The sequence below is a fragment of the Streptomyces sp. NPDC046215 genome (assembly GCF_040646215.1).
Classification (GTDB): Bacteria; Actinomycetota; Actinomycetes; order Streptomycetales; family Streptomycetaceae; genus Streptomyces; species Streptomyces stramineus.
Genome location: NZ_JBEYZW010000067.1, coordinates 1 through 40,724 on the forward strand (window position 1 = coordinate 1; position 40,724 = coordinate 40,724).

Below are 40,724 nucleotides of genomic sequence, written 5' to 3' on the forward strand. Positions count from 1 at the left end.
CGGCGGCCGCCCCCACCCCACCACACCTCCCAGCTCCCGCCGGCGGGCGCCCCGCGCGGCGTTGTTCCTCTGCCCCCCCCACACCCACCCCCCCCCCCGTCCGGGGGCTCTGTGTCTCTAGAAGGGGTACCACCGCACCGCGGTGTCGCCTTCCCGCAGGGATGCGACCCGGCGGCCGAATTCCGTCAGTGCCGCCGGGTTGCCCGGCGCGTGCTGGGCCACCCAGGCGCAGCTCGCGGTCTCCCGCGCCCCGCGCAGTACTTCACATCCCGCCCATTCCCGTACATCCCACCCGTAGACCCGCACGAAGTCGTCATAGGCGCGGGGGTCCAGCCCGTACCGGTCCCGGCTGAGCGCGAGCACCACGAGGTCGTGCTCGCGCAGGTCTCCGGAGAAGGTCTCCAGGTCGACCACGGTCGGCCCGTCCGGGCCGACGAGGACGTTGCGCGGCAGGGCGTCGCCGTGGATCGGCCCCGGCGGCAGGTGCGGGGACAGCGCGGCGGCCGCCGCCACGAAGCCGTCCCGGCGCTCCCGGAGGAAGGCGGCGTCGGCCGGGTCGACGGCGTCCCCCGCCAGCCGCAGCCAGCGCTCCACCCCGCCGAGCAGTTCGCGCCGCGGCAGGGCGAAGCCCGGCTCCGGCAGGGCGTGCACCAGGCGCAGCACCTCGGCGAGGTCGGCCGGGCCGGCCGGGCGCACGGCCTCCGGCAGCCGGTGCCAGAGCGTCACCGGGTGGCCCTCGGCCGCCCGGGCCGTGGGCTCCGCCGCCCGCACGGCGGGGACGCCGGCCTCCGCGAGCCAGGAGGCGACGCGCAGCTCATGGGCGGCCCGGGCCAGCAGGGAGGCGTCCCGGCCGACCTTGACGACCAGCCCGCCGATGCCGAAGACGGCGTTCTCGCCCAGCGTGAGCAGGGTCGCGTCCGCCGCGGACACCTCCGGCACCGCTGCCGCGAGGAGCCCGCGCGCCCGCCCCTCCGTGAAGGCCGCGCCCACTCCGTCCACCGTGCTCATCGCTGTGCTTCCCCGCCTGCCGTCGGACCTGATGCCCTCAGTGTCCCAGGTGGGGGGCGGAGAGCGGCCCCCGGAGCGGAAGTCTTCGAGACGAAGCGTCTCGTCATGCTTCTCGTCACCGGCATCCCGCCCCGGTGTCCGCGCCGCGCCGGGCCGGAGTGGGCCGGGCCGGGGTGGAATGCCGTCGCCCGCTGTCGCCGCGCCCCAAAGGGCCTGGGAGTCCGGCGAGTTGAGAACCGACTTCTGTACCGGCCCCGGCTCATGTGTGAAACCGCGTGCGAGGGCCGGAAGTTGGCGGCCGCCTTGCGTGTGTCCTTCAAGTAAAACCTGGCAGTCATTGTCAGGAGGCTGTCCAATTTGCCGTCGTTCAGCGGGATTTGAATTTACGTAACGACGTTGCGTATGTCACACCTGGCCGCGGATCTTGAATTGAGCGCGTCAATCCTGACAGGGTTTCGCCCACCCGGAGCGAGCACTTCCGTCGCCCCGGGTGCGTTGGCGACAACGCGCATTTCCCCCCCACATTCCGCACGAGGAGGAAACCTCGTCATGGCAAGTCACAAGCGTTCCGGCAAGGGGCGGCTGGCACTGGCGATAACCGCCGCCACCGCCGTCACCGCCGGAGTCACGGTGCTGGCCCTGCCCGCCGGCGCCGCGCCCGCTCCCGCCGAAGGGACCGTCCACGGCACCCAGGCCAAGGACGCGATCGACGGCAGCTACATCGTCCTGCTGAAGGACGGTGCGAGCGGCAAGGGCGCCGTCGGCGCCAAGTCCGTCAAGGCGAAGGGCGAGAACCTGGCCGAGCAGTACGGCGGCAAGCTCAACCGCACGTACGACTCGGCCGTCAACGGCTTCTCCGCCAGCGGTCTGGACCGGACCGAGGCCAAGCGCCTCGCCGCCGACCCGTCCGTCGACAAGGTGGTCCAGAACCACCGCTTCAGCATCAACGCCACCCAGGAGGCCCCACCCTCCTGGGGGCTGGACCGCATCGACCAGGCCGAGACCAAGGGCGACGGCAAGTACACCTACCCGGACGCCGCTGGTGACGGCGTGACCGCGTACGTGATCGACACGGGTGTGCGCATCAGCCACAAGGACTTCGGCGGGCGGGCCGCCTACGGCTTCAACGCCGTCGACAACAACGACAAGGCCGAGGACGGCAACGGCCACGGCACCCACGTCGCGGGCACCATCGCGGGCAGCGCCCACGGCGTCGCCAAGAAGGCGAAGATCGTGGCCGTCCGGGTGCTCAACGCGGAGGGCTCCGGCACCACCGAACAGGTCGTCGCGGGCATCGACTGGGTCACCAAGAACCACAAGGGCCCCTCCGTCGCCAACCTGAGCCTGGGCGGGGGCGTGGATGAAGCTCTCGACGCCGCCGTGCGGAAGGCCATCGCCTCCGGCGTGACCTTCGCCGTCGCGGCGGGCAACGAGTCCACCGACGCCGGCCAGAGCTCCCCGGCCCGGGTCAAGGAGGCGATCACCGTCGCCTCCACCACCAAGGACGACCAGCAGTCCGACTTCTCCAACTTCGGAGCGACGGTCGACCTCTACGCCCCCGGCTCGGACATCACGTCCGCCTGGAACGACGACGACTCCGGCACCAAGACCATCTCCGGTACGTCCATGGCCACCCCGCACGTCGCGGGCGCCGCGGCCGCCTACCTGAGCGGTCACCAGGACGCCACCCCCGACCAGGTCGCGGCCGCGCTCGTCCAGGGCGCCACGCCGGACAAGGTCTCCAACCCCTCCGCGGGCACGCCCAACAAGCTGCTGAAGGTCGTTCAGTAGCACCTCCCGCACGCAGTCACCGGCCGGCCGTCGTTCCCCACCCCCACGGGGTGCGACGGCCGGTCCTGCCGTTCCCGTCCCCGTTAAGCTCACGGTCAGCGCCTTCGTACGGACAAGGAGTTCACCGTGACCGCCGCGATACTCGCCTTCGCCCTCTTCTCCCTCCTGGTGGCCATGGCGCCGGGCCCGGACACCCTCCTCGTCCTGCGCAACTGTCTGCGCGGCGGGCGGCGCACCGGCAGCGCCACGGCCCTCGGGGCGGCCTTCGGCTCCCTCGCGTGGGGGGTGGCCGCGGCGTTCGGGCTGGCGGCGGCGCTCCAGCGGTGGGACGCCGCGTTCACCGTGGTCCGGCTGGCCGGCGCGGCCTATCTCGTCTTCCTGGGCGGCCAGGCGCTCTGGGCACAGCGCCCGCGGCGCGGCGCCGCCGGCGCGCCCGCGCGCGAGGACCGGGCGCAGGAGCCGCTGCCCGGCGGCGGGCTGCGCACGGGAGAGGCGTTCCGCCAGGGGCTGTTGAGCTGTCTGCTCAACCCCAAGGTCGGCGTCTTCTTCGTCGCCGTCGTCCCGCAGTTCCTCCCCGAGGGCAGCTCGCCCTTCGGGACGACCCTGCTCTTCGGTGTCGTCGACGCGGTCGTCGCCGCCCTGTGGATGCTGCTGGTCGCGGTGTGCGCCGCGCGCATGACGACGTGGCTGCGCCGCCCGCGCGTCCACCGCAACCTGGAGCGCGCCACGGGCGGTGTCCTGCTCGCCCTGGGCGTCGGCACCGCCGTCGAGTCCTGACGGCGGAACCGGTCAGCGGCCGGCCGCGGCGGCCGCGAGGCGCCCCGCCGACACCGCCTCCTTGTAGCGGCGCACCAGGAGCGACATCAGCTCCGGCGCGGGCCCCAGGACGTCCGCCAGGACATCCGCGCCCGCCTCCCGCGCGCCGAGCGCGATCCGGTCCGGGAGGCGGCCGGGGGCGATGACGTACGGGGCGACCGCGACCCGGCGGACGCCCTCGGCCCGCAGGGCCCGCACGGCGTCGCCGGTGCCCGGCAGGGAAGCGGAGGCGAACGCGGGCCGCACGGCGCACCAGCCGGTGCGCCGCCACTCCCGCGCGATGTCAGCGATCACCGCGCCCGCCTCCGGGTCGGTGGAGCCCGCCGCGGCCAGGACGACCCCGGTCGAGCGCCGGTCGCCGGGGCGCACTCCGGCCTCGAACAGCCGCCGTTCCAGGGCGGCGGTCAGCAGCGGCGACGGCCCCAGCACCGGCGCCTGGCGCACCGTCAGCCGCGGTAGGGCGGCCGCCGCCTCGCGCAGGACGGACGGGATGTCGGACTTGGCGTGGAAGGCCCGGGTGAGCAGCAGCGGCAGGGCCACCACCTCCCGGGCCCCCGCCCCCGCCAGCCGCTCCAGGGCCCGCTCCACGCCCGGCTCGCAGAAGTCCAGGTAGCCGGCTTCCACCGGTGCCGCGGGCAGCAGTTCCGCCGCCCGGGCGCGCAGCGCGGAGACCGTGGCCGCGTGCCGGGGGTCGCGGCTGCCGTGGGCGACGATCAGGAGGGCGGGGACGCGCGTCGTGGTTCGCACCAGGTGTTCCTTCTACCGGCCGGCCGTCGCCAGCCCGCGGCCGCGCAGCACACGGCGTTCCAGCGGGCTGAAGACGATCAGGTCGATGGCGATGCCGACGAAGAGGATCAGGAGGATGCCGAGCAGCACCCCCGGCATGTCCGAGTCGGTGCGGGCGTTCTCCAGGTACTGGCCCAGGCCCAGGCCCAGTTCGGGGGAGGAGGCGATGAGCTCGGCGGCCATCAGGGAGCGCCAGGAGAACGCCCAGCCCTGCTTGAGGCCCGCGATGTACCCGGGCAGGGCGGCGGGCAGCAGCACGTAGCGGGCGCCGCGCCACCCGGTGGCGCCCATGGTCCGCCCGGCGCGCAGGTGCAGCGGGGGCACCTGGTCGATGCCGGAGACCAGCCCGTTGGCGATGGAGGGCACGGCGCCCAGCAGGATCACCGCGTACATCGCCGCGTCCGTGATGCCCAGCCAGATCACCGCGGCCGGTACCCAGGCGACGGACGGCAGCGACTGCAGCCCGGACAGGATCGGCCCGATGGCGGCCCGGACGAAGGGCACCCGGGCGACGAGCAGCCCGAGCGGGGTGCCCAGGGCGAGTGCGGCCAGGAACCCCAGCAGGCCGCGGGAGACGCTCGTCCAGACGATGTCGAAGAGGGTGCCGCGCCGCCACAGCTCGCCGAGGCTGTCCGCGACGGCCGACGGGTCGGGCAGCTTGTAGTCGTCGGTGACCTGGGCCAGGACCAGCAGCTTCCAGACGAGCAGCACCAGGAGGACCGCGAGCACCGGCGGCAGGACCTTGTGCACCAGGAGCTGGGCGAGCGGCTGCCGCCTGACCTGCACGGTGTCCAGGGCGTCGAGCCCGGCCTCCAGCCCCGCCAGGTCGCCCGAGTCCGCCGCCGGGCGGGACGGGGGAGTCTCAGTGCTGGCCATGGCGGCGGATCTCCTTGCGCAGTTCCTCGGTGATCTCCACGGAGAGGTCCGCGACCGCCGCGTCCTCGATCCGGCGCGGCTGCGGTATGTCCACCGTCCACTGGCGGGCCACCCGCCCGGGCCGGGAGGACAGCAGCACCACGCGTTCGGCGAGCCGCACGGCCTCGCGGACGTTGTGGGTGACGAACAGCACTGACAGCCCCGTCCCGGACCAGATGCGCGTCAGCTCGTGGTGCAGCACGTCCCGGGTGATCGCGTCGAGCGCGGCGAACGGCTCGTCCATCAGGAGCAGCCGGCTGTCCTGCGCGAGGGCGCGGGCCAGCGCGACCCGCTGCCGCATGCCGCCCGACAGCTCGTGGACCCGCTTGCCGTGCGCGCCGCCGAGCCGGACGAGCTCCAGCAGCCGCTCCGCCTCCGGGCGCCGGTCCGCCCGCGGCACCCCGCGCAGCCGCAGCGCCAGTTCGATGTTGCGGCCCGCGGTCAGCCAGGGGAAGAGGGCGTGCTCCTGGAACATCAGCGCCGGGCGCCCGCCCGGCACCTCGATGCTGCCGGCGGTCGGCCGGTCCAGTCCGGCCACCAGGTTCAGGAGGGTCGACTTGCCGCACCCCGAGGCCCCCAGCAGGCAGACGAACTCCCCGGGCCGCACGTCGAGGGTGATGTCGTCCAGGACGGGCTGGGCCGCCCCGGGGCGGCCGAAGCTCTTGTGGACGTGGTCGATCCGGACGGCCACGGACGCGTCGTCCGCGACGGGGGCCGGTCCGGCCTTGTCGGTGATCAGTGCCGGGGCCATCCGGTCACCTCCTGGTGTCTGAGCGCCTGTGGGTCGCTGGTCACTGCTTGCCGAGCCGGGCCGCGTCCACCGGGGGCCGGCCTTCGGCCCGGAGGACCTTGTTGAGCGGGGTCAGGTCGTAGATGCCGGACAGGTCGGGCTTCTCCAGCAGGCCCGCCCGGACCGCGTGGTCCGCCCCGGTCCGCAGCGTGGCGGCCAGCGGGTCGTCGGTGACCTCGATGCTCTGCCACGCCGGGTCGAGCACCGCGGCGGGCAGCGCCCGGCCGGAGAGCTTCTTCAGCGCCGCGTTCGCGGACGCCTTGGCCCGCGCCGGGTCGGCCTTGATCCAGGCGTTGGCGCGCACCGAGCCGCGCAGCACGGCCTCGACCACGTCGGGGTGTTCGTCGAGGAACTTCTGCGACACGATCACATTGGTGATCACGAACTTCCCGCCGGGCCACAGCGCGGCCTCGTCCAGCAGGACCTTGCCGCCCTCGGAGACCAGCTTGGAGGCCGTCGGCTCCGGCACCCAGGCGCCGTCGACGGAACCGGACTTGAACGCGTCGGGGATCACCTTGTTGTCGGTGCGGACGACGGAGACGTCGCCCTTTCCGCTCTGCGGGTCGACCTTCCAGCCCTTGCCCGCCGCCCAGTCGAGGAAGGCCACGTCCTGGGTGTTGCCCTTCTGCGGGGTGGCGATCCGCTTGCCCTCGACGTCGTCGAGCGAGGAGATCTTCTTCGGGTCGACGACCAGCTTCACCCCGCCGGAGGCCGATCCGGAGATGATCCGCAGGCTCTTGCCCTTGGACTTCACATAGCCGTTGATGGCGGGCGACGGGCCGATCCAGCCGATGTCGACGGAGCCGGCGTTGAGGGCCTCGATCTCGGACGGGCCCGCGTTGAAGGTCGTGGACCGCAGCTTCGTGCCCCCCAGCTCCTTCTGGAGCAGTCCCTCGTGGTCGCCGACCAGCGGCGTCGCGTGGGTGATGTTGGGGAAGTAGCCGATCCGCACGGTGTCCACCGAGAGCTTGCCGCCGGTGGTGGCCTTCGACCGGCCGGCCGGGTCCTCGTCCCGCTCCGAACCGTAACCACAGGCGCCGAGGGCGCCGATCAGCAGCGGGAGAGCGGCCAGGGCCGGCAGGGCGCGGCGGGCGGCGCGGCGGACGGCGGCGGGCACGAGGTCGGGCACGAGGAGGTCCTCTCGGCGGTCCGGGCGTACGGCGCAGGAGCGCCCGGCGGTGGAACGGGGCGGAGGGGGCGGGGAAGCGGCGGGGCGGGAGCATCAACACGTCATGGTCAGAAGTCCCAGCCCTCGTCGGCGGCCTGCGGGGTCTTTGCCGCCCCGGCTCCGGCGAAGGCCGCACCGGCCATGCCCGCCGTGAGCGTCGTCCCGTCGGCGGGGTCGACGAGCAGGAAGGAGCCGGTGCTCCGGGAGGCGGCGTACGCGTCGAGCGCGAGGGGCTCGGCGGTGCGCACGACGATGCGCCCGATGTCGTTGGCAGCGAGCTCGCCGGGGGAGGCGTGCTGGGAGAGGTCGTCCAGGGTCAGCCGGGTCGGGATGTCCTTGACGATGGCCTTCACCGTGCGGGTGGTGTGCTTGAGCAGCACCCGGTCGCCGGTCCGCAGCGGCCGGTCCGCCACGTGGCAGACGGTCGCCTCCACGTCCCGGGTGGTGGCCGGCGCACCGGCCGTCGGGGCGATGAGGTCGCCGCGCGAGACGTCCAGGTCGTCGGCCAGGCGCAGGGTCACCGACTGCGGGGCCCAGGCCGCTTCCACCGGCTCGCCGAGCGCGTCGATGGCGGCGATCGTGCTCGTCCGGCCCGAGGGCAGCACGGTGACCGGCTCGCCGACCCGCAGCACCCCGGAGGCGACCCGGCCCGCGTAGCCGCGGTAGTCCGGGTGGGCCGCGGTCTGCGGGCGGATGACGTACTGGACGGGGAAGCGCGCCGGGTCGGCCGTGGGGTCGGCCACGACCGGGACCGTCTCCAGGTGCTCCAGGACGGTCGGGCCGCCGTACCAGTCCATGTGCGCGGACGGCGTCACCACGTTGTCCCCGGCCAGCGCCGAGATCGGGATCGCGGTGACGTCCGGGACGCCGAGGGAGGCCGCGTAGGCGGTGAACTCCCCGGCGATGGCCGCGAAGACCGGCTCCGCGTACCCGGCCAGGTCCATCTTGTTGACGGCCAGGACCACGTGCGGGACCCGCAGCAGGGCGGCGACGGCCGCGTGGCGGCGCGTCTGCTCCACCACGCCGTTGCGGGCGTCGACCAGCACCACGGCCAGTTCGGCGGTGGACGCGCCGGTGACCATGTTGCGGGTGTACTGCACGTGCCCGGGGGTGTCGGCCAGGATGAACCGGCGCCGGGCGGTGGCGAAGTAGCGGTACGCGACATCGATGGTGATGCCCTGCTCGCGCTCCGCGCGCAGCCCGTCCGTCAGCAGCGCCAGGTCCGGCGCGCCCGTCCCGCGGTTGCGGGAGGCGTGCTCGACGGCCTCCAGCTGGTCGGCCAGTATCGACTTGGAGTCGTGCAGCAGCCGCCCCACCAGGGTGGACTTGCCGTCGTCGACCGAACCGGCCGTGGCGAACCGCAGCAGCGAGGTGGTGCTCGCCTCAAAGGTGCTGGTCATGGCTAGAAGTACCCCTCGCGCTTGCGGTCTTCCATCGCGGCCTCCGACAGCTTGTCGTCGGCCCGGGTGGCGCCCCGCTCGGTGAGCCGGGACGCGGCGATCTCCGCGATGACGGCCTCGACGGTCAGCGCGTCGGAATCGACCGCGCCCGTGCAGGACATGTCTCCGACCGTGCGGTACCGCACCAGCCGTCTGACCACCCGCTCGCCCTCCCGCGGCCCGCCCCACTCGCCGGGCGCCAGCCACATCCCGTCGCGGGCGAAGACCTCGCGCTCGTGGGCGTAGTAGATGCCGGGGAGTTCGATCTTCTCGCGGGCGATGTACTGCCACACGTCCAGCTCGGTCCAGTTCGACAGCGGGAAGACCCGCACGTGCTCGCCGGGGGAGTGCCGGCCGTTGTACAGCTGCCACAGCTCCGGGCGCTGGCGGCGCGGGTCCCAGCCGCCGAACTCGTCCCGCAGCGAGAACACCCGCTCCTTCGCGCGGGCCTTCTCCTCGTCGCGGCGGCCGCCGCCGAACACCGCGTCGAAGCGGTGCGCCGCGATGGCGTCCAGCAGCGGCACGGTCTGCAGCGGATTGCGGGTCCCGTCGGGCCGCTCGCGCAGCCGCCCGTCGTCGATGAAGTCCTGCACCGACGCCACGTGCAGCCGCAGACCGTGCTCGGCGGCCGTGCGGTCGCGGTAGGCGAGGACCTCGGGGAAGTTGTGCCCGGTGTCGACGTGCAGCAGCGAGAACGGCACCGGCGCGGGGGCGAACGCCTTCAGCGCGAGGTGCAGCATCACGATGGAGTCCTTGCCGCCGGAGAAGAGGATCACCGGCCGTTCGAACTCCCCCGCCACCTCACGGAAGATGTGCACCGCCTCCGACTCCAGGGCGTCGAGGTGGGACAGGGCGTAAGGATCGCGCGCGCCGCTCACGGACGTCACAGCAGCCCCCTGCCCGTCAGCAGGGCGTGCAGCGCCCCGGCCGACTCCTCGACGCTCTGCCGGTGCGCCTCGATCCGCAGGTCCGGCTCGGCCGGCGCCTCGTACGGATCGTCCACACCCGTCAGACCGGACAGCTGCCCGGCGGCCTGCCGCGCGTACAGGCCCTTCACGTCCCGCACCGAGCAGACCTCCACGGGCGTCGCCACATGCACCTCCACATAGCCGGTGCCGTGTTCCTGATGGTGCTTGCGCACCTCTTCCCGGGTGTCCGCGTAAGGGGCGATGACCGGCACCAGGACCGTCACCCCGTGGGAGGCCAGCAGCCGGGCGACGAACCCGATCCGCCGCACGTTGGTGTCGCGGTCCGCGCGGGAGAACCCCAGGCCCGCGGAGAGGAACTCCCGGATCTCGTCCCCGTCCAGCACCTCCACCCGGTGGCCCTCGCCGCGCAGCCGCCCGGCCAGCGCGCGGGCGATCGTCGTCTTGCCCGCGCTCGGCAGGCCGGTGAGCCAGATGGTGGCCCCGCTCATCCCTCGCACCCCGTCTCGTGTCATCAGTGCAGCCCGCACTCGGTCTTGGCGCTGCCCGCCCAGCGGCCGGCGCGCGCGTCCTGTCCCGCTTCGACCCTGCGGGTGCACGGCGCGCACCCGATGGAGGCATACCCGTCCATCAGCAGCGGATTGGTGAGCACGCCGTGTTCGGCCACGTACGCCTCCACGTCGTCCTGCGTCCAGCGGGCGATCGGCGCGATCTTCACCTTGCGCCGCCGCTCGTCCCAGCCGACGACGGGAGTGTGCGCGCGGCTGGGCGACTCGTCCCGGCGCAGGCCGGTCGCCCAGGCGTCGTAGGCGTCCAGGCCCCGGCTGAGCGGTTCGACCTTCCGCAGCGCGCAGCACAGGTCGGGGTCGCGGTCGTGGAGCCGCGGCCCGTGCTCGGCGTCCTGCTCGGCCACGGTGCGCCGGGGGGTGAGGGTGCGGACGCGGACGTCCAGCACGGCCTCGACCGCGTCCCGGGTGCCGATGGTCTCGGGGAAGTGGTAGCCGGTGTCGAGGAAGAGGACGTCCACCCCGGGCAGCGCGCGGGAGGCGAGGTGGGCGACCACCGCGTCCTCCATCGAGGAGGTGACGCAGAGCCGTGCGCCGAACGTCTCGGCCGCCCAGCGCAGGATGTCGAGCGCGGAGGACTGCTCCAGCTCGCGGCCCGCCCGGGCGGCGAGTATCTCAAGGTCGTTCATCGCGGGTCCCTTTCGGCCGGCGGGGTCAGCCCGCGGGACAGCAGTCCGAGGAAGGAGAGCCGGAACGCGCGGCTGCACGCCCCGCACTCCCAGGCGCCGTGGCCCTCCTCGGAGGGGCGCAGGTCCTCGTCGCCGCAGTAGGGGCAGTAGAACGGCGCGGCCCGCCCGCTCATGAGAGATCACCTTCCGGGGCCCGGGCCGCCCAGGTCGCGAAGCGCTCGCCGCTCTCGCGCTGCTCCTCGAAGCGGGTCAGGACGCGCTCGACGTAGTCGGGGAGTTCGGCGGCGGTCACCTTCAGGCCGCGGACCTTGCGGCCGAAGCCGGCCTCCAGACCCAGCGCGCCGCCCAGGTGGACCTGGAACCCCTCGACCTGACGGCCGTCGGCGTCCAGGACCAGCTGGCCCTTGAGCCCGATGTCGGCGGTCTGGATGCGGGCGCAGGCGTTCGGGCAGCCGTTGATGTTGATGGTGACCGGCTCTTCGAACGCCGGCATCCGGCGCTCCAGTTCGTCGATCAGCGAGGCGCCGCGTGCCTTGGTCTCCACGATGGCGAGCTTGCAGAACTCGATGCCGGTGCAGGCCATGGTGCCGCGCCGGAACGGGGAGGGGCGCACCTGGAAGTCCAGCGCCTCCAGCCCTGCCACCAGGGAGTCGACCTGGTCGGCCGCCACGTCCAGAATGATCATTTTCTGTTCGACGGTGGTCCGCAGCCGGTCGCTGCCGTGCGCGGCCGCCAGCTCCGCGATCTTGGTGAGGGTGGTGCCGTCCACCCGGCCGACCCGGGGGGCGAAGCCGACGTAGAAGCGGCCGTCGCGCTGCTGGTGCACCCCGACGTGGTCGCGCCAGCGCGAGGAGGGCTCCGGGGGCGGCGGCCCGTCGAGGAGCCGGCGCCCCAGGTACTCCTCCTCCAGCACCCGGCGGAACTCCTGCGGGCCCCAGTCGGCCATCAGGAACTTCAGCCGGGCCCGGGTGCGCAGCCGCCGGTAGCCGTAGTCGCGGAAGATGCCGACGACGCCGGCCCAGACGTCCGCCACCTCGTCCAGCGGCACCCAGGCGCCCAGCCGTTCGGCCAGGCGCGGATTGGTGGACAGCCCGCCGCCCACCCAGACGTCGAAGCCGGGCCCGTGCTCGGGGTGCTCCACGCCCACGAACGCGATGTCGTTGATCTCGTGGACGACGTCCTGGACGGGCGAGCCGGAGATCGCCGTCTTGAACTTCCGCGGCAGGTTGGAGAATTCCTTGCTGCCGATGTAGCGGTCGTGGATCTCGTCCACGGCCGGCGTGCCGTCGATGATCTCGTCGGCGGCTATCCCGGCGACCGGCGAACCGATGATCACGCGCGGGCAGTCGCCGCACGCCTCGGTGGTGGACAGCCCGACGGCCTCCAGCTTCTCCCAGATGGCGGGCACGTCTTCGATGCGGACCCAGTGCAGCTGGATGTTCTGCCGGTCGGTGATGTCGGCCGTGCCGCGCGCGTAGGTCTCGGAGACCTCGCCGACGGCGCGCAACTGGGCGACGGTCAGCCGGCCGCCGTCGATGCGCACCCGCAGCATGAAGTGCTTGTCGTCCAGTTCCTCCGGCGCCAGGATCGCGGTCTTGCCGCCGTCGATCCCGGGCTTGCGCTGGGTGTACAGGCCCCACCAGCGCATCCGGCCGCGCAGGTCGTTGGGGTCGATCGAGTCGAAGCCCGCCTTGGAGTAGATCGTCTCAATGCGTGTCCGCACATTGAGACCGTCGTCGTCCTTCTTGAACTGTTCGTTCCCGTTGAGCGGGGTGAAGTGGCCCGCGGCCCACTGGCCCTCGCCGCGGTGGCGGCCGGCCTTGCGGCGGGACGTGGCGGTGGCGGCGCCCCCGGCCGTGGGCCGGGAGGGGTCCGAAGTGGCAGCCATGGCGGTGTGTCCTTCTGAGCTGGCTCTGCACGGCGCGGAACATGACGGAGGAGGGCGGGGCGCCCGGACGTCCCGCGTCGGACGCGGGTACGCCGGAGGGGCCCGCCGCGGCGACGGTGCGATGCGGCGCGGTGGTGACGGGGCGGTGACGGTGCTGTGGCGGGGTCGGCCGTCCTGCGGCAGGGCCGGCGGGCGGCTGCCGTCGGTCCGCGGCGCTGGGGACCGGAGGGAACAGGAACGGCCGGGGAACGGCGGGAGCGGTGGTGCTGAGGCCGTCAGCGCGCCGGACAGATGGCGCTGGACATGCGGCCGAGGTCGACGTGAAGTCGACTCACCAAGGCAACTCCGGCGCGGGACATGACGGAAGCGTGGCACGGCGGTCTCCGGCCAGTCCACCATTGACCGAATACTGGACTACGCCGTCCCGCAATGTGGGACGGCGTACGGTGGGGAAGCAGGTGCGGGGAAGCGGCGCCGGGCCCGAACGGCGCCCGGGTCAGGCGTTTTCGGCGGTGTCGAACGCCCCGGGCCACGGGCCGGGCGGGGCCGTCGCCGGCTCCTCCTCCGTCGTCGTGTCGAAGATCCGGAAGCCGCGCCGCTCGTAGTTGGCGACCGCGTGCGGCCCGTCCTTGCTGCAGGTGTGCACCCACACCCGCTTCGTCGGCACGAGCCCCGGCCACCGCTCGGCCAGGTCCCAGGCCCGCGCCGTCCCGAACGACAGCAGGTGCCCGCCGGTGCGGCGCCCCCGGAAGGCCGGAATCAGGCCGAAGTAGCTGATCTCCACGGTGCCTTCGCCCCGGGTGTCCAGCTCGATGTACCCGGCCGGCGTCCCCCGCTCGTACGCCACCCACGTCTCCACGCCCGGCCGCTCCAGGAACTCCCGCCACCGCTCGTACGGCCAGCCCAGCCGGTCGGTCCACGTCACGTCCCCGCCGACGGCCGTGTAGAGGAAGCGGCTGAACTCCGGCGAGGGCACCTCCGCCCGCACGATCCGGACCCCGGAGGCCGGGCCGGGCTCCGGGGCGGGGGCGAGGTCGCCCGGCGCGGTCTGCTCCATGGACCAGGTGGTCACGGTGGTCGTAGCGTCTCGATCAGTGGCTGCCATGCCCGCCACCCAACCACGCGCCCGCGCCGGCCCCGCCCCCGGCCTCACCGCGGCGGCGCCACTCCGTGCGCGGCCTTACCGTGGCGGTGCCACCCCGCCCCCGGCCTCACCGCGGCGGCGCCGCCCCGCGCGCGGCCAGGACCACGGGCGCCGTCGACGCGGGCAGCAGCTCCGCCGGGTCGGAAGGCACGAGCAGCCGCACCTCCAGACCGTCCGCGAACCGGTACGGGCGGTGATCCAGCACCCCCGCCAGGGTGCGCCGCATCCGCGACAGCTCCGCCCGCACCGTCACCGTGCGCGAGGCGTCACCGAAGAGGTCCGCCGCCAGCTCCGCCGCCGTGCGCCCCGCCGGATGCCGGGCCAGCACGTACAGCAGTTCGGCATGGCGCGGGCTCAGCTCCTGCGACCACTCGCCCGCCGCGCCGCGGACCGTCACTGACCAGTCGCGGGGGCGCCGCAGGTCCAGCACCACGCGGTTGACCGCCAGCTCCGGGCGGGCCGTCTCCTCCACCCGCACCAGCCAGCCGTCCGGCAGCGGTTCCAGCACGCACAGCCCGAGCGAGGGCAGCCACACCGGACCCGCCTGCGCCGGCTTCGGCAGGGCCACCCGGCCCACCGGCACCGTCCCCGTCACCGCGGCGGTCCAGCCGTCGCGGTCGACCGCCAGGGCACGGCCGCCCAGCCGGGACAGCATCGGCGCGGCGACCGTCCGCAGCCGCTCCACCGACGCCCAGTGCCGCGCCCGCAGCTCCGCCTCCGCGACCTTGGCGACCGCCGTCACCAGCGGCAGCGTCGCCGGGTTGAACGCCGCCGCCGCACCGCTGACGTTCACCACGCCCAGCAGCCGGCCGTCGCGCGGGTCGTGCAGCGGAGCCGCCGCGCACGTCCAGGGGTGGTGCGTCCGCACGAAGTGCTCGGCGGAGTGCACCTGGACGGGCCGGCGCTCCACGAGCGCCGTCCCGATCCCGTTGGTCCCCACGGCCTCCTCCGTCCAGGACGCGCCCAGCGCGAACCCCATCCGGTCGGCTCTGCGCAGCACTTCCGCTCCGCCCTCCCGCCACAGCAGCCGGCCCTCGCCGTCGGTGACGGCCATCAGGTGCCGCTGGACGTCCACGATGGCGGCCAGGCCCTCGCGGAGCTCCGGCAGCAGCCCGCCCAGCGGCGACACGTGCCGCCGGTGCTCGATCTCCTCGGCAGGCAGCGGCGGCGGGTGCGGGCGCCCGGTGTCCGGGTCGAGGCCGTGCAGCCGCGCCCGGTGCCACGACTGTCCGATCAGCGGGCGCGGCGGCACGGGCGGCGCGCCGCCCCCGAGGCTCGCCTCCCGGACGGCCGGCAGCCGGCTCTCGTCGGTGATTGCGCGGTTCACGCTGCCATGGTGCCGCCGCCCGGCCCCCCGTGTCGGGGCATCCACCGGATTGCAACCGGATGCAACCGTTGCGGGCGGGTCCGCCGGGGGCGGAAGCTGGAGCGGAGCGGCCGGGGGTGGTGCCGAGTCGGCGCAGCATCACCCCCCGCCGGGCTTCCCCCGCCACCTCACCGGCCCCGCCCCACCGGCACCGCCCGCAGGGCCGGCCACCGTGGGCCCGTCCCTTCCGGCCACCGTGCGAACCAACCTGGCCAGGGCCTATACGGTTAGAGGGTGCAGGCAGCAAATGAACCATCGGGGCGGCGGATAGGCCGACTCCACAGGGCACGAGTCCTGTATCGAAATGTCTCGAAGCGCCGGATGACGTGGCTGCTCCTGAAGGACACCGTCAACTCCTGCATCGAGTACCGCGTCACCGGACTCGCCGCCGAGGCCGCGTTCTTCACCCTGCTGTCCCTGCCGCCACTGCTCCTCGGCCTGCTCGGACTGCTCGGCTACCTGGACGACTGGACCGGCACCAACACCATCGGCTCCATCCAGGAGAACCTCCTCAAGGCGTCCGCGACCGTCCTCAGCGACAAGGGCGTCAACGAGATCGCCAAGCCCCTCCTGCGCGACGTGACCAAGGGCCGCCCCGACGTCATCTCCGTCGGCTTCGCCATCGCCCTGTGGTCCGGCTCGCGCGCGGTGAACGTCTTCGTCGACACCATCACGATCATGTACGGCCTGGAGGGCAAGCGCGGCATCGTCCGGACCCGCCTGCTCGCCTTCCTCCTCTACATCGTCGCCCTCCTCATCGGGGCGGTGGCACTGCCGCTGATGGTCGCCGGCCCGGAGGCCGTGGTGAACGTCGTGCCGTGGAGCGCGGACGTCGTCCGCTTCCTGTACTGGCCCGTGGTCATCCTGCTGTCCGTCGTCTTCCTCACCACGCTCTACCACGTGTCCGTGCCGGTCCGCTCGCCCTGGCAGGAGGACATCCCCGGCGCGCTCGTCGCCCTGATGATGTGGCTGCTCGGCAGCTTCCTGCTGCGGATCTACCTCACCCACACCGTCGAGGGCCTCACCATCTACGGGTCGCTCGCCGCGCCCGTCGCCGTGCTGCTGTGGATCGGCGTCTCGGCCTTCGCCGTCCTCGTGGGCGCCGCCGTCAACGCGGCCCTCGACCGGGTGTGGCCGTCCGTCGCCACCGCCGCCGCCCGCGCCGAGGTCGACCGGCTGCGGGTGGCCGCGGCGGCCCAGGAGGCGGCCGAACGGGCGGCCCGCGCGCTGGAGGCGGGCCTGGACGACGACTTCGACGGCGAACCGTTCGAGGACGGCGTGATGGGCCAGGACCGCGAACCACCCTCGGAGTTCCCCGAGCGCTGGGCCCAGTTCCTGCCCCCCGAGGACGTCCGCTCCCGGCTCCAGAAGCCCGAACACCACGGCCCCAAGCACGCCAAACGGCGCGACTGACCCCGCGCCCGGACGGGAGGGACCGGCGGGCGGAAAACCGCTCGCCCCCGGGCACCGCCGGTGCCTACGATGACTGCGCGCGAGAGCCGCGCCGGAAAAAGGAAGGGAGGCACGGACCGATGGCTGTCATGGCGACGGGCGTTGCCCGCACACGGAAGTCCGCTCACTCCACCTCCCTCCTTAAGGACCCCAGTGTTCTCCGAGCAGGCACACCCGCTCTCCCGCTACGGCTGGGACGAAGGGTTCGCTGAAAGCTTCTCCGCCTACGCAGCCCAGGGCCTGGCGCCCGGGCGGATCGTCCGGGTCGACCGCGGCCGCTGCGACCTCGTCGTCCCCGACGGCGACGGCGTCCGGACCGTCCACGCCGACACCGCGCTCGTCACCACCGGCGACCCGATGCGCATCATGTGCACCGGTGACTGGGCCGCCGTCGACCTCACCCAGGGGTTCGTCCGCGCCCTGCTGCCGCGGCGCACCGCGTTCGTGCGCTCCACCTCCTCCCAGCGGTCGGAGGGCCAGATCCTGGCCGCCAACGCCGACCTGGCCGTGATCGCGGTCTCGCTCGCCGTCGAGCTCGACCTCGGCCGCATCGAGCGGTTCCTCGCCCTGGCCTGGGAGAGCGGTGCCGAGCCGCTCGTCGTCCTCACCAAGGCCGACCTGATCACCGATCCGGTGGTCCTCGGCCACCTCGTGGACGACGCCGCCTCGGTGGCGCCGGGCGTGACGGTCCTGGCCGTCAGCGCCGAGACGGGCGAGGGCACCGACGTCCTCGCGGCCGTCCTCGCCGACCGGACGTCCGTGCTCCTCGGCCAGTCCGGCGCCGGGAAATCCACCCTCGCCAACGCGATCGTGGGCACGGACGTCCAGGACGTCCGCACCACCCGCGACAGGGACGGCAAGGGCCGCCACACCACCACCACGCGCAACCTGCTGCCGCTGCCCGGCGGCGGCGTCCTCATCGACACCCCGGGGCTGCGCGGCGTGGGCCTGTGGGACGCCGACGGCGGCGTCGCGCAGGTCTTCGCCGAGGTCGAGGCCCTCGCCGGGCAGTGCCGCTTCCACGACTGCGCGCACGAGGCCGAGCCGGGCTGCGCGGTCCTGCGGGCGCTCGACGCCGGTGAGCTGACCCACCGGCGCCTGGAGAGCTACCGCAAGCTGCTCCGGGAGAACCGGCGCATCGCCGCTCGCACGGACGCCCGCCTGCGCGCGGAGATGCGCCGCGACTGGAAGCTGAAGATGGCCGAGGGCCGGCGCATGGTGGAGCGCAAGCGGGGCGGAGCGCGGTAGCGCTCCGCCGGGGGTGAGCGCTCCGCCGGGGGCGGCGCGCCAGCCGCGGGGGCTTGTGGCTGGTCGCGCAGTTCCCCGCGCCCCCGCGGGGCGGACATGGCCCTCCGGGGCAGGAGGGCCATGTCCGATTTCCGCCAGTGCCCGGGGGTCCCATGCCGCAGACTGGAACGCGTGGACATCACAACGCCCCGGGAGAAAACCCCCGGGAACCTCGGTGAAGACTCCCGCTACGAGGCGGTGAGCAGCCGGGACGCGCGCTTCGACGGAGAGTTCTTCTTCGCCGTGGCCACCACCGGCATCTACTGCCGGCCCAGCTGCCCGGCGGTCACCCCCAAGCGCGTCAACGTCCGTTTCTTCCCGTCGGCCGCCGCCGCCCAGGGCGCCGGGTTCCGGGCCTGCCGCAGGTGCCGGCCGGACGCCGTGCCCGGCTCCGCCGAGTGGAACGTCAGGGCCGACCTCGTCGGGCGCGCCGTGCGCCTGATCGGCGACGGCGTCGTCGACCGCGAAGGCGTCGCCGGCCTCGCCGCCCGGCTCGGCTACAGCTCCCGGCAGGTCCACCGTCAGCTCACCGAGGAGCTCGGCGCGGGCCCCGTCGCGCTCGCCCGCGCCCAGCGCGCCCACACCGCCCGCGTCCTCCTGCAGACCACGGCCCTGCCCGTCACGGAGATCGCCTTCGCGGCCGGCTTCGCCAGCGTCCGGCAGTTCAACGAGACCGTCCGGGACGTCTACGCCTGCACCCCCAGCACCCTGCGCGAACGGGCCCGCCCCGGGCGGCCCGGGCGCCCCGCGCCCACCGGCGTCCCCCTGCGGCTCGCCCACCGCGGCCCCTACGCCGCCCGGGTGATCTTCGACTTCCTCCAGCGCCGCGCGATCACCGGCATCGAGGAGATGCGGGGCACGCCCGGCGCCCGCCTCTACCGCCGCACCCTGCGGCTCCCCTTCGGCACCGGCGTCGCCGAGGTCGCCGAGCCCGCCTCCGCCGCCGCCCGCCGCGGCCACTGGCTCGACTGCCGGCTGCACCTCACCGACCTCCGCGACCTGTCCACCGCCGTCCAGCGGGTCCGCCGCCTCTTCGACCTGGACGCCGACCCCTACGCCGTCGCCGAACGGCTCGGCGCCGACCCGCGGCTCAAGCCGCTCGTCGACGCCCGGCCCGGCCTGCGGGCCCCGGGCGCGGCGGACGGCGAGGAACTCGCCGTGCGGGCCGTGCTGGGACAGCAGGTCACCCTCGCGTCCGCGGCCCGGCTCGCCGCCACCCTCGTCACCGCGTACGGAAAGCCGCTGCCGGCCCCCGACGGGGCGCTCACCCACGTCTTCCCCGACCCCGCGACCCTCGCCGACGCCGGCCTGGAGGAGCTCGGCATGCCCGGGGCGCGCCGCCGCGCCCTGCGCGTGATCTCCACCGCCCTCGCCGACGGAGCCGTCCGCCTCGACCCCGGCGCCGACCGCGACGCCACCGAGCGGGCGCTGCTCGCCCTCCCCGGCATCGGCCCCTGGACGGCCGGCTACATCCGGATGCGGGCGCTCGGCGACCCCGATGTCTTCCTGCCCGGCGACGCCGGTGCCCGCCACGGCCTCGCCGCCCTCGGCGCGGCACCCGACGCCGCCGACGCCTGGCGCCCCTGGCGCTCGTACGCACTGCAGCACCTCTGGAACCACACCGCTAAGGACGTCTGACCATGCTCTACACCGAGATCGACAGCCCCCTCGGCACCCTTCTGCTCACCGGCCGCCCCTCGGCGACCGCGCCCGGCGGCACCGCCCTGTCCTCGCTGTCCGTGCCCGGGCAGAAGAACGCCGCCACTATCGGGGCCGACTGGCGGCGCGAGCCGGCCGCCTTCACCGAGGCCGCCCGGCAGCTCGACGCGTACTTCGCGGGCGACGCGAAGGACTTCACCCTCGAATTCGCCGTCCAGGGCACGGAGTTCCGGCAGAAGGTGTGGGACGCCCTCGACAGCGTCCCCTACGGCGCGACCACCACCTACGGCGAGATCGCCGCCCGGATCGGGGCCTCCCGCATCGCCGTCCGCGCGGTGGGCGGCGCCATCGGCGCCAACCCGCTGCTCGTGCTCCGCCCCTGCCACCGGGTGATCGGCGCGAACGGCTCGCTCACCGGATACGCGGGCGGCCTGGAGCGCAAGCAGCTGCTCCTGGGCCTGGAGGGGTACCGGGGCTGAGGCCGGGGGGCCTCCGGCCCGGTGCCATTTCCGTGCGGCCGGGCCGCCGTGCTCGCCGCGGCGGCGTTTCTTCTGCCCGGTCTTTTGCCCGGTCTTCTGCCCGGGCACGGACAGCGAGGACCGGGCGGTGCCGCCGGGGCACACCGGCAGGCGGCTCGTTCTCGTCGTGGCCGGTGTGCGGGGCCCGCCCCCACGCGCGCGGCGGGCCGGCACGCGGGCGGCGGCTCCGGAACCTGGGAGCTGGCCCGCCCCCACGCGCGCGGCAAGCCGGCCCGCAGGTCCGTCGTCGCCGAAAAGGAGGGCGGCCCGCCCGCCGGCCGCAAGGTCAGGGTGAGGCCCGGTCAGGCGCCGACCGCGAGGTCACCCCGTGCGTCCCCAGCCCACCGCGCCCACCCACGCCCCCACTACCAGCAGGCTCGCGAACAGCTCCACCAGGACGCTCGTGCCGAGCGCCCGCATCACGTTCCGCGTCGACGCCCACGCCTCGCCGCGCCCGCCCAGACGCCGCCGCTCCATGCCGTAGAGCCCGGTGACGAACCCCAGGGGCGCCCCGAGCAGCGGGACGAGGAAGAACCCGGCGACCCCGGCCCCGCCCGCCACCAGGAACGCCCGGCGGGTGATCCCCGCGCCCCGGAGCCGGCGGGGCGGCAGCAGCCAGATCACCGCCTGGTTCAGCAGCAGCACGCCCGTCGCGCCGGCCAGGACCGCCCACGCCAGGGCGGTACGTTCCGTCATCGACCACCACAGCAGCCCGGCCCAGACGATCGGGGGCCCCGGCAGGCCCGGGGTCACCGCGCCGAGCAGACCGAGCAGCATCACCAGGCCGACCAGGACCAGCTGCCACGTCCCCATGAACCAACTCTGCCGGACCGCGGCCGCCCCCGCTTCCGGGCGGGCGCCGCCGCCCGGCCCGGCCCGTCAGCCGGGCGGGAGCCAGCCGCTCTCGGCCGCGTGACGGCCGAGCTGGAGCCGGGTCGTGACCCCGGCCAGCTCCATCAGCCGCTTGACCCGCCGCTGCACCGTCCGCAGGCCCAGTCCGAGCTGCTTGGCGACGCTCGCGTCCGTCAACCCGGCCATCAGCAGGGACAGCACCCGCAGATCCATCGCGTCCGGGCCGGCCGCGGGGCCCTCCGGCGTGCCGTCCGGCCGGCCGCGCAGCGGGACCGCGCCGCTCCAGATGTCCTCGAAGAGGGTCACCAGCGAGGTGAGGAGCCCGCCGGGGTGGACGAGGAGGGCGGTGGGCTCGGCGGGGCCGGACGGGCGCGGGGTGAGGGCCAGCAGCGCCACCGCGCGATCGGCGACGACGAGCTCGGCGGGCACCCGGTCCGCGACCCTTATCCGGGCGGCCGTCCCCCGGTCCGGCGCCCCCGCCGAGGTCCGGGCGGACCGCTCGACCACGGCCCGGTGCGGTACGGCGCTCACCCCGTCGGCCAGGGCCGGCCAGGGGCTGCCCGCGAGCAGGGCGCACACCTCACCGCTCGCCCCGAACCGCAGCCGCCGCAGCCGCTCGGTGACGGCGGCCGTGCCGGTCACCAGTTCCACCGCACTGTGCCCGGCGGTCCGTGGCGCCTCCCGGCGGCACGGCACCGGCTCCCGGACGGCGTCCGGACCTATGGCGGCGTCCAGACCTATCGCACTTAGCACGCGACACCCCTCCCCACACCCGCGTTCCGACTCGGGTCATCATCCCTGGGTGGAGTCCGCCGTGCACTCTTCCCGTATTCCCCACAGTGTGGACAATAAGGGCATGAGTCAGCAGGGGGACCACCGCTCCGGCCAAGAGGACGCCTGGTGGGGCGAGTTGTACGACAAGAATGAACCCGACACCGGCTCCGCGGTCGAGGAGGACAGCCTCGACGACCGGTTCATCTCCGCCTCGGCGGTGGTGCGCGCGGAATCGGAACGCATAAGCGAAACAGCGAAGCCGACGGCCCGGTCGGGGACGAAACCCGGGCCCCGGACGGCCCCGAGGACGGCCCCGAGAACCCCGCCGAAGACGCCGCCGAGGAAATCCCCGCAGCGGGCGGCGAACGGCACGGACGGGCCCGCCGGCACCGAGCCGCCGGAGTCCGCCGGGCGGTCCGCCCCGGCGGGCGGCCTGCCCCCGCGGCCGAAGGGATACGGCGGGCCGCACACCCGCGATCTGCCGGGGCCGCCCGCCGTCCCGCCGCCGCCGGACATCGCGGGCCCGCCGCGGCTGCCGTCGCCCACCGCGTCGGAGCGGATCATCAGCGGCATCGACACGGATCCCAGGGCGCAGGTCCCGCCCCCGCGGCTGCCCAAGCCGCCGCGCCTTCCCGGCCCGCCGGACCTGCGCGCGCCCGTCGAACAGCCGGCGAAGCCGATGAAGCCGGTGCGTCAGCCGAGGGCGGCGAGGCCGCCGAAGTCCCAGAAGCCGCCGGAGCCGAAGCCGGCTGAGCCGGCGGAGTGGCTGGACCTCCCCGATTGGGTCAACCCGCCGTCGAAGACGGGGCCCCCGGAGGGATCCGGTTCACCGGAGCGGGACACACCGGCGCCACCCGTGACACCGCGCCGCCAGGGGCCGCCGCCGCAGCGGCAGAGCGAAGAGTGGGCAGAGCCGCCGGAGGAGACCGACCTGCCGGGCCGGGAGCCACCGGGAGTGCAGCCGTCGGGCGGACGAGCCGAGTGGGCGGAGCCCTTGGAGAGTGACGGCCCGTCGGGTGAGGGGCGGCGCTCCGGGTCTGCCGGGGGTCGTCAGGCTGCGGCCGGGCCACGGTCAAGTGAGGCGTCGGGCTGGGTTGAGCCCCTGGAAGGTGAGGGGCGGCGCCCGGCGCCGGGTCGGCCGGCGCGGTCGGAGTGGGCGGAGCCTTTGGAGGGTGACGGCCCGTCGGGTGAGGATCGGCGCTCGGCGTCCGGGGCTGCCGGTGGGCGTCAGGCTGCGGCCGGGCCGCGGCCGGGTGGGGCGTCGGGCTGGGCTGAGCCCCTGGAAGGTGAGGGGCGGCGCCCGGCGCCGGGTCGGCCGGCGCGGTCGGAGTGGGCCGAGCCCTTGGACGGTGACGGTTTGCCGGAGCAGGAACGGCGCTCGGCGTCCGGGGCTGCCGGTGGGCGCCAGGCTCCGGCCGGGCCGCGGTCAAGTGAGGCGTCGGACCGGACGCAACCCCTGGAAGGCGACACCCCCTCAGCCGACGAGCGGCCACCGGCCGCAAGCGCTTCGGGCCGCCGGACCCCGCCGGGGTCACGGCAGAAATCACCGGACCCGGCGGAGCCCCCACGGCGTCAAGCCCCGCCCGTGGGCTCACCGGACGAGTCCTCGGAGCAGAGCCGGCGCGCGAGCGAGTCCTCGGCCTGGTCGGAGCCCCTGGAGCGGGACGACGACCCTCCGAGCCAGGAATCCCCCGATCCCCGGCAGCTTCCGGCCCTCGCAGACCCCGCCGAACCCGTGGCCCCGGGCTGCTCGCCGGGAGGGGACGTGTCCCCGGAGCGGGACGACCCGGACCGGCGAGGGCCGGTGCTCGGCTCGCCCCGGCGGCCGGGCCCGGCCGCCGGGCCCCCTGACGCACCGGAGCGGACCCCGGGGCGCACCCCCGAGCTCCCCCGGTCCGGCGAGCCGTCGGAGGCCCTGGAACGGGCCGAGCCGCCCGCCCCGCGCCGGCGGCGCGCCCCCGAGCCCCCGGAGCGGCAGGGGCCGCCCGAATCCCTGGAGCGGCTCGACCCGCCCGGACGGGCCCGCCGGGAACGGCCCGAGTGGGTCGAGCCCCCCGGGCTGCCGCGTCCGGACCGGCCCGAATCCCCGGAGCGTGACGATCCACGCGGGCCGGACCGGTGGCGGACGGCGGCCGAGCCGCCCGGCCGCCAGGGGCCGGCGGAAGGCGCGGAATCCCTGGAGCGGGTCGACCCGCCGAACGGCCGCATCCCGATGCCGCGCCAGACCGGGCCCCGGCGCCCCGGGGAGCCCCGCCGGCCCCTGGTGCCCCGGCAGCAGGCCCGGCCGGGCCCCGGCCCGGTCGACTACGTCGGCGAGCGGCCCCCCACCTACGACGCCGAGCCCACCTCCTGGCCCGCCACCGACCCCGGCGGGCTCGCGGACCTCGTGCCCGACACCGTCCTGGACGGGGCCCGGTACGGGGCGGTGACCCTGCGCGCCGTGTCGCTGCGCGGCGACTCGGCCCGCTACCGCGGCGAGCAGCGCCGGGACGCCCTGCTGACCGCCCGCTTCGGCGAAGGGGACAGCGCCCTGCTGTTCGTCGCGATGGCGTCCCCCGCCCGCGCGGCCGGCGCGGCGCACCGCGCGGCCCGGGACATCTGCGCCTGGCTCGGCGGCGCCGTCGGGCGCAGCCACGCCCGGCTGGCCGACGACATCCGCGGCGGCCGGCGCGGGGAGCTGGGGTCCGGGCTGCACCGGCTCACCGACCGGTCCTACGGCCGGCTGCGCGCCCGCGCCGCCGAACTGGGCCTGCGGCCCGAGGAGTACACCGCGGCCGTCCGCTGTCTGCTGCTGACCGCAGACGGCACCTGCCGCACCCGGGTGTTCTTCGGCGTCGGCGGAGGCGGCCTCTTCCGGCTCCGCGAGGGCCTCTGGCAGGACCTGGACCCGGACCCGGAGCCCGGCCGCGCCGACCCCCCGGGGGAGATCACCGGCGGCCGCGGCGCCGGGGACCGGACGACCCTGGACCTCGGCATCCCCACGCCCGGCCTCACCCCGGTCGTCGGCCCCGCCGAGGTGCCGGGGGAGCCCTTCCGCTTCCGGGCCTCCGTCGCCCGCCCGGGTGACACCCTGCTGCTGTGCAGCACGGGCCTGGCCGAGCCGCTGCGCGGCGAACGGGAGCTCGGCGACCGGCTGGCCGAACGGTGGTCGGCGGGCGAGCCCCCGGGGCTGGCCGCGTTCCTCGCGGACACCCAGCTCCGGGTGAAGGGCTACGCCGACGACCGGACCGCCTGCGCCCTCTGGGAGGCATAGCCACGTGTTCCGTGGGTTCATGGGGGCAGGAGCCGACCCAGGAACCCGACCGGAGGAAGGCACGATGGCGAAGCAGACGGTGGCGGAACAGTTCGTGGACGTCCTGGTGCGAGCCGGGGTGCGGCGGCTCTACGGGGTGGTCGGGGACAGCCTGAACCCCGTGGTGGACGCGGTCCGCCGCACGTCCGGCATCGACTGGGTCCAGGTCCGCCACGAGGAGGCCGCCGCGTTCGCCGCGGGCGCCGAGGCCCAGCTGACGGGCCGGCTCGCGGCGTGCGCCGGCTCCTGCGGCCCCGGCAACCTCCACCTCATCAACGGGCTCTACGACGCCCACCGCTCCATGGCCCCGGTGCTCGCTCTCGCCTCCCACATCCCCAGCAGCGAGATCGGCACCGGGTTCTTCCAGGAGACCCACCCCGACCAGCTGTTCCGCGAGTGCAGCCATTACAGCGAGCTGATCTCCAGCCCCCAGCAGATGCCCCGGGTGCTCCAGACGGCCGTCCAGAACGCGATCGGACTGGGCGGCGTCAGCGTGATCTCCCTGCCGGGGGACATCGCGGGCGCACCGGCCCCCGAACGCAGCATCGAGCACGCCCTGGTCACGGAGCGCCCCTCCGTGCGGCCGGGTGACGCCGAGATCGACGCGCTGGCCCGGATGGTCGACGAGGCCAGGAGGGTCACCCTCTTCTGCGGCAGCGGCACCGCGGGCGCCCACGACGAGGTGATGCGGTTCGCGGAGCGGGTGAAGGCGCCCGTCGGGCACACCCTGCGCGGCAAGGAGTGGATCCAGTACGACAACCCGTACGACGTGGGCATGAGCGGGCTGCTCGGCTACGGCGCCGCGTACGAGGCCACCCACGAGTGCGACCTGCTGATCCTGCTGGGCACCGATTTCCCGTACAACGCCTTCCTCCCCGACGACGTGAAGATCGTGCAGGTGGACGTGCGGCCCGAGCGGCTGGGGCGCCGCTCCAAGCTGGACCTCGCGGTGTGGGGCGACGTGCGGGAGACGCTGCGCTGCCTGACCCCGAAGGTCCGGGTCAAGGAGAGCCGCAAGTTCCTCGACAAGATGCTGAAGAAACACGCCGACGCCCTCGAAGGCGTCGTCAAGGCGTACACCCGCAAGGTGGAGAAGCACAAGCCGATCCACCCCGAGTACGTGGCGTCCGTCCTCGACGAGGAGGCCGCGGCCGATGCGGTCTTCACCGTCGACACCGGCATGAACAATGTCTGGGCGGCCCGCTACCTGACCCCCAACGGGCGCCGCCGGGTCATCGGTTCGTTCACCCACGGCTCGATGGCCAACGCCCTGCCCCAGGCGATCGGCGCCCAGTTCCTCGACCGCCGCCGCCAGGTCGTCTCGATGTCGGGGGACGGCGGCTTCTCCATGCTGATGGGCGACTTCCTCACCCTCGTCCAGTACGACCTGCCGGTGAAGGTCGTCCTCTTCAACAACTCCTCCCTCGGCATGGTCGAGCTGGAGATGATGGTCGGCGGGCTGCCGTCGCACGGCACGGGCTACCACAACCCCGACTTCGCGGCCGTGGCCCGGGCCGCGGGCGCCCACGGCATCCGGGTGGAGAAGCCCAAGGACGTGCGCGGCGCGCTGCGCGAGGCGTTCCGGCACAAGGGGCCGGCGCTCGTGGACATCGTCACCGACCCGAACGCCCTGTCCATCCCGCCGAAGATCAGCGCGGAGATGGTCGGCGGTTTCGCGCTCTCCGCGGGCAAGGTGGTCCTGGACGGCGGGGTGGGCCGGATGCTTCAGATGGCGCGGTCCAACCTCCGCAACGTGCCCCGGCCCTGACCGGGGAATGGCCCGGATGAAACGTTAATCCGCACGGAGCCAACGGCATATTCGCGCTCGGCACAAGACGCGCCAGCATTCCAGTCATATCACCATGTTGATGGGTCAACAGGCGTCATTACCGGCGGGCCGGGGCATGCATTGCCGTGAGCGTGCGTGAACGTGTTCGATGCCGGGGCGCCGGGGAGGGGTCGGGGTCGGGGAAGGATGAAGCGGCAGATTGCGAACCGGGTGGGTGCGGACGGCCGTGCGGGCCGGGAAGAGTCCGCGGGCCGCGGGCCGGAGCGGGCGGACGGTGCGGCGCACCCGCGCTTCGAGAGACGGCTGGGGCGCCGGGAGCTCACGGCGGTCCGGGAGGTGCGGGCCGAGCTCCGCCGGCTGCTGGCGCACTGGGGGGCGCCGGGGCGCGCGGATGTGGCCGAGCTGCTGGCGAGCGAGCTGGTCACCAATGCCCTGGTGCACACCGACGGGGGAGCGGTGGTGCGGGCCCATATCACCGCGGGCGGCACCGCGGAGGACGCCGGAGGGCGCCTGCGCGTCGAAGTGCGGGACTTCCTGCCGCGGCCGGACACCGAGAGGGACGCGTGGAACGCGGCCGGTGACCACCGGCGGAATGCCCTTGGCTGCGATCTTAAAAATGACCGTACGGCAGACTATGAAAAGTCTCCGGGGGCCCGTTCCGGGAGCGACTTCGGAATTGATCAGGAGAAAAGCCGGGAAATTGCGCAGGGCCGGGAATTGAACGGCGCCGGGGCGGCCGCCACTTCGGGGCGCGGGCTGCTGCTCGTCCATTCCCTGGCGGACGGCTGGGGGGTACGGGCCCACGCCGTCGGAAAGGCGGTCTGGTTCGAGCTGGACGCCCGGGAGCCCTGAACCGCCGCTCGGCGACTCAGGGCCGACAGGGCGTCAGCCGAACTGGCGCTCGATCTGGGCGAGTTTGGCCTCCAGTGAGTCGAGCCGGGGAATGGCCTGGGTGTCGTCCTCGGCGGTGAGGTCGATCGGCTCGCGGCCGCTCACCGCCTGGAGCGGACGGGCACGTACGGGGAGCTGTCCCTGTTCGGCCGCTATGGAAGGGTCCGAGCCGAGCTGCGCGGGCTGGGGTGCGGCGGTGACCGCCGGGGCGCCCACGTCCACCTGCCGGCCGCCCCTGGCGCGGCCCCAGACCCGGTGCTGCCGGTTGTACGCCTTGATGCGGGCCCGCTCCAGCTTGCCGGCCTCGCGCCGCCGCACCCGGTCCCGCTCCAGCTGCCGCTTGTCCTCGCGGACCTCCTCGACGGCCTCGTCCAGCGTCCGCACGCCCTCCAGGAGCATCAGCGACCAGGCGCCGAAGGTCTCGCGGGGTGCCCGCAGCCAGCGGACTATGCGGATCTGGGGCAGTGGGCGGGGCACCAGCCCCTGCTCGCGCAGCGCCGCCCGGCGGGTCTGTTTGAGCGCCCGGTCGAAGAGCACCGCGGCCGACAAGGACATGCCGGCGAAGAACTGCGGGGCACCCGCGTGGTCCATCCCGCGGGGCGCGTGCACCCAGTTGAACCACGCCGCCGCGCCGGCGAACGTCCACACCAGCAGCCGGGAGCCGAGCGCCGCGTCGCCGTGGCTGGCCTCGCGCACGGCGAGGACCGAGCAGAACATGGCCGCCCCGTCGAGCCCGAAGGGCACCAGATACTCCCAGCCGCCCGTCAGGCCCAGGTTCTGCCGTCCGAACCCGACCAGCCCGTGGAAGGAGAGGGCGGCGGCCACCGCGGCGCAGCAGAAGAGCAGCAGGTACGAGGCGATGCCGTAGATGGTCTCCTTGCGGCGCCTGCGTTCCTCCGTGCGCTCCCAGGGATCCGAGGACGCCCCCGCGTCGTCCGCGCTGCCGTGCCGGCTGCGTGCGAGCACCGTCACCGCCACCACGGCCCCGGCGAGCGCCACGACACTGGGGAGCATCCAATTCAGCGGTATATCGGTCACTCTCATCTTGCGTCCCTTGCATAGCTGTACGGCCTTTCGCGCGCCATCCTGACGGAATCGGACCGTTCGCCAAAGGGTTTCGCAACAACTGCCTGCCAATGGACGGCAAGGGCATACAGATAGGTGTGGGGAAATTCGAACGCCGGTCAGGCGAAAGAGAATTACGTTCCCCTGGAATCGCTCGATCGGGTGGTGTGCCCGGGATCAGCTTGCGGACATGCGCTTGATGCGGTCCGCGTCGCAGGTGCGCGGGCAGGTGAGGCAGGTGTCATCGGGGCGCAAGGTGTAGAAGAAGCAGCAACTCGCCCGGTCGCGGGTCTGCAGGGTCTCCCCCCGCGGCCCGGTCAGCTCACGAAAGGCCGTGCCGCCGACGAACGGGGGTGTGGCCCCCGGCAGCAGCAGCTCCAGCTCACGCGCCGCGCGCGGCTGCTCGCCGAACAACTCCCCCAGATACCAGAGCCCTTCGGTGACGTCGTCGGTCACCATGCCCCACAGGGCCCGCGAACCGCGCCGCATCCGCGGCCGGAAGGCGGCCAGCACCGGTTCGAGGTGCCCGGCCACCGCCGCCCGCACCTCGGCCCGCAGCGCCTCCTCGTCCGCCACGACGCGGGCGCCGGGCGCGGACGCCGCCGGGTCGTCCGGCAGGCAGGCGAACTCCGTGACCCCGGCCGTCAGCCGGCCCTCGTCACGGTGGAAGGAGACGGCCCCGGCCGGCAGCCGCGGCACCCGGCGGAGCAGGAACCAGGGAACGGTGACGAGCAGGGCGACCGGCCACGCGTACCGGTGCAGCCCGAAGCTCGCGACGACGTCCGGGCGCGCCCGCTCCCCGTACTCGCGCAGGATCTGCGCCTCGTCCCAGGCCAGGAACGCGTCGAGGGCGCCGCCGCCCGCTGCCAGCTCCGCTCCCGTCACCCAGCCGTCGCCGTGGCGCGGTGGCTCCACCGTGACCGTCAGGGACGGGAAGACCTCCGTCAGCCGGGCATAGGCGCCGGCGACCGGGGCGGGAGCCGGGGCCGCGGCGGTGGCCGGGGCGTCCGGGGAAACCAGCGGGATCAGCTGGAGGGGCATCCGTGGACCACCGTAATCGCGATCGTTTAGAGGTAAGGCTTACCTTACCCGAGCGGAACGGGGTTTGAACTGTCAGAGGGGCGGCCTATCGTTCACAGGGACACAGGAGGACCCCAATGGAGCAGGGCAGACCCCATACGGCGGTACCGGGGCCCGGCACCGGCGTGCCCGGGCGGGCCGCGCCCGAAGCGCACGCCGAGCACGTCCGCGGTGAGCACGTCCACGGCGAGAGCCCCTACGGCGCCCCCGCGCCCGTGCCCGCCCAAGCGCGCCGGATGCCGCAGCGCTACTCCGTCCGGGGCCAGATCCTCGACGCCCTGCGCAAGGCCCTGGTGAGCGGCGAGCTCGTACCGGGCGAGGTCTACTCCGGGCCCGCGCTCGGCGAGCGGTTCGGTGTCTCCGCCACCCCCGTCCGGGAGGCGATGCAGCAGCTCGCGCTGGAAGGCGCCGTCGAGGTCGTCCCCAACCGCGGCTTCCGCGTCACCCGCCGCAGCGCGCGCGACCTCGCCGAACTGGCCGAGGTGCGCGCCCTGATCGAGGTCCCCGCCGTGCTGGGCCTGGCCCGCACGGTCCCCACGGCGCGCTGGTCCGAGCTGCGGCCCGCCGCCGAGGCCGCGGCCACCGCCGCGGCCACCGGTGACCGCGCCCGCTACGCCGAGGCCGACCGGGCCTTCCACCGCGCCCTGCTCGGCCTCACCGGCAACCGCCAGCTGGTGACGGTCGCCGACGAGCTCCACCGCCGCGCCCAGTGGCCGATCGCCCAGGCGCCCGCGGTCCGCACCGCCGACCTCATCGCCGACGCGGCCGAGCACCTGGCCCTGCTGGAAGCGCTGACGGCCCGCGACCTGCGGGCCGTCGAATCCCTGGTGCGCGGGCACTTCACGGGCGCGTAGCGCCGGCGGCCTGCGACCTGTTCTGTCCGGTCCCGCTCTCAGTCGGGCGTGGCCGCCGGAGGCAGGCGGTCCGCCAGCCAGGCCGGCACGCCGCCCAGCAGCCGGACCAGCCGCGCGGCCTCCGCGCGGAGGCGGGCCGCCTCGCCCGCGTCGGGCAGCACCGAGGCCAGCGAGGCCAGGGCCGGGGCGATGCCGATCAGGTAGCCCAGCTCCTCCCTTATCCGCAGCGACTCCGCGAAGCCGTGCCGGGCCTCGGCGAGCTTGCCGTCGTGCTCGGCCATCGCCGCCACGTGGCGCCAGGTGAAGGAGAGCAGTAACCGCTGCCCGTGCGCCGTCGCCCCCGCGTGGGCCCGCTGGAAGGCGGCGGTCGCGTCGGAGGGGTTGTCGGACAGGTGCTGGGCGATCAGGCCCCGCCGGAAGTTCAGCAGCGGCCGGGTCGGTGACCCCGCGGCGAGCAGGGCCGCGGCCCGGCCCAGCGCGGAGCGGGCCTCGTCGGCCCGGTCGCGCACCCCCAGCAGGGTGGAGGCGTAGGCGAGATGCCCGCGCTCGCACGCCGCGGCGCCCCGCTCCTCGTCGTCCGTGGCGAGAGCCTCCGCCGAGCGCAGCGCGTCCTCGGCGGCCCCCCAGCCCTCCGCCGTGAACATGCACTGTTCGATCAGTACGGCCGTGCGCCGCAGCGCGGTGCCCACCTCCGTGGCGGCGCGCGGCGCGAGGAGCGCGGCGGCGTCGTCCCAGCAGGCGCGCGACCGCAGTCGCCATACGGCTCGTTCGAGTGGATCGTCCCCGTGCGGGTCCGGTCCCTGAGGCTCCTCCGACAACCCAGAATTACGCATGGCGGTATCCGCCACAGTGCCCTCCCCAAGCGCGCCGGTGTGCTCCGCATCTCAGCACGAAGGGGTGGGCGCGGCCAAGGGGTGGGTGTGAACCAGTTCACAAAGTTCTGGCCAGCCCGCTACGTTGCCGCTGCGCGGGGCGTTTCCGGGTTTCTCGCCGTTGCCCCTGCGGGGGGCGTGTCCGCTGCGCGGGGCGTTCAATGTGCGGGGGTGGGTGGGAGAAAAGACCTGTGGTGACCCCGTGCCTGGCAGCGAACCGTTACCCCCACGGGTTTCTTACCCCCCAATCACGGGAGGTGGCGGGTCGGAGCGGGTGGGGTGTTCGGGGCGTAAAGCGAAGCAGCCCCGAAACCCCCACCCGCGCAGGCCCGACACCGCACCTGAACAGCCCCGCGCAGCGGATACGCCCCCCGCAGGGGAAACGGCGCCGCACCCGGCAACGGCGAGAAACCACCGGAACCGACAAGCCCAGCGCTAGCTGATGCGCAACGCCAAGAAAAAGTCCAGCTTGTCCTCAAGGCGCGACAAGTCCCGCCCCGTCAGCTGCTCGATTCTGCCCACCCGGTAGCGCAACGTGTTCACATGCAGATGCAGCCGCGTCGCGCACCGCGTCCAGGAGCCGTCGCAGTCGAGGAACGCCTCCAGGGTCGGGATGAGCTCGGCGCGGTGCCGGCGGTCGTAGTCGCGCAGGGGGTCCAGGAGGCGGGCCGTGAACGCGCGGCGGACGTCGTCGGGGACGAAGGGGAGCAGCAGGACGTGCGAGGCGAGTTCCTGGTGGCCCGCGGCGCAGACCCGGCCCGGACGGGCCGCCGCCACCCGGCGGGCGTGCCGCGCCTCCTCCAGCGCGCCGCGCAGCCCTTCCGCCGAGTGGACGGGGGCGCTGACGCCGAGCGTGAGGCGGCCGTCGTCGGCGAGGCCCCGGGAGAGGGGTTCGCGGACGGCCTTCAGGAGCGCGTCCGCGTGCAGTCCGGGCGCCGCCGGGACGTCCGCGGGGTCGGCGGCCAGGTCCTCGAAGCTCTCCGGCCGGGCCGGCACGGCGGGCAGCGGGACCAGGGCGACGGCCTCGTCCCCGACGTGGGCGACGGCGATGCGGTCGGACGGCTCGGGTCCGGTCGCCTCGGGGGCGACGAGGATCTCCTCCAGGAGCGCCTGGGCGACCGGGCCGCCGGGGACGTCCCCGCCCTCCCACTCGACGCGGGCCACGACTACCTGCCAGTGCGGGGCGCTGCCGAGCCCCGGCAGCAGCACGGGGGCCGCCACCCGCAGCCGGGCCGCGATCTCGGCGGGGGCCGCGCCGGTCTGGACGAGTTCGAGGACTTCCTGGGCGAGCCGGCGCCGCACCGTGCGGGCGGCCTCGCGGCGCTCGCGTTCCACGGCGATCAGCTGGGTGACGCCGTCCAGCAGGTCGAGCCGTTCCGCGGGCCAGTCGCCGGCGTCGGCCTCGACGGCCAGGAGCCAGTCCGACAGGACCGTCTCGCGCACGTCACCGGCGGCCGCGCCCGCGCCCGCGGCCGCGCCGACCGGGAACAGCGAGTAGGTGCTCCCGGCCACGGTGACCCGGTGCGGGCCGCGGCGGCCCGTCCGCGCGGCGGCCAGGTGTTCGCCCGCGAGGGTGGCGCAGACGGCGCCGGGCAGCGCCGGCCCGGCCCCGGCCAGCGAGGAGCCGGCGATGGGGCGGCCGGTGGGGGAGAGCACCCAGGCTCGCAGGTCCAGGTCGGAGCCGAGCAGGTCCAGGACGACCTCGGGGCCGCCGCCCGCGGGGCCGGACGTCATCAGCCGCCGGTGCCGGTCGACGACCGCGGCCAGGTCCCCGGCCCGTTCGCTGGAGACCTGCCGCACCACGTGTTCCGTGATGGACGCGAAGGAGACGTCCTCCACGACCGAGAACAGCGGCAGCCGGTGCCGGGCACACGCCTGCACCAGGTCGTCGGGGGTCGAGCCCATCTCCGCCTCGCCCGCCGCGAGCCCGGCGACGCCGGCGCCCGCCAGGATCCGCACGAACCGCTCGGAGTCCTCCGGCTCGCGCCGCCACGCCAGGCCGGTGAGCACCAGCTCCCCGCCGGAGAGGTACCGGCTCGGGTCGCGGAGGTCGGTGGTCATCACCCCGCGCACGGTGCGGTCCAGCTCCTCCTCGCCGCCGAGCAGCCGGAGGCCCAGCGCATCGGTCTCCAGGAGTGCGCGCAGCCGCATCGTCGTCGCCGCCGATCTGTCTTGTTGTTATCAGTGGAATGCGGTGAGGTTTCGGAACCTCGCCTTTCGTTCGAATCTACAAGACTGCGGGGACGACCAGCCAACCGCTTCATGGTTTCGGTGACTGCACCGGGGCACCCGGTCGTCGCTGTACTGGGCCCACGCCGCGTGAACAGCACATGAACCGCTCCGCCGGACGGCCCCGCGCTCGCCCCTTCGGGCCCCGCGCGGGACCCGATCGAGAAGAGAACCCCCATGGAGTTCCTGCGCCCCGGCAGCTGGGAGGAGGCTCTGGCCGCGAAGGCCGAGCACCCCACCGCCGTGCCCATCGCGGGTGGCACGGATGTGATGGTCGAGATCAACTTCGACCACCGCCGTCCGGAGTACCTGCTCGACCTGAATCGCATCGGCGATTTGTACGAATGGGAGGCCGGTGACGAGGAGGTGCGCCTGGGAGCGGCCGTCCCGTACACGCGGATCATGGAGCAGCTGCGGGGGCCGCTTCCCGGCCTCGCGCTCGCCTCGCACACCGTCGGCTCGCCGCAGATCCGCAACCGCGGCAGCGTGGGCGGCAACCTCGGCGCCGCGTCCCCGGCCGGGGACGCCCACCCGGCGCTCCTGGCGGCGGGCGCCCGGGTGGAGGCGGAGTCGGTGCGCGGCACCCGGCTGATCCCGGTGGAGGAGTTCTTCACCGGCGTGAAGCGCAACGCCCTGGAGCCCGACGAGCTGATCAGGGCCGTGCGCATCGACACCGCCGACGGCCCCCAGCAGTTCTCCAAGGTCGGCACCCGCAACGCCATGGTGATCGCCGTCTGCGCCTTCGGCCTGGCCCTGCACCCGCGCACCCGCACGGTGCGCACCGGCATCGGCTCGGCCGCGCCCACGCCCCTGCGGGCCCGGGTGGCCGAGGACTTCCTGAACGCCGCCCTGGCGGAGGCCGGCCTCTGGGACTCCGGCCGGCCCGTGCCCCCGTCGGTGGCCCGGGAGTTCGCCGAGCTCGCCGCCGGCTCCTGCAATCCGATCGACGACGTGCGGGGCACCGCCCGGTACCGGCGGCACGCGGTGGGCGTCATGGCCCGCCGCACGCTCGGCTGGGCCTGGGACGCCTACCGCGACAGTGGGAGGAACACCCGATGCGCGTGAACTTCACGGTCAACGGCCGCCCGCAGCAGGCCGACGACGTCTGGGAGGGCGAGAGCCTGCTGTACGTCCTGCGCGAGCGGCTGGGCCTGCCGGGCTCGAAGAACGCCTGCGAGCAGGGCGAGTGCGGGTCCTGCACGGTACGCCTCGACGGGGAGCCGGTGTGCGCGTGCCTGGTGGCCGCCGGCCAGGCGGAGGGCCGGGAGGTCGTCACCGTCGAGGGCCTGGCCGCCCTCGCCGCCCGGCGCGCGGACCGGGAGCCGGGCGACGGCGAACTCTCGCCCGTGCAGCAGGCGTTCATCGACGCCGGCGCCGTGCAGTGCGGATTCTGCACCCCGGGCCTGCTGGTCGCCGCCGATGAACTCCTGGAGCACAACGCCGAACCCTCCGACGCGGACATCCGCGAGGCCCTGTCCGGCAACCTGTGCCGCTGTACGGGCTACGAGAAGATCCTCGACGCGGTCCGCCTGGCGGCCGCCCGCACGGAGACGGAAGGGGCGGTCTGACCATGGGCACCGCACGCATCCCCACCGGCCTCACCCAGTCCAGCCGCACCCGGGGCGGCATCGGCGAGTCCACCCTGCGCCCCGACGGCACCCTGAAGGTGACCGGCGAGTTCGCCTACGGCTCGGACCTGTGGCACGAGGACATGCTCTGGGGCTTCACCCTCCGCAGCCCGTACGCCCACGCCAGGATCCTGTCGATCGACGTCTCCGAGGCGCTCGCCACGGCCGGCGTGTACGCCGTGCTGACCCATGACGACCTTCCTGCCGCGACCCGCTACGGGCTGGAGATCCAGGACACCCCCGTCCTCGCCGACGGCGTCGCGCGCTACCACGGGGAACCGGTCGCGCTCGTCGCCGCCGACCACCCCGAGACCGCGCGGCGCGCCGCCGCGAAGATCAAGGTGGGCTACGAGGAACTGCCCGTCGTCACCGGCGAGTCCTCGGCCCTCGGGCCGGACGCGCCCGTGCTGCACCCCGGCCGCGACGATCACCACGCGCCCCACGTGCCGCACCCCAACATCGTCCACCGGCAGCCCGTCCGGCGCGGGGACGTCGCCGCCGCCCGGGCCCGCGCCGACGTCGTCGTCACCGGCAGCTACGAAGTGGGCATGCAGGACCAGGCGTTCCTCGGCCCCGAGTCGGGGCTCGCGGTGCCCGCCGAGGACGGCGGCGTCGACCTGTACGTCGCCACCCAGTGGCTGCACGCGGACCTGCGGCAGATCGCCCCCGTCCTCGGCCTGCCCGAGGAGAAGGTCCGGATGACGCTCTCCGGCGTCGGCGGGGCCTTCGGCGGCCGCGAGGACCTGTCCATGCAGGCCCACGCGTGCCTGCTCGCCCTGCGCACCGGCCGGCCGGTGAAGATCGTCTACAACCGTTTCGAGTCGTTCTTCGGCCATGTGCACCGCCACCCCGCCACCCTCCACTACGAGCACGGGGCGACCCGGGACGGCCGGCTCACCCACCTCGCGTGCCGGATCGTGCTCGACGGCGGCGCGTACGCCTCCTCCTCGCCGGCCGTCGTCGGCAACGCCGCCTCCCTCGCCGCGGGCCCCTACGTCGTCGACGCCGTGGACATCGAGGCCCTCGCCCTCTACACCAACAACCCGCCGTGCGGAGCGATGCGCGGCTTCGGCGCCGTCCAGGCGTGCTTCGCCTACGAGGCGCAGATGGACAAGCTGGCCGCCGCCCTGGGCCTGGACCCGGTGGAGTTCCGCCAGCGGAACGCCATGGCACAGGGCGCGGTCATGCCCACCGGGCAGGTCGTGGACGCGCCCGCGCCCGTCGCCGAACTCCTGCGCCGCGTCAAGGCGCTGCCCCCGCCGCCGGAGCGGCAGTGGGAGAGCGCGGGCGGCGCGCCCGACGTCCGCTCGCTGCCGGGCGGGCTGTCGAACACCACGCACGGCGAAGGCGTCGTCCGCGGCGTCGGCTACGCGGTCGGGATAAAGAACGTCGGCTTCTCCGAGGGGTTCGACGACTACTCCACGGCACGGGTGCGGCTGGAGGCCGCCGGCGGGCAGCCGGTGGCCACGGTACACACCGCGATGGCGGAGGTCGGCCAGGGCGGGATCACCGTCCATGCCCAGATCGCCCGGACCGAGCTCGGCGTCACCCAGGTCACCATCGCCCCCGCCGACACCCGTGTCGGCTCCGCGGGCTCCACCTCCGCGTCCCGCCAGACGTACGTCACCGGCGGCGCGGTCCGGCACGCCTGCCGGGCCGTCCGGGAGCAGGTCCTGGAGCGGGGCAGGGCGCGGTTCGGTACGTACCACCCGGCGTGGGCCACCGCCGAACTCCTCCTGGAGGACGGCAAGGTCGTCACCGACGCGGGCGAGGTCCTGGCCGACCTCGCCGAGATCCTCGACGACGGTGCCGTGGACGTCGAGCTGGAGTGGCGGCACCGGCCCACCGAGCCGTTCGACCTGGCGACCGGGCAGGGCAACGGCCATGTCCAGTACTCCTTCGCCGCCCACCGCGCCGTCGTCGAGGTCGACACCGAGCTCGGCCTCGTCAAGGTCGTCGAGCTCGCCTGCGCCCAGGACGTGGGCAAGGCCATGAACCCGCTGGCGGTGATCGGCCAGATACAGGGCGGCAGCACCCAAGGGCTGGGGCTGGCCGTGATGGAGGAGATCGTCGTCGGGGCGGACGGGCGGGTCCGCAACCCCTCGTTCACCGACTACCTCATCCCCACCGTTCTCGACACCCCCAGCATGCCCGTCGACATCCTCGAACTCGCCGACGCGCACGCCCCGTACGGGCTGCGGGGCGCCGGCGAGGCCCCCACCCTGTCCTCCACCCCGGCCGTCGTCGCCGCGATCCGGGCCGCCACCGGCCTGGCACTCGCCCGCGTGCCGGTACGGCCCGAACACCTCACCGGCACCTGACCCGCCGTCCCCGCCGGCCGCCGCACGCCCCCCGGCGGCGGCCGGGCCCCGGCACCGCACCACCATCCAGTCGTCTCGGGCCGTCCCCCGGGTCGTGCAGCCGATCCACCTCCCCGGAAAGGGGAACAGGCATCATGGCCCAGTCATCCGTGGAGCCGAGGACCACGGCGGAAGGCGCGGGCGCGGGCTCGCGTCCGCCCGCCGGACGGTCCCGGCTCGACCGGTACTTCCACATCAGCGCCAGAGGCTCCACCGTCGGACGCGAGGTCCGCGGCGGCATCACCACCTTCATGGCGATGTGCTACATCCTGCTGCTCAACCCGCTGATCCTGTCCGGCCCGGACGCCGCGCAGCACACCCTCGGCCACTCCGCGCTGATCACCGCCACCGCTCTCGCCGCGGCGGTCTGCACCCTGCTCATGGGGCTGTTCGGCAAGGTGCCGCTCGCCCTCGCCGCCGGGCTGGGCGTCTCCGGGGTGCTCTCCACCCAGGTGGCACCCCATATGACCTGGCCGCAGGCCATGGGCATGTGTGTGATGTACGGCCTGGTGATCGTGGTCCTGGCCGTCACCGGGCTCCGCGAACTGATCATGAACGCGATCCCGCTGGAGCTCAAGCACGCCATCACCATGGGCATCGGGATGTTCATCGCCCTGATCGGACTGGTCAAGGCCGGCTTCGTGCACGCCTCGGCCGGCGGCGGCCCCGTCACCCTCGGCCCGTCCGGCGAGCTCGCCGGCTGGCCGGTCCTGATCTTCTGCGTCACCCTGCTGACCGTCTTCATGCTCCAGGCCCGCGAGGTGCCCGGCGCGATCCTCATCGGCATCGTCACCGGCACGGCCCTCGCCCTCCTCGTCAACGCGACCGCCGACCCCGGCCCCAAGGCGTGGCAGAACGGCGCGCCCGAACTCCGCGGCAGCGCGGTCTCCATGCCGGACTTCTCGCTCTTCGGCCAGGTCGCCTTCGGCGGCTGGGGGTCGCTCGGCGTGATGAGCGTCGCCATGATCGTCTTCACCCTGGTGCTGGCCGGGTTCTTCGACGCGATGGCCACCATCATCGGCGTCGGCACCGAGGCGCGGCTCGCCGACGACAAAGGGCGGATGCCGGGACTGAGCAAGGCGCTGTTCGTCGACGGGGCGGGCGGCGCGATCGGCGGCGTCGCCGGGGCCTCGGGCCAGACGGTGTTCATCGAATCGGCGACCGGGGTCGGCGAGGGCGCCCGCACCGGGCTGTCCTCGGTGGTGACCGGGCTGTTCTTCGCCGCGTGCCTGTTCTTCACCCCGCTCACCCGGATCGTGCCGGGCGAGGTCGCCGCCGCGGCCCTGGTCGTCATCGGCGCGATGATGATGAGCAGCGCCCGGTACATCGACTGGGCCGACCGGGCGGTGGCGGTGCCGGTCTTCCTGACCGTCGTGCTGATGCCGTTCACCTACTCCATCACGGCCGGTGTCGGCGCGGGCGTCATCGCCTGCACCGCGATCAGGGCAGCCCAGGGAAAATGGCGGGAGCCAGGGGTGTTCATGTGGGTGCTGACCGGCGTGTTCACCGTGTACTTCGCACTCCACCCGATCGAGAGCTGGCTGGGCGTCGGATAGCGCCCGCCCACCCGCAGAGGAGACCGCCATGCTGGACCTCGCCGACGAGTTGTGCCGCTGGTGCGACGAGGGACGGGACTTCGCCGTGGCCACCGTCGTGGCCGTCCGGGGCAGCGCGCCCCGCCCGCCCGGCGCGTCCCTCGCCGTCGACGCGGACGGCGCGGTGATCGGCTCCGTCTCCGGAGGGTGCGTGGAAGGCGCGGTCTACGACCTCTGCCGGGAGGCCCTGGAGAGCGGCACCCCCGTGCTGGAGCGATTCGGCTATTCGGACGAGGACGCCTTCGCCGTGGGCCTGACCTGCGGTGGCGTCATCGACGTCCTCGTCACCCCGGTGCCGGCCACGGCCGGGGACCGCCCCGTGCTCGCCGCCGCCCTGCGGGCCGCCGCGCGCGGGGAGAGCGCCGCCCTGACGCGGGTGGCCGCGGGCCCGGCGGGCCTGCTGGGGCGCGCGCTGCTCGTCCTGGCCGACGGCGGCCGCGACGGCACCCTCGGCGGCCCGGCCGCGCTGGACGCCACCGCGGCCGCGGAGACGGCGGCCCTGCTGGACACGGGCCGCACGGGAACGGTGGACGTCGGCGGCGACGGCGCGCGGTGCGGGGAGCCGGTGACGCTGCTGGTGGAGTCCAGCGTGCCGCCGCCCCGGATGATCGTCTTCGGGGCCGTGGACTTCGCCGCGGCCCTGGCCACGGCCGGCAAGTTCCTCGGCTACCACGTGACGGTCTGCGACGCGCGCCCCGTCTTCGCCACCGCGGGGCGCTTCCCCGGGGCGGACGAGGTGGTGGTCGCCTGGCCGCACCGCTACCTGGACTCCCAGGACCTCGACCCCCGCACGGTGCTGTGCGTCCTCACGCACGACGCGAAGTTCGACGTCCCGCTCCTGGAACGGGCGCTGCGGCTGCCGGTCGCCTATGTGGGGGCCATGGGCTCCCGCCGCACCCACGAGGACCGCCTGGCCCGGCTGCGCGAGGCGGGATTGACCGAGGCCGAACTGGCGCGGCTGCGCTCGCCCATCGGCCTCGACCTCGGCGCCCGGACGCCGGAGGAGACGGCCCTGTCCATCACCGCGGAGATCGTCGCCACCCGCCGCGGCGGCACGGGGGCCCCCTTGACGGGGGCGGGCGTACCGATCCACCGGGCCGGTCGGGGTGCACCACCGCTGCGCGGCGGTGTCCTCAGTCGCCGGACGGGCTGATTGGGCTGAGCTCAGCCGACTCGGCCCGTCCGGCGAGTCGTGTGGTGCACCACCGCTGCGCGGTGGTGTCCTCAATCTCCCCCAGCTACCGCTGGGAGGTGCCCCGGACGGGCTGGTGGTGGCTGAGCTCAGCCACCACCAG

Annotated in this window: 35 protein-coding genes; 15 read left to right on the plus strand and 20 right to left on the minus strand. The window is 74.4% G+C overall.

All coding sequences use genetic code 11. The annotated features are described in order from the left end of the window. Window positions 1-117: 117 nt before the first annotated feature. Window positions 118-1,008, minus strand: coding sequence for an aminoglycoside phosphotransferase family protein (locus ABZ951_RS24775; RefSeq protein ID WP_344094310.1), 891 nt, complete (start codon window positions 1,006-1,008; stop codon window positions 118-120). A 549-nt stretch (window positions 1,009-1,557) separates the two neighbouring features. On the opposite strand from ABZ951_RS24775, the gene ABZ951_RS24780 reads away from it, so the two are divergent. Next, the gene (locus ABZ951_RS24780) at window positions 1,558-2,799 is read left to right on the plus strand and encodes a S8 family peptidase (protein ID WP_344094308.1); all 1,242 of its coding nucleotides are present in this window, start codon (window positions 1,558-1,560) and stop codon (window positions 2,797-2,799) included. Window positions 2,800-2,925: 126 nt separating this feature from the next. After that, complete coding sequence (locus ABZ951_RS24785; protein WP_344094306.1) at window positions 2,926-3,576, plus strand: LysE family translocator; 651 nt, start codon at window positions 2,926-2,928, stop codon at window positions 3,574-3,576. A 12-nt stretch (window positions 3,577-3,588) separates the two neighbouring features. Here the strand turns inward: ABZ951_RS24785 and ABZ951_RS24790 are convergent, their stop codons facing one another. From ABZ951_RS24790 to ABZ951_RS24845, 12 genes are all read right to left on the minus strand, one after another. Then, a complete protein-coding gene (locus ABZ951_RS24790) occupies window positions 3,589-4,362 on the minus strand; it encodes a sirohydrochlorin chelatase (RefSeq protein ID WP_344094303.1) in 774 nt (257 codons plus the stop codon). Between the two features lie 12 nt (window positions 4,363-4,374). Beyond that, a complete protein-coding gene (locus ABZ951_RS24795) occupies window positions 4,375-5,277 on the minus strand; it encodes an ABC transporter permease (RefSeq protein ID WP_344094300.1) in 903 nt (300 codons plus the stop codon). Next, the gene (locus ABZ951_RS24800; protein WP_344094297.1) at window positions 5,264-6,067 is read right to left on the minus strand and encodes an ABC transporter ATP-binding protein; all 804 of its coding nucleotides are present in this window, start codon (window positions 6,065-6,067) and stop codon (window positions 5,264-5,266) included. Before ABZ951_RS24800 ends, ABZ951_RS24795 begins: the two co-directional genes overlap by 14 nt. 40 nt (window positions 6,068-6,107) lie before the next feature. Beyond that, window positions 6,108-7,235: an aliphatic sulfonate ABC transporter substrate-binding protein gene (locus ABZ951_RS24805; protein ID WP_344094295.1), complete on the minus strand. Its 1,128-nt coding sequence runs from the start codon at window positions 7,233-7,235 to the stop codon at window positions 6,108-6,110. A gap of 107 nt (window positions 7,236-7,342) precedes the next feature. Continuing rightward, on the minus strand, window positions 7,343-8,674 hold the full coding sequence (locus ABZ951_RS24810) for a GTP-binding protein (RefSeq protein ID WP_344094292.1): 1,332 nt from the start codon (window positions 8,672-8,674) through the stop codon (window positions 7,343-7,345). Window positions 8,675-8,676: 2 nt separating this feature from the next. Continuing rightward, window positions 8,677-9,591 carry a sulfate adenylyltransferase subunit CysD gene (cysD, locus tag ABZ951_RS24815; protein WP_344094331.1) on the minus strand — a complete coding sequence of 305 codons (915 nt, stop codon included), beginning with the start codon at window positions 9,589-9,591 and terminating at the stop codon, window positions 8,677-8,679. 5 nt (window positions 9,592-9,596) lie between these two features. After that, window positions 9,597-10,154 (minus strand): adenylyl-sulfate kinase, encoded by a 558-nt coding sequence (cysC, locus tag ABZ951_RS24820; RefSeq protein WP_344094290.1) that lies wholly within the window; start codon window positions 10,152-10,154, stop codon window positions 9,597-9,599. Then, a complete protein-coding gene (locus ABZ951_RS24825) occupies window positions 10,154-10,834 on the minus strand; it encodes a phosphoadenylyl-sulfate reductase (RefSeq protein ID WP_344094288.1) in 681 nt (226 codons plus the stop codon). Before ABZ951_RS24825 ends, cysC begins: the two co-directional genes overlap by 1 nt. Then, window positions 10,831-11,007, minus strand: coding sequence for a hypothetical protein (locus ABZ951_RS24830; protein ID WP_344094286.1), 177 nt, complete (start codon window positions 11,005-11,007; stop codon window positions 10,831-10,833). Before ABZ951_RS24830 ends, ABZ951_RS24825 begins: the two co-directional genes overlap by 4 nt. Further along, window positions 11,004-12,722 (minus strand): nitrite/sulfite reductase, encoded by a 1,719-nt coding sequence (locus ABZ951_RS24835; protein ID WP_344094283.1) that lies wholly within the window; start codon window positions 12,720-12,722, stop codon window positions 11,004-11,006. Before ABZ951_RS24835 ends, ABZ951_RS24830 begins: the two co-directional genes overlap by 4 nt. Window positions 12,723-13,218: 496 nt before the next feature. Then, on the minus strand, window positions 13,219-13,827 hold the full coding sequence (locus ABZ951_RS24840) for a GNAT family N-acetyltransferase (protein ID WP_344094280.1): 609 nt from the start codon (window positions 13,825-13,827) through the stop codon (window positions 13,219-13,221). Between the two features lie 106 nt (window positions 13,828-13,933). Next, window positions 13,934-15,193, minus strand: a complete 1,260-nt coding sequence (locus tag ABZ951_RS24845; protein WP_344094278.1) for a GAF domain-containing protein — start codon at window positions 15,191-15,193, stop codon at window positions 13,934-13,936. Between the two features lie 273 nt (window positions 15,194-15,466). On the opposite strand from ABZ951_RS24845, the gene ABZ951_RS24850 reads away from it, so the two are divergent. The 4 genes from ABZ951_RS24850 to ABZ951_RS24865 all read left to right on the plus strand — a co-directional run bounded on the left by ABZ951_RS24850 (window position 15,467) and on the right by ABZ951_RS24865 (window position 20,109). Next, on the plus strand, window positions 15,467-16,645 hold the full coding sequence (locus ABZ951_RS24850; RefSeq protein ID WP_344094276.1) for a YihY/virulence factor BrkB family protein: 1,179 nt from the start codon (window positions 15,467-15,469) through the stop codon (window positions 16,643-16,645). A gap of 192 nt (window positions 16,646-16,837) precedes the next feature. Continuing rightward, window positions 16,838-17,932 (plus strand): ribosome small subunit-dependent GTPase A, encoded by a 1,095-nt coding sequence (gene rsgA / locus ABZ951_RS24855; protein ID WP_344094274.1) that lies wholly within the window; start codon window positions 16,838-16,840, stop codon window positions 17,930-17,932. Between the two features lie 120 nt (window positions 17,933-18,052). Further along, window positions 18,053-19,609 (plus strand): AlkA N-terminal domain-containing protein, encoded by a 1,557-nt coding sequence (locus tag ABZ951_RS24860; RefSeq protein ID WP_344094272.1) that lies wholly within the window; start codon window positions 18,053-18,055, stop codon window positions 19,607-19,609. Continuing rightward, window positions 19,606-20,109, plus strand: a complete 504-nt coding sequence (locus tag ABZ951_RS24865; protein WP_344094329.1) for a methylated-DNA--[protein]-cysteine S-methyltransferase — start codon at window positions 19,606-19,608, stop codon at window positions 20,107-20,109. Before ABZ951_RS24860 ends, ABZ951_RS24865 begins: the two co-directional genes overlap by 4 nt. 360 nt (window positions 20,110-20,469) lie before the next feature. Here ABZ951_RS24865 and ABZ951_RS24870 read toward each other — a convergent pair whose 3' ends face one another. From ABZ951_RS24870 to ABZ951_RS24880, 3 genes are all read right to left on the minus strand, one after another. After that, the gene (locus ABZ951_RS24870; protein WP_344094270.1) at window positions 20,470-20,961 is read right to left on the minus strand and encodes a DUF456 domain-containing protein; all 492 of its coding nucleotides are present in this window, start codon (window positions 20,959-20,961) and stop codon (window positions 20,470-20,472) included. A 66-nt stretch (window positions 20,962-21,027) separates the two neighbouring features. Further along, entirely contained in the window at window positions 21,028-21,753 is a 726-nt protein-coding gene (locus ABZ951_RS24875) for a helix-turn-helix transcriptional regulator (protein ID WP_344094268.1), read from the minus strand. Window positions 21,754-21,861: 108 nt separating this feature from the next. Then, complete coding sequence (locus ABZ951_RS24880) at window positions 21,862-22,353, minus strand: hypothetical protein (protein ID WP_344094265.1); 492 nt, start codon at window positions 22,351-22,353, stop codon at window positions 21,862-21,864. Window positions 22,354-23,359: 1,006 nt separating this feature from the next. On the opposite strand from ABZ951_RS24880, the gene ABZ951_RS24885 reads away from it, so the two are divergent. The 3 genes from ABZ951_RS24885 (at window position 23,360) to ABZ951_RS24895 (ending at window position 27,707) form a co-directional block, all read left to right on the plus strand. Then, window positions 23,360-25,027, plus strand: a complete 1,668-nt coding sequence (locus tag ABZ951_RS24885) for a protein phosphatase 2C domain-containing protein (protein ID WP_361280712.1) — start codon at window positions 23,360-23,362, stop codon at window positions 25,025-25,027. Between the two features lie 64 nt (window positions 25,028-25,091). Next, the gene (locus ABZ951_RS24890) at window positions 25,092-26,834 is read left to right on the plus strand and encodes a pyruvate dehydrogenase (protein WP_344097168.1); all 1,743 of its coding nucleotides are present in this window, start codon (window positions 25,092-25,094) and stop codon (window positions 26,832-26,834) included. A gap of 207 nt (window positions 26,835-27,041) precedes the next feature. Next, complete coding sequence (locus ABZ951_RS24895) at window positions 27,042-27,707, plus strand: ATP-binding protein (protein ID WP_344097171.1); 666 nt, start codon at window positions 27,042-27,044, stop codon at window positions 27,705-27,707. A gap of 33 nt (window positions 27,708-27,740) precedes the next feature. Here the strand turns inward: ABZ951_RS24895 and ABZ951_RS24900 are convergent, their stop codons facing one another. Together ABZ951_RS24900 and ABZ951_RS24905 are read right to left on the minus strand one after the other, a co-directional pair. After that, window positions 27,741-28,790 carry a DUF2637 domain-containing protein gene (locus ABZ951_RS24900; protein ID WP_344097173.1) on the minus strand — a complete coding sequence of 350 codons (1,050 nt, stop codon included), beginning with the start codon at window positions 28,788-28,790 and terminating at the stop codon, window positions 27,741-27,743. Window positions 28,791-28,988: 198 nt separating this feature from the next. Then, a complete protein-coding gene (locus tag ABZ951_RS24905; protein ID WP_344097175.1) occupies window positions 28,989-29,852 on the minus strand; it encodes a (2Fe-2S)-binding protein in 864 nt (287 codons plus the stop codon). Between the two features lie 116 nt (window positions 29,853-29,968). Between ABZ951_RS24905 and ABZ951_RS24910 the strand changes: the two genes are divergently transcribed. After that, the gene (locus ABZ951_RS24910; protein WP_361280714.1) at window positions 29,969-30,745 is read left to right on the plus strand and encodes a GntR family transcriptional regulator; all 777 of its coding nucleotides are present in this window, start codon (window positions 29,969-29,971) and stop codon (window positions 30,743-30,745) included. 38 nt (window positions 30,746-30,783) lie between these two features. Here ABZ951_RS24910 and ABZ951_RS24915 read toward each other — a convergent pair whose 3' ends face one another. Further along, window positions 30,784-31,578 (minus strand): hypothetical protein, encoded by a 795-nt coding sequence (locus ABZ951_RS24915; RefSeq protein WP_344097180.1) that lies wholly within the window; start codon window positions 31,576-31,578, stop codon window positions 30,784-30,786. A gap of 474 nt (window positions 31,579-32,052) precedes the next feature. After that, the gene (locus ABZ951_RS24920; RefSeq protein WP_361280716.1) at window positions 32,053-33,768 is read right to left on the minus strand and encodes a PucR family transcriptional regulator ligand-binding domain-containing protein; all 1,716 of its coding nucleotides are present in this window, start codon (window positions 33,766-33,768) and stop codon (window positions 32,053-32,055) included. A gap of 255 nt (window positions 33,769-34,023) precedes the next feature. Between ABZ951_RS24920 and ABZ951_RS24925 the strand changes: the two genes are divergently transcribed. From ABZ951_RS24925 to ABZ951_RS24945, 5 genes are all read left to right on the plus strand, one after another. After that, entirely contained in the window at window positions 34,024-34,911 is an 888-nt protein-coding gene (locus ABZ951_RS24925; RefSeq protein ID WP_361280718.1) for an FAD binding domain-containing protein, read from the plus strand. Beyond that, window positions 34,902-35,414, plus strand: coding sequence for a (2Fe-2S)-binding protein (locus ABZ951_RS24930; protein WP_344097185.1), 513 nt, complete (start codon window positions 34,902-34,904; stop codon window positions 35,412-35,414). The genes ABZ951_RS24925 and ABZ951_RS24930 overlap by 10 nt, the downstream gene beginning before the upstream one ends. Window positions 35,415-35,416: 2 nt before the next feature. Then, window positions 35,417-37,795: a xanthine dehydrogenase subunit D gene (gene pucD, locus ABZ951_RS24935; RefSeq protein ID WP_344097187.1), complete on the plus strand. Its 2,379-nt coding sequence runs from the start codon at window positions 35,417-35,419 to the stop codon at window positions 37,793-37,795. A gap of 134 nt (window positions 37,796-37,929) precedes the next feature. Beyond that, window positions 37,930-39,390 carry an NCS2 family permease gene (locus ABZ951_RS24940; protein ID WP_344097190.1) on the plus strand — a complete coding sequence of 487 codons (1,461 nt, stop codon included), beginning with the start codon at window positions 37,930-37,932 and terminating at the stop codon, window positions 39,388-39,390. Window positions 39,391-39,418: 28 nt separating this feature from the next. Next, window positions 39,419-40,582, plus strand: a complete 1,164-nt coding sequence (locus ABZ951_RS24945) for an XdhC/CoxI family protein (RefSeq protein WP_361280721.1) — start codon at window positions 39,419-39,421, stop codon at window positions 40,580-40,582. Window positions 40,583-40,724: the final 142 nt, after the last annotated feature.

What these genes read in the sequence shown, in the direction of transcription:
- ABZ951_RS24775 (WP_344094310.1), bottom strand. Translation starts at nt 1,008, where the DNA reads ATGAGCACGGTGGACGGAGTGGGCGCGGCCTTCACGGAGGGGCGGGCG.
- ABZ951_RS24780 (WP_344094308.1), top strand. Translation starts at nt 1,558, where the DNA reads ATGGCAAGTCACAAGCGTTCCGGCAAGGGGCGGCTGGCACTGGCGATA.
- ABZ951_RS24795 (WP_344094300.1), bottom strand. Translation starts at nt 5,277, where the DNA reads ATGGCCAGCACTGAGACTCCCCCGTCCCGCCCGGCGGCGGACTCGGGC.
- ABZ951_RS24800 (WP_344094297.1), bottom strand. Translation starts at nt 6,067, where the DNA reads ATGGCCCCGGCACTGATCACCGACAAGGCCGGACCGGCCCCCGTCGCG.
- ABZ951_RS24810 (WP_344094292.1), bottom strand. Translation starts at nt 8,674, where the DNA reads ATGACCAGCACCTTTGAGGCGAGCACCACCTCGCTGCTGCGGTTCGCC.
- cysC (WP_344094290.1), bottom strand. Translation starts at nt 10,154, where the DNA reads ATGACACGAGACGGGGTGCGAGGGATGAGCGGGGCCACCATCTGGCTC.
- ABZ951_RS24825 (WP_344094288.1), bottom strand. Translation starts at nt 10,834, where the DNA reads ATGAACGACCTTGAGATACTCGCCGCCCGGGCGGGCCGCGAGCTGGAG.
- ABZ951_RS24830 (WP_344094286.1), bottom strand. Translation starts at nt 11,007, where the DNA reads ATGAGCGGGCGGGCCGCGCCGTTCTACTGCCCCTACTGCGGCGACGAG.
- ABZ951_RS24835 (WP_344094283.1), bottom strand. Translation starts at nt 12,722, where the DNA reads ATGGCTGCCACTTCGGACCCCTCCCGGCCCACGGCCGGGGGCGCCGCC.
- ABZ951_RS24840 (WP_344094280.1), bottom strand. Translation starts at nt 13,827, where the DNA reads ATGGCAGCCACTGATCGAGACGCTACGACCACCGTGACCACCTGGTCC.
- ABZ951_RS24860 (WP_344094272.1), top strand. Translation starts at nt 18,053, where the DNA reads ATGTCCGATTTCCGCCAGTGCCCGGGGGTCCCATGCCGCAGACTGGAA.
- ABZ951_RS24870 (WP_344094270.1), bottom strand. Translation starts at nt 20,961, where the DNA reads ATGGGGACGTGGCAGCTGGTCCTGGTCGGCCTGGTGATGCTGCTCGGT.
- ABZ951_RS24890 (WP_344097168.1), top strand. Translation starts at nt 25,092, where the DNA reads ATGGCGAAGCAGACGGTGGCGGAACAGTTCGTGGACGTCCTGGTGCGA.
- ABZ951_RS24895 (WP_344097171.1), top strand. Translation starts at nt 27,042, where the DNA reads ATGAAGCGGCAGATTGCGAACCGGGTGGGTGCGGACGGCCGTGCGGGC.
- ABZ951_RS24900 (WP_344097173.1), bottom strand. Translation starts at nt 28,790, where the DNA reads ATGAGAGTGACCGATATACCGCTGAATTGGATGCTCCCCAGTGTCGTG.
- ABZ951_RS24905 (WP_344097175.1), bottom strand. Translation starts at nt 29,852, where the DNA reads ATGCCCCTCCAGCTGATCCCGCTGGTTTCCCCGGACGCCCCGGCCACC.
- ABZ951_RS24910 (WP_361280714.1), top strand. Translation starts at nt 29,969, where the DNA reads ATGGAGCAGGGCAGACCCCATACGGCGGTACCGGGGCCCGGCACCGGC.
- ABZ951_RS24915 (WP_344097180.1), bottom strand. Translation starts at nt 31,578, where the DNA reads ATGCGTAATTCTGGGTTGTCGGAGGAGCCTCAGGGACCGGACCCGCAC.
- ABZ951_RS24920 (WP_361280716.1), bottom strand. Translation starts at nt 33,768, where the DNA reads ATGCGGCTGCGCGCACTCCTGGAGACCGATGCGCTGGGCCTCCGGCTG.
- ABZ951_RS24925 (WP_361280718.1), top strand. Translation starts at nt 34,024, where the DNA reads ATGGAGTTCCTGCGCCCCGGCAGCTGGGAGGAGGCTCTGGCCGCGAAG.
- ABZ951_RS24930 (WP_344097185.1), top strand. Translation starts at nt 34,902, where the DNA reads ATGCGCGTGAACTTCACGGTCAACGGCCGCCCGCAGCAGGCCGACGAC.
- pucD (WP_344097187.1), top strand. Translation starts at nt 35,417, where the DNA reads ATGGGCACCGCACGCATCCCCACCGGCCTCACCCAGTCCAGCCGCACC.
- ABZ951_RS24940 (WP_344097190.1), top strand. Translation starts at nt 37,930, where the DNA reads ATGGCCCAGTCATCCGTGGAGCCGAGGACCACGGCGGAAGGCGCGGGC.
- ABZ951_RS24945 (WP_361280721.1), top strand. Translation starts at nt 39,419, where the DNA reads ATGCTGGACCTCGCCGACGAGTTGTGCCGCTGGTGCGACGAGGGACGG.